The organism is Streptomyces sp. NPDC001933, from assembly GCF_042890955.1.
GTDB lineage: Bacteria > Actinomycetota > Actinomycetes > Streptomycetales > Streptomycetaceae > Streptomyces.
Genome location: NZ_JBIASS010000001.1, coordinates 530,695 through 586,361, shown reverse-complemented (window position 1 = coordinate 586,361; position 55,667 = coordinate 530,695). Strand labels below are relative to the sequence as shown.

51 protein-coding genes, 1 other RNA gene and 1 pseudogene (1 of these 53 running past the window's edge) are annotated in these 55,667 nt (G+C 72.3%); 26 read left to right on the top strand and 27 right to left on the bottom strand.

Features of this window, described 5'->3' with window-relative positions; translation table 11 throughout:
• Together rnpB and ACFYY7_RS02580 are read right to left on the bottom strand one after the other, a co-directional pair.
• Window positions 1–224: RNase P RNA component class A (gene rnpB / locus ACFYY7_RS02585), an RNA gene on the bottom strand; it reaches 178 nt to the left of the window's first position.
• 55 nt (window positions 225–279) lie between these two features.
• Window positions 280–849, bottom strand: coding sequence for a Uma2 family endonuclease (locus tag ACFYY7_RS02580; RefSeq protein WP_388657092.1), 570 nt, complete (start codon window positions 847–849; stop codon window positions 280–282).
• A gap of 181 nt (window positions 850–1,030) precedes the next feature.
• Here ACFYY7_RS02580 and ACFYY7_RS02575 point away from each other — a divergent pair, with 181 nt between their 5' ends.
• On the top strand, window positions 1,031–1,774 hold the full coding sequence (locus ACFYY7_RS02575) for a MerR family transcriptional regulator (protein WP_388656047.1): 744 nt from the start codon (window positions 1,031–1,033) through the stop codon (window positions 1,772–1,774).
• A 148-nt stretch (window positions 1,775–1,922) separates the two neighbouring features.
• Here ACFYY7_RS02575 and ACFYY7_RS02570 read toward each other — a convergent pair whose 3' ends face one another.
• Window positions 1,923–3,365, bottom strand: coding sequence for an RNB domain-containing ribonuclease (locus ACFYY7_RS02570; protein ID WP_388656044.1), 1,443 nt, complete (start codon window positions 3,363–3,365; stop codon window positions 1,923–1,925).
• A 153-nt stretch (window positions 3,366–3,518) separates the two neighbouring features.
• Between ACFYY7_RS02570 and yaaA the strand changes: the two genes are divergently transcribed.
• Window positions 3,519–4,319, top strand: coding sequence for a peroxide stress protein YaaA (gene yaaA / locus ACFYY7_RS02565; protein WP_388656041.1), 801 nt, complete (start codon window positions 3,519–3,521; stop codon window positions 4,317–4,319).
• A gap of 95 nt (window positions 4,320–4,414) precedes the next feature.
• Window positions 4,415–5,035 carry a bifunctional 4-hydroxy-2-oxoglutarate aldolase/2-dehydro-3-deoxy-phosphogluconate aldolase gene (gene eda / locus ACFYY7_RS02560; protein ID WP_388656038.1) on the top strand — a complete coding sequence of 207 codons (621 nt, stop codon included), beginning with the start codon at window positions 4,415–4,417 and terminating at the stop codon, window positions 5,033–5,035.
• A gap of 233 nt (window positions 5,036–5,268) precedes the next feature.
• Here eda and ACFYY7_RS02555 read toward each other — a convergent pair whose 3' ends face one another.
• From ACFYY7_RS02555 to ACFYY7_RS02540, 4 genes are all read right to left on the bottom strand, one after another.
• Window positions 5,269–6,528: a bifunctional RNase H/acid phosphatase gene (locus ACFYY7_RS02555; protein ID WP_388656035.1), complete on the bottom strand. Its 1,260-nt coding sequence runs from the start codon at window positions 6,526–6,528 to the stop codon at window positions 5,269–5,271.
• Window positions 6,528–7,271 (bottom strand): zinc ribbon domain-containing protein, encoded by a 744-nt coding sequence (locus ACFYY7_RS02550; protein ID WP_266737377.1) that lies wholly within the window; start codon window positions 7,269–7,271, stop codon window positions 6,528–6,530. Before ACFYY7_RS02550 ends, ACFYY7_RS02555 begins: the two co-directional genes overlap by 1 nt.
• A complete protein-coding gene (locus ACFYY7_RS02545) occupies window positions 7,268–8,110 on the bottom strand; it encodes a Nif3-like dinuclear metal center hexameric protein (RefSeq protein ID WP_388656032.1) in 843 nt (280 codons plus the stop codon). The genes ACFYY7_RS02550 and ACFYY7_RS02545 overlap by 4 nt, the downstream gene beginning before the upstream one ends.
• Before the next feature lie 83 nt (window positions 8,111–8,193).
• Window positions 8,194–9,234 carry an ABC transporter substrate-binding protein gene (locus tag ACFYY7_RS02540; RefSeq protein WP_388656029.1) on the bottom strand — a complete coding sequence of 347 codons (1,041 nt, stop codon included), beginning with the start codon at window positions 9,232–9,234 and terminating at the stop codon, window positions 8,194–8,196.
• Between the two features lie 199 nt (window positions 9,235–9,433).
• On the opposite strand from ACFYY7_RS02540, the gene ACFYY7_RS02535 reads away from it, so the two are divergent.
• Together ACFYY7_RS02535 and ACFYY7_RS02530 are read left to right on the top strand one after the other, a co-directional pair.
• Window positions 9,434–10,753, top strand: coding sequence for a hypothetical protein (locus ACFYY7_RS02535; protein WP_388656026.1), 1,320 nt, complete (start codon window positions 9,434–9,436; stop codon window positions 10,751–10,753).
• A 125-nt stretch (window positions 10,754–10,878) separates the two neighbouring features.
• Window positions 10,879–11,046 (top strand): hypothetical protein, encoded by a 168-nt coding sequence (locus ACFYY7_RS02530; RefSeq protein WP_388656023.1) that lies wholly within the window; start codon window positions 10,879–10,881, stop codon window positions 11,044–11,046.
• 93 nt (window positions 11,047–11,139) lie between these two features.
• On the opposite strand, the gene ACFYY7_RS02525 is transcribed toward ACFYY7_RS02530, so the two are convergent.
• The 3 genes from ACFYY7_RS02525 to ACFYY7_RS02515 form a co-directional block, all read right to left on the bottom strand.
• Window positions 11,140–12,081 carry a 3-oxoacyl-ACP reductase gene (locus tag ACFYY7_RS02525; RefSeq protein WP_388656020.1) on the bottom strand — a complete coding sequence of 314 codons (942 nt, stop codon included), beginning with the start codon at window positions 12,079–12,081 and terminating at the stop codon, window positions 11,140–11,142.
• 41 nt (window positions 12,082–12,122) lie between these two features.
• Window positions 12,123–13,199, bottom strand: coding sequence for a Zn-dependent alcohol dehydrogenase (locus ACFYY7_RS02520; protein ID WP_388656017.1), 1,077 nt, complete (start codon window positions 13,197–13,199; stop codon window positions 12,123–12,125).
• A gap of 97 nt (window positions 13,200–13,296) precedes the next feature.
• Window positions 13,297–14,169 (bottom strand): MaoC/PaaZ C-terminal domain-containing protein, encoded by an 873-nt coding sequence (locus ACFYY7_RS02515; protein WP_388656014.1) that lies wholly within the window; start codon window positions 14,167–14,169, stop codon window positions 13,297–13,299.
• A gap of 287 nt (window positions 14,170–14,456) precedes the next feature.
• On the opposite strand from ACFYY7_RS02515, the gene ACFYY7_RS02510 reads away from it, so the two are divergent.
• The 4 genes from ACFYY7_RS02510 to ACFYY7_RS02495 are packed head-to-tail and all read left to right on the top strand — an operon-like array spanning window position 14,457 to window position 18,033.
• Window positions 14,457–15,407 carry an ABC transporter ATP-binding protein gene (locus tag ACFYY7_RS02510; protein WP_388656011.1) on the top strand — a complete coding sequence of 317 codons (951 nt, stop codon included), beginning with the start codon at window positions 14,457–14,459 and terminating at the stop codon, window positions 15,405–15,407.
• On the top strand, window positions 15,407–16,129 hold the full coding sequence (locus ACFYY7_RS02505) for an ABC transporter permease (protein WP_388656008.1): 723 nt from the start codon (window positions 15,407–15,409) through the stop codon (window positions 16,127–16,129). The genes ACFYY7_RS02510 and ACFYY7_RS02505 overlap by 1 nt, the downstream gene beginning before the upstream one ends.
• Window positions 16,130–16,153: 24 nt before the next feature.
• Entirely contained in the window at window positions 16,154–17,395 is a 1,242-nt protein-coding gene (locus ACFYY7_RS02500; RefSeq protein WP_388656005.1) for a sensor histidine kinase, read from the top strand.
• A gap of 5 nt (window positions 17,396–17,400) precedes the next feature.
• Entirely contained in the window at window positions 17,401–18,033 is a 633-nt protein-coding gene (locus tag ACFYY7_RS02495) for a response regulator transcription factor (protein ID WP_358943718.1), read from the top strand.
• 225 nt (window positions 18,034–18,258) lie between these two features.
• On the opposite strand, the gene ACFYY7_RS02490 is transcribed toward ACFYY7_RS02495, so the two are convergent.
• From ACFYY7_RS02490 to ACFYY7_RS02480, 3 genes are read right to left on the bottom strand one after another with little or no spacing between them, the layout of a single operon-like run.
• Window positions 18,259–19,680 carry an MFS transporter gene (locus ACFYY7_RS02490; protein ID WP_388656002.1) on the bottom strand — a complete coding sequence of 474 codons (1,422 nt, stop codon included), beginning with the start codon at window positions 19,678–19,680 and terminating at the stop codon, window positions 18,259–18,261.
• Between the two features lie 49 nt (window positions 19,681–19,729).
• Complete coding sequence (locus ACFYY7_RS02485) at window positions 19,730–20,926, bottom strand: lipid-transfer protein (protein ID WP_351251816.1); 1,197 nt, start codon at window positions 20,924–20,926, stop codon at window positions 19,730–19,732.
• A 29-nt stretch (window positions 20,927–20,955) separates the two neighbouring features.
• A complete protein-coding gene (locus ACFYY7_RS02480; protein WP_388656000.1) occupies window positions 20,956–23,136 on the bottom strand; it encodes an acyl-CoA dehydrogenase in 2,181 nt (726 codons plus the stop codon).
• A 260-nt stretch (window positions 23,137–23,396) separates the two neighbouring features.
• Between ACFYY7_RS02480 and ACFYY7_RS02475 the strand changes: the two genes are divergently transcribed.
• Window positions 23,397–25,199, top strand: coding sequence for an MFS transporter (locus ACFYY7_RS02475; RefSeq protein ID WP_388655998.1), 1,803 nt, complete (start codon window positions 23,397–23,399; stop codon window positions 25,197–25,199).
• Here ACFYY7_RS02475 and pepE read toward each other — a convergent pair.
• Both pepE and ACFYY7_RS02465 read right to left on the bottom strand, forming a co-directional pair.
• Window positions 25,162–25,890: a dipeptidase PepE gene (gene pepE, locus ACFYY7_RS02470; RefSeq protein ID WP_388655996.1), complete on the bottom strand. Its 729-nt coding sequence runs from the start codon at window positions 25,888–25,890 to the stop codon at window positions 25,162–25,164. The two genes, ACFYY7_RS02475 and pepE, sit on opposite strands and share 38 nt — an antisense overlap.
• 29 nt (window positions 25,891–25,919) lie before the next feature.
• A complete protein-coding gene (locus tag ACFYY7_RS02465; protein ID WP_266737091.1) occupies window positions 25,920–26,747 on the bottom strand; it encodes an IclR family transcriptional regulator in 828 nt (275 codons plus the stop codon).
• 160 nt (window positions 26,748–26,907) lie between these two features.
• Between ACFYY7_RS02465 and ACFYY7_RS02460 the strand changes: the two genes are divergently transcribed.
• Genes ACFYY7_RS02460 through ACFYY7_RS02450 form a run of 3 tightly spaced genes read left to right on the top strand, consistent with a single transcriptional unit; the run spans window position 26,908 to window position 30,577 of the window.
• Window positions 26,908–27,861, top strand: coding sequence for a DUF1177 domain-containing protein (locus ACFYY7_RS02460; protein WP_388655993.1), 954 nt, complete (start codon window positions 26,908–26,910; stop codon window positions 27,859–27,861).
• Window positions 27,861–29,252 (top strand): cytosine permease, encoded by a 1,392-nt coding sequence (locus ACFYY7_RS02455; protein ID WP_388655990.1) that lies wholly within the window; start codon window positions 27,861–27,863, stop codon window positions 29,250–29,252. Before ACFYY7_RS02460 ends, ACFYY7_RS02455 begins: the two co-directional genes overlap by 1 nt.
• Window positions 29,249–30,577 (top strand): M20/M25/M40 family metallo-hydrolase, encoded by a 1,329-nt coding sequence (locus ACFYY7_RS02450; RefSeq protein ID WP_388655987.1) that lies wholly within the window; start codon window positions 29,249–29,251, stop codon window positions 30,575–30,577. The genes ACFYY7_RS02455 and ACFYY7_RS02450 overlap by 4 nt, the downstream gene beginning before the upstream one ends.
• Window positions 30,578–30,683: 106 nt before the next feature.
• Here the strand turns inward: ACFYY7_RS02450 and ACFYY7_RS02445 are convergent, their stop codons facing one another.
• A complete protein-coding gene (locus tag ACFYY7_RS02445) occupies window positions 30,684–31,121 on the bottom strand; it encodes a VOC family protein (RefSeq protein WP_388655984.1) in 438 nt (145 codons plus the stop codon).
• Window positions 31,122–31,615: 494 nt separating this feature from the next.
• On the opposite strand from ACFYY7_RS02445, the gene ACFYY7_RS02440 reads away from it, so the two are divergent.
• The 4 genes from ACFYY7_RS02440 to ACFYY7_RS02425 all read left to right on the top strand — a co-directional run bounded on the left by ACFYY7_RS02440 (window position 31,616) and on the right by ACFYY7_RS02425 (window position 35,409).
• Window positions 31,616–32,272 (top strand): class I SAM-dependent methyltransferase, encoded by a 657-nt coding sequence (locus ACFYY7_RS02440; protein ID WP_376419247.1) that lies wholly within the window; start codon window positions 31,616–31,618, stop codon window positions 32,270–32,272.
• A 35-nt stretch (window positions 32,273–32,307) separates the two neighbouring features.
• Complete coding sequence (locus tag ACFYY7_RS02435; protein ID WP_388655980.1) at window positions 32,308–33,255, top strand: N-acetylmuramoyl-L-alanine amidase; 948 nt, start codon at window positions 32,308–32,310, stop codon at window positions 33,253–33,255.
• 192 nt (window positions 33,256–33,447) lie between these two features.
• Window positions 33,448–34,281: a hypothetical protein gene (locus tag ACFYY7_RS02430; RefSeq protein ID WP_388655977.1), complete on the top strand. Its 834-nt coding sequence runs from the start codon at window positions 33,448–33,450 to the stop codon at window positions 34,279–34,281.
• A gap of 120 nt (window positions 34,282–34,401) precedes the next feature.
• Complete coding sequence (locus tag ACFYY7_RS02425; RefSeq protein ID WP_388655974.1) at window positions 34,402–35,409, top strand: LLM class F420-dependent oxidoreductase; 1,008 nt, start codon at window positions 34,402–34,404, stop codon at window positions 35,407–35,409.
• Here the strand turns inward: ACFYY7_RS02425 and ACFYY7_RS02420 are convergent.
• From ACFYY7_RS02420 to ACFYY7_RS02390, 7 genes are all read right to left on the bottom strand, one after another.
• Window positions 35,406–35,981, bottom strand: a complete 576-nt coding sequence (locus ACFYY7_RS02420; protein WP_388655971.1) for a VOC family protein — start codon at window positions 35,979–35,981, stop codon at window positions 35,406–35,408. The genes ACFYY7_RS02425 and ACFYY7_RS02420 overlap by 4 nt on opposite strands.
• 4 nt (window positions 35,982–35,985) lie before the next feature.
• On the bottom strand, window positions 35,986–37,068 hold the full coding sequence (locus ACFYY7_RS02415) for a PHP domain-containing protein (protein ID WP_388657089.1): 1,083 nt from the start codon (window positions 37,066–37,068) through the stop codon (window positions 35,986–35,988).
• Window positions 37,069–37,160: 92 nt separating this feature from the next.
• On the bottom strand, window positions 37,161–37,937 hold the full coding sequence (locus tag ACFYY7_RS02410) for a maleylpyruvate isomerase family mycothiol-dependent enzyme (RefSeq protein WP_388655968.1): 777 nt from the start codon (window positions 37,935–37,937) through the stop codon (window positions 37,161–37,163).
• 40 nt (window positions 37,938–37,977) lie between these two features.
• The gene (locus ACFYY7_RS02405; RefSeq protein WP_388657087.1) at window positions 37,978–38,529 is read right to left on the bottom strand and encodes a hypothetical protein; all 552 of its coding nucleotides are present in this window, start codon (window positions 38,527–38,529) and stop codon (window positions 37,978–37,980) included.
• A gap of 197 nt (window positions 38,530–38,726) precedes the next feature.
• On the bottom strand, window positions 38,727–39,800 hold the full coding sequence (locus tag ACFYY7_RS02400) for a prenyltransferase/squalene oxidase repeat-containing protein (protein WP_388655965.1): 1,074 nt from the start codon (window positions 39,798–39,800) through the stop codon (window positions 38,727–38,729).
• On the bottom strand, window positions 39,797–40,555 hold the full coding sequence (locus tag ACFYY7_RS02395; protein WP_266737108.1) for a class I SAM-dependent methyltransferase: 759 nt from the start codon (window positions 40,553–40,555) through the stop codon (window positions 39,797–39,799). The genes ACFYY7_RS02400 and ACFYY7_RS02395 overlap by 4 nt, the downstream gene beginning before the upstream one ends.
• A 63-nt stretch (window positions 40,556–40,618) precedes the next feature.
• Window positions 40,619–41,950: a glycosyltransferase family 4 protein gene (locus tag ACFYY7_RS02390; protein WP_388655961.1), complete on the bottom strand. Its 1,332-nt coding sequence runs from the start codon at window positions 41,948–41,950 to the stop codon at window positions 40,619–40,621.
• 230 nt (window positions 41,951–42,180) lie between these two features.
• On the opposite strand from ACFYY7_RS02390, the gene ACFYY7_RS02385 reads away from it, so the two are divergent.
• The 8 genes from ACFYY7_RS02385 to ACFYY7_RS02350 all read left to right on the top strand — a co-directional run bounded on the left by ACFYY7_RS02385 (window position 42,181) and on the right by ACFYY7_RS02350 (window position 49,169).
• The gene (locus tag ACFYY7_RS02385; protein WP_388655958.1) at window positions 42,181–42,792 is read left to right on the top strand and encodes a TetR family transcriptional regulator; all 612 of its coding nucleotides are present in this window, start codon (window positions 42,181–42,183) and stop codon (window positions 42,790–42,792) included.
• Window positions 42,793–42,907: 115 nt separating this feature from the next.
• The gene (locus ACFYY7_RS02380) at window positions 42,908–43,258 is read left to right on the top strand and encodes a DUF4190 domain-containing protein (RefSeq protein WP_388655955.1); all 351 of its coding nucleotides are present in this window, start codon (window positions 42,908–42,910) and stop codon (window positions 43,256–43,258) included.
• 212 nt (window positions 43,259–43,470) lie between these two features.
• Window positions 43,471–44,712 carry a substrate-binding domain-containing protein gene (locus ACFYY7_RS02375; protein ID WP_388655952.1) on the top strand — a complete coding sequence of 414 codons (1,242 nt, stop codon included), beginning with the start codon at window positions 43,471–43,473 and terminating at the stop codon, window positions 44,710–44,712.
• Between the two features lie 3 nt (window positions 44,713–44,715).
• Window positions 44,716–45,507 carry an ABC transporter ATP-binding protein gene (locus ACFYY7_RS02370; RefSeq protein WP_388655950.1) on the top strand — a complete coding sequence of 264 codons (792 nt, stop codon included), beginning with the start codon at window positions 44,716–44,718 and terminating at the stop codon, window positions 45,505–45,507.
• Window positions 45,504–46,250 carry an ABC transporter ATP-binding protein gene (locus tag ACFYY7_RS02365; RefSeq protein WP_388655947.1) on the top strand — a complete coding sequence of 249 codons (747 nt, stop codon included), beginning with the start codon at window positions 45,504–45,506 and terminating at the stop codon, window positions 46,248–46,250. The genes ACFYY7_RS02370 and ACFYY7_RS02365 overlap by 4 nt, the downstream gene beginning before the upstream one ends.
• Window positions 46,250–47,137, top strand: a complete 888-nt coding sequence (locus tag ACFYY7_RS02360; protein ID WP_072483430.1) for a branched-chain amino acid ABC transporter permease — start codon at window positions 46,250–46,252, stop codon at window positions 47,135–47,137. Before ACFYY7_RS02365 ends, ACFYY7_RS02360 begins: the two co-directional genes overlap by 1 nt.
• Window positions 47,134–48,288 carry a branched-chain amino acid ABC transporter permease gene (locus ACFYY7_RS02355; protein ID WP_388655944.1) on the top strand — a complete coding sequence of 385 codons (1,155 nt, stop codon included), beginning with the start codon at window positions 47,134–47,136 and terminating at the stop codon, window positions 48,286–48,288. Before ACFYY7_RS02360 ends, ACFYY7_RS02355 begins: the two co-directional genes overlap by 4 nt.
• Entirely contained in the window at window positions 48,285–49,169 is an 885-nt protein-coding gene (locus tag ACFYY7_RS02350; protein ID WP_388655941.1) for an alpha/beta hydrolase, read from the top strand. The genes ACFYY7_RS02355 and ACFYY7_RS02350 overlap by 4 nt, the downstream gene beginning before the upstream one ends.
• 60 nt (window positions 49,170–49,229) lie before the next feature.
• Here ACFYY7_RS02350 and ACFYY7_RS02345 read toward each other — a convergent pair whose 3' ends face one another.
• Complete coding sequence (locus tag ACFYY7_RS02345) at window positions 49,230–51,227, bottom strand: helix-turn-helix domain-containing protein (protein WP_388655939.1); 1,998 nt, start codon at window positions 51,225–51,227, stop codon at window positions 49,230–49,232.
• Between the two features lie 93 nt (window positions 51,228–51,320).
• Complete coding sequence (locus tag ACFYY7_RS02340; RefSeq protein ID WP_388655936.1) at window positions 51,321–52,127, bottom strand: 3-hydroxybutyrate dehydrogenase; 807 nt, start codon at window positions 52,125–52,127, stop codon at window positions 51,321–51,323.
• 291 nt (window positions 52,128–52,418) lie between these two features.
• On the opposite strand from ACFYY7_RS02340, the gene ACFYY7_RS02335 reads away from it, so the two are divergent.
• Window positions 52,419–53,888 (top strand): PHB depolymerase family esterase, encoded by a 1,470-nt coding sequence (locus tag ACFYY7_RS02335; protein ID WP_388655933.1) that lies wholly within the window; start codon window positions 52,419–52,421, stop codon window positions 53,886–53,888.
• Window positions 53,889–53,937: 49 nt separating this feature from the next.
• Here the strand turns inward: ACFYY7_RS02335 and ACFYY7_RS02330 are convergent.
• Both ACFYY7_RS02330 and ACFYY7_RS02325 read right to left on the bottom strand, forming a co-directional pair.
• Window positions 53,938–54,117, bottom strand: a pseudogene (locus ACFYY7_RS02330) (urease subunit gamma); the annotation flags it as partial.
• Window positions 54,114–55,142 (bottom strand): urea transporter, encoded by a 1,029-nt coding sequence (locus ACFYY7_RS02325; protein WP_388655930.1) that lies wholly within the window; start codon window positions 55,140–55,142, stop codon window positions 54,114–54,116. The gene ACFYY7_RS02325 and the pseudogene ACFYY7_RS02330, both read right to left, overlap by 4 nt.
• Window positions 55,143–55,667: the final 525 nt, after the last annotated feature.

Here is a 55,667-nt window from a genome sequence, read left to right as displayed (position 1 = left end):
GCTCCGGGTGGGGTTTACCTAGCCGCCTGAGTCACCTCAGGCGCTGGTGGTCTCTTACACCACCGTTTCACCCTTACCGAGGACCGAGGTCCCCGGCGGTCTGTTTTCTGTGGCACTGTCCCGCGGGTCACCCCGGGTGGCCGTTAGCCATCACCCTGCCCTGTGGAGCCCGGACGTTCCTCGGGGAGATCCGAGGATCCCCACGCGGCCGTCCGCCCGGCTCGTCTGCCGTGCCGACCATGCTACCCGTCCGCCGGGGACCGCCGACCGGGCCCGGGTTCAGTTGAGTTCCCCGGTCTCCAGATCGAAGGCGAACGGCGGCGGGAGCGTGAGCCGCTTGCCGAACGGGATCGTGCAGTGCTGACGGTAGTCGTCGCCCTCCGGGTCGCTGAACAGCGTCAGCGAGGACTGCTCACGGTCCACCAGGAGGTAGAGCGGGATGGGTCCGCGGGCGTAGCAGTGACGCCTGTCGGTACGGTCCGCCCGGGGCTTGGTCGAGGTGACCTCTACGACGAGCGCCACCCCCTCGCACGGCATCCAGGGGTCGGCTCCCCGGTACAGACGCAGTTCGGTGGGGGCGAAGGTGCCATCGGGAACGACGTGGTTCTTGGGACTGCGGCCGCCACTCGTCAGCTTCAGCCCTTTGTTCCCGGAAAAGTCCATATCGGTCCGGGCCAGCCTGATCACCTGCTTCATGATCAGGTTGATGGAGTCCTCGTGGTCCCCGTCCGGCGGCGGTATCACGACGATTTCCCCCTCGATCAGCTCGGCCCGGAAGCCCTCCGGCGTATCCAGCGCCAGGAAGCCCTCCAGCAGGACGTCCGCCTGCGTGAGCGGCTCGTGCGGCATGGCAGTCATGTCACGCCGCTTCCTCGGTCGCTCGCCAGATCGGGACATCGATGTACCCGCCGTCCGTGAGATGGGAGTAGGTCTTTCGATCGTGGCACAGGCGGGTCCGGAGTTGTCGGATACGGAGGGGTGCGCGGCGAGCGCTTGACCCTGCCGCAGCGTCAAGGTTTCTACTGGAGCCATGCGCATCGGAGAGATAGCCGCGCTCGTCGGGGTCACCTCGCGGGCGGTCCGGCACTACCACCACATCGGGCTGCTTCCCGAGCCCGTGCGCCGGGCCAACGGCTACCGCGTCTACAGCGTGCGGGACGCCGTGGTGCTGGCCCGGATCCGGCGGCTCACCGAGCTCGGGCTCGGGCTGGACGAGGTGCGGGACGTGCTCGCCGATGCGGAGGGGCACGAGCTCATGGAGGTACTGGCCGGGCTGGACGCGGATCTGGCCCGGCAGGAGGGCGAGATCCGGGAGCGGCGGCGTCGGCTGGCCCGGCTGCTGGACGGGCCGGTCTCCGCCGAGGAGCCCGTGTCGCCGGCCCTCGCCGAGCTGCTGGGTACGGTCCCGACGACCGGCTCCCCCATGGCCGCCAAGGACCGCGAGCATCTCGTGCTGCTGGACACCACGGGCGTCGGCAGCGAGATCTACGCCGCGTTGGCGCCGCTGGCCGAGGAACCGGCCGTGCACGCTCTGTACGAGCGGCTGGACGCGCTGGCCGGGGCGGCCGTGGACGATGCCCGGATTCCCCCGCTCGCCGCCGAACTGGCGGCCGCCGTGCCGGACGGGGTACTGGCGGCGATCCCCTCGGAGGGGCCGGTCATGACGGGGTTCGGCGAGGCGCTGCTCGACGACTTCGCGCCCGCGCAGGCCGAGGTGGTACGCCGGGTGATGGCGGCCCTGGCGGAGCGCGTGGCGAAGAGGGGTGTGGGATGAGGGTGCGTACGCTTGTCGGGCATGGGTCGGACGACGGTGACCGTGGAGCCGGCCGGTCCGGTGGAGTTCGTGCGGCCTGTGGGGTAGCGGGGGCTCGCGCGGGCGGTCCGGTTCCACGCGGATGGTCCGGGGGCCGCCGTGGCCGCGCTCACGCGGGGGCGAAGAGCACCTTCGACGAACCAGGATCCGCCCGGTCCAGCCTGACCCGCAGCCGCTCCCCCAGCGGGAGCTTCGCGTCGCCGCTCTCGATCCGGGCGACGACGGCCGGTTCCTCGATGTGGACGGTGCCGGTGGTTGGTTCCTGTTCCGAGACGTCGACCACGTACGCGTCGAAGACCTCGCCGATCCGGTCCTTGAGCAGCGCGGCCTCGACCAGGTCGACGCACTCGCGCTCGACGGTGTTGGCGCGCCTGGTTCCGTCCGCCATCTCCTTCGGCAGGCCGGGCAGCGCGGCACGGACCCATTCGGGCGGGTCCTGTTCCGCGACGGCGGCGAGGCACAGCTCGGCGGCGTAACGGTCGACGAGGCGGCGCAGCGGGGCGGTGCAGTGCGTGTAGAGGTCGGCGACGGCGGCGTGGACGGCGGGGGTGGGGAGTTCGCCGTGCTCGAAGACGGTGTAGCCGGCGCCGCGCAGGAGGGTGGTGCACTCCTGGAGGAACGCGGCGTGGCCGGCCTTCCTCGGGTCCAGGGAGCGGACGACCTGGGCGTACGGGACGTGGTGCGGCCAGTCGATGTGGAGCGCCTCGGCGGAGCGGCGGAGCCGGGCCACGGCGCCGTCCGGGGCGACCGGGAGGGTGCGCAGGATGCCGGTTCCGGTCTCGGCCATGAGGTGGGCGGCGGCCATGCCGGTCAGCAGGGAGATCTGGGCGTTCCAGCCGTCCGCGGGCAGCGGGGCGCGGTATTCGAGACCGTAGCCGCCGTCGCGCTCGACGATCTCCTGCTCGGGCACGTTGAGGGAGATGCCGCCGCGGGCGACCTCCTGCTCCTCGCGGAGCCGTCCGATGTCGCGGAGCAGGGCCACGGACTCCTCGGCGGTGCCGGTGTCGATCTGCCGCTGAACGCCCGTGTAGTCGAGCTTGGCGCGGCTGCGGACGAGGGCCCGGCGCACCGAGGTGGCGACGACCGCGCCCTCGGTGTCGAGGTCGATCCGCCAGAGCGCGGCGGGGCGGGTCCGTCCCGGCAGAAGGCTGGCGGCGCCCTCGGAGAGCAGTGCGGGGTGGAGCGGCACCTTGCCGTCGGGGAAGTAGAGGGTCGTCACCCGGCGGTGGGCCTCGGTGTCGAGTGCTCCGCCGGGGCGTACGAAGGCCGCGACGTCGGCGATGGCATAGTGCACCCGGTAGCCGTGTCGGCGGCGTTCGAGGTGCATGGCCTGGTCGAGGTCGGTCGAGGTGGTCGGGTCGATGGTGAGGAGCGGCAGGTCCGTCGCGTCCTCGTGGGCCGATACCGCCGGGTCCTTCGCCGCCTGTACCGCTTCGGCGAGGACCTCGGCCGGGAAGTCGTCGGGAAGGCCGAGCTCGGTGCGCAGTTTGCGCAGGGACGCCCCCAGCGGGGTGTCGGCCGGCCCGGTCATACGGAGATGGCGGCGGGGCATGGACCGAGCGTATGGCGGGGCGGGGCGAGCGGCATCCCGGGTGACGGACCGGCCGGTCCCGGGCTGCGGCCGGGGCGGCTCCGCCGTCCCCGTACGCTGGCGCGGGGGGGGCTGGTCCCGTCGCCCCGACCGTGCGTACGAAGGAGAACCGCCGTGCTCGTGCTGTTGCCGCCCTCCGAAGGAAAGGCCGCCTCGGGGCGCGGTGCTCCGCTGAAGCCGGAGTCGCTGTCTCTGCCGGGTCTGGCCCAGGCGCGGGCGGCGGTGCTCGACGAGTTGGTCGAGCTGTGCACGGCGGACGAGGAGAAGGCCCGTGAGGTGCTCGGGCTGAGCGAAGGGCTGCGCGGCGAGATCGCGAAGAACGTGGAGCTCCGGACGGCCGGGACGCGTCCGGCCGGGGAGATCTACACGGGCGTGCTGTACGACGCGCTGGACCTGGCCTCCCTGGACGCGGCGGCCAAGCGGCGGGCCGGGAAGTCGCTGCTGGTCTTCTCCGGGCTGTGGGGCGCCGTGCGGGTGGGCGACCGGATTCCGACGTACCGCTGCTCGATGGGCGTGAAGCTGCCGGGCCTGGGCGCGCTCGGGGCGTACTGGCGCGACCCGATGGCGCGGGTGATGCCGGAGGCCGCCGGGGACGGGCTCGTCCTGGACCTGCGGTCCTCGGCCTACACCGCGGCCTGGAAGCCGAAGGGCGAGGTGGCGGAGCGCACGGCGAGCGTGCGGGTGCTGCACTCCCAGCTGGTGGACGGGGTCGAGAAGCGGTCGGTGGTCAGCCACTTCAACAAGGCGACGAAGGGGCGGATGGTCCGCGATCTGCTGGTCTCCGGTGCGCGGCCGAAGGGGCCCGCGGAGCTGGTGGAGACGTTGCGCGGGCTCGGGTACGTGGTGGAGGCCGAGGCTCCGGCGCGGGCCGGGCGGGCGTGGTCGCTCGATGTCGTGGTGACGGAGATTCACTGAGCCACCGACCGCCTGCGAGTGGGCCACCGATCCCGCGTATTGCATCATGCGCAACGCTCGTTGCGTACGATGCTACTGTCGCGCAAGATGAGCGTATGACCTCCTCTGTGCTGGACCTTGCCCCCGTCGTGCCCGTAGTCGTCCTGGAGGACGCCGCCGACGCGGTGCCGCTCGCACGGGCCCTGGTCGCGGGCGGGCTCCCGGCCATCGAGGTGACCCTGCGCACCGCCGCGGCGCTGGACGCAATCAGGGCGATCGCGGCCGAGGTGCCGGACGCGGTGGTCGGGGCCGGCACGGTGATCTCCGTACGGAATGTCACCGACACCGTCGCCGCGGGGGCCCGGTTCCTGGTCAGCCCCGGCTGGACGGACCGGCTGCTGGACGCGATGAAGGCGTCGGGGGTGCCGTTCCTGCCGGGTGTCTCCACGACGTCCGAGGTGGTCGCACTGCTGGAGCGCGGGGTCACCGAGATGAAGTTCTTCCCGGCCGAGGCCGCCGGCGGCACGGCGTATCTGAAGGCGCTCTCCGCGCCGCTGCCGCAGGCCCGGTTCTGCCCGACCGGCGGCATCTCGCTCGCCTCCGCGCCGTCGTATCTGGCGCTGCCCAATGTCGGCTGTGTGGGCGGCAGTTGGATGGTTCCGGCGGACGCTGTCGCGGCGAAGGACTGGGCGCGGGTGGAGCGGCTGGCGGGCGAGGCAGCGGCGCTGCGCAGCTGATTTCCCCTCCCCGTCCCTTCCCGGAACCGGGGCTCCGCCCCGGACCCCGGTGGGTGTGGGCGAGGATGCGGGGCGACCCTCTGCGGCCCCCGCGCGGGAGCCGCCGCTCACCACCTCACCCCGAATACAACGTGTCGTTCAGCACCCGAACTGTCACGTTCCCATCCACGTACTACCCCACCGCCGAGCCCGGGACCAAGGCCGAGCGACGTTCGCCCGCCCCCGCCCCCGCCTCACCTCAAGTGCGATGTGTCGTTCAGCAGTCGGACCGACGCGTTGCCGTCCGCGTAGTACGCCACCGCCGAGACCGAGGCCGCCGAGAGTTCCATCCGGAACATGGCCTCCGGCGGGGCGCCGAGTGCCAGTCGGATCAGGGTCTTGATCGGGGTCACATGCGTGACCAGGAGGACCGTGCGGCCCGCGTAGCGGGTGGTGAGTCGGTCGCGGGTGGCCGACACTCGGCGGGTGACCTCGGCGAAGCTCTCGCCGCCGCCGGTGGGGGCCGCCTTCGCGGAACCCAGCCAGGCGTCCAGGTCGGGGCCGTAGCGCTCACGTACCTCGGCGAAGGTCAGGCCCTCCCACGCGCCGAAGTCCGTCTCGCGCAGGCCCTCCTCGATCCGGACCTCCAGACCCAGCCGGGCGGCCACCGCGGCCGCCGTTTCGCGGCAGCGGCGCAGCGGGGAGCTGACGATCTCCTCGACCGTGCCGCGGGCGGCCAGGGACCGGGCGATGCACTCGGCCTGGTGACGGCCGGCCGCCGAGAGCTCGGGATCGCTGCCGCCGCTGCCCGAGAACCGCTTCTCGGGGGTGAGGGCGGTCTCGCCGTGCCGGAGCAGTACGAAGGTGGCGGGCGTCCCCAGATCGGGTGCCGCGGCCCAGCCGACCTGAGGTGCCGACGGGGAGGCCGCGGCCGGCCGGGAGGCCAGGGCCGCGCGGGCCTTCGCCGCGCCCGCCGCCGCGTCACCGGGCGGGCCGGAGACCGGCGGCAGCGCGGAGGCCACCGAGGGCCGGGGGGTGTCGAGGGCGGCCGTCGACGCCGACGGCTCCCACTGCTTGCCGCGCTTGCCCGCGTCCATCGCCTCGTTGGCGAGCCGGTCGGCGTGCTTGTTCTTCTCGCGCGGGATCCACTCGTACGTGACGGCGGAGGCCGGCAGGATCCTGGCGGCCTCCGCCGCGAGCGGCTTCATGTCGGGGTGCTTGATCTTCCAGCGGCCCGACATCTGTTCCACGACCAGCTTGGAGTCCATCCGGACCCGCACCTGGACCGCGCCGTCCGCCGAGGCGTCCGGCACCAGCGCCTTCGCCGCCTTCAGGCCCGCGATGAGGCCCTTGTACTCGGCGACGTTGTTCGTCGCGACACCGATGTACTCGGCGGCCTCGGCGAGGGTCTCCCCCGTCACCGGATCGATGACGACCGCTCCGTAACCGGCGGGCCCGGGGTTGCCCCGGGATCCGCCGTCGGCCTCGATGACGAACTGGCGCGGCTGGGTCATTACAGGCCCGACTCCGCCGTACGGACCAGGATGCGGTGGCAGTTCTCGCAGCGCAGGACGGTGTCCGGGGAGGCCGCCTTCACGTCGTTGACCTCGGTGATGTTCAGTTCGAGGCGGCAGCCCTCGCAGCGGCGCTGGTAGAGGCGGGCGGCGCCGACCCCGCCCTGCTGGGCGCGGAGCTTGTCGTACAGCTTCATCAGGTCCGCGGGGACGGAACCGGCGACGACCTCGCGCTCCTTGGTGACCGTCGCGGCCTCCTCGTCGAGCTCCTTGGTCGCGGCGTCGCGGCGGGCGGTCGCGTCGTCGGCCTTGGCCTGGACGGCTGAGACCCGGTCGGACAGCTCGGTGACGCGCTCCTGGGCGGACTCGCGGCGCTCCATCACTTCGAGGACGACATCCTCCAGGTCGCCCTGGCGCTTGGCCAGCGAGGTGATCTCGCGCTGGAGGCTCTCCAGGTCCTTCGGCGAGGTGACCGCGCCGGAGTCGAGACGCTGCTGGTCGCGGGCGGCGCGCTGGCGCACCTGGTCGACGTCCTGCTCGGCCTTGGTCTGCTCGCGGGCGGTGTCGCTCTCCTCGGTCTGCGAGGCGACCAGCAGGTCACGCAGTTGCGCGAGGTCGTTGGTGAGCGAATCGATCTCGGCGTGCTCGGGCAGCGACTTGCGCCGGTGCGCGAGCTGCGACAGGCGTACGTCGAGGGCCTGGACGTCGAGGAGTCGGATCTGGTCGGCGGGCGCGGCGTTCAGTTGGGGGCTCCAGAAGAGTGGTGGGTGGTGGTGGTCCAGGGGTCGGTGACCTGCTTCGAGACGTGGACCCGCAGGTCCCATCCGTGGCGGTCGGAAATCGCGTCGAGCTGTGCCGCGGCCTGTTCGCACCAGGGCCATTCGGTGGCCCAGTGGGCGGCATCGATCAGACCGAGCGGGGAGTGCTGGACGGCTTCGGAGGCCGGGTGGTGGCGCAGGTCGGCGGTGAGGAAGGCGTCGACCCCCGCTGCGCGCACCGCGTCGAAGAGGCCGTCGCCGGATCCGCCGCTCACCGCGACGGTGCGCACCATTGCCGCCGGGTCGCCGGCGAGCCGTATGCCCTGCGCGGTGGCGGGCAGCCGGGCGGCCGCGCGGGCGGAGAAGTCGGCCAGGGTCTCGGGGTGGTCGAGCACGCAGATCCGGCCGAGGCCGCGCCGCCCCTTGGGGTCGGACGGGTCCGGTACGAGGGGGCCTTCGACGCGCAGGTCGAGCGCACCGGCCAGGGCGTCGGAGACGCCCGGGTCGGCGGTGTCGGCGTTGGTGTGGGCGACGTGCAGCGCGATGTCGTGCTTGATGAGGGTGTGCACGACCCGGCCCTTGAAGGTGTCGGCGGCGACCGTCGTCGTACCCCGCAGATAGAGCGGGTGGTGGGTGACGATCAGCTGGGCACCGAGCCGGATCGCCTCGTCGGCGATCGTGTGGACGGGGTCGACGGCGAAGAGCACGCGGTCGACGGGGGTGTCCGGGTCTCCGCAGACGGTGCCGACCGCGTCCCAGCTTTCGGCCCGCTCGGGCGGCCAGAGAGCATCGAGCTCGGCGAGGACATCAGACAGACGGGGCACAAGCAAAGGCTACCTGCCCTCCGTGCCCCGTCGCCCATGGCTGTGGCGGTCCGTGCGGACCGCCACATACTGCTCGGTAACGGTTACTTCACGAGGTCGGCACGGAGGTCGTCGAGGACCAGGTTCGCGGCCGTGACACCGAGGCCGAGGTACCAGGTCTCGTCGGAGACGTTCTTGGCCCGGCCCTCCTTGACGGCCTTGAGGTTCTTCCACAGCGGGTTGGCCTGGGTGGTGTCGCGCTTGGTGGCCTTCACGTCGCCGTAGACACCGGTGAAGATCCAGTCGGCGTCGGCCTCGTCGATCTTCTCCGGGCTGATCTCCGCGGCGAGGTCGTCGATCTGCTGGTTCTTGGGCCGCGGCAGACCGACGTCCTCGAGGATGGTGCCGATGAAGGACGCCTTGGCGTAGAGGCGGATGCGGTCCGGCAGGTAACGGACCATGGAGATGGTCGGCTTGTCGGGGCCGATGTCCTCGCCGAGCTTCTCGGCCTTCGCCTCGTAGGCGCCGAGCTCGCTCTTCGCCTTGGCCGTCTTGTCCAGCGCGGCGGCGTTGAGGAGGTAGTTCTCCTTCCAGGTGAAGCCCGGACGGATGGAGAACACGGTCGGCGCGATCTTGGAGAGCGCGTCGTACTTGTCGGCGGCGCGCAGCTGGCTGCCGAGGATCAGGTCGGGCTTCAGGCCGGCGATCGCCTCAAGGTTGAGGTTGTTGATCGTGCCGACGTTCTTCGGGTTGCCCGCGTCCTTCTTCAGGTACGAGGGGATGGCCGCGTCGCCCTCGGAGGGGGCGTAGCCGACCGGCTTCACACCCAGCGAGACGACGTTGTCGAACTCGCCGACGTCCAGCACGACGACGCGCTTGGGGGCGGACTTGATCTCCGTCTTGCCCATGGCGTGCGTGAGGGTCCGGGGGAACTCGCCGGCCTTGGCGTCCGTCCCGTACTCCGCCGTCTTCTTCGCGGCGTCACCGAAGTCCTTGCCGCCCGTGGCGACGGCCGCCTTCTTGTCGCCGCCGTCCGACTTGGCCGAGCCGCCCGACTCTCCGTCGTCGCTCCCGCAGGCCGAGAGGGAAAGGGCGGCGGCCACCACCAGGCCAACTGCGGCGGTGCCGCGGCGACGAAGGGACATCACTTGCTCCAGTTGTAAGGGACAAACGGGTATTTCTTAGGGCTGCCTTACCTTACCCATCTGCCTCAGGCGCAGCACAGCCACCCCCTCCCCTTCAGGCGAATCCGGGCATCACCACCCTTATGTGTGAAGAGACGGGTCTCGTGTTGTTCGGCAGGAAGTGCGAAAACTAGCTTCGGTTGCCGGAGGTGACCAGCCCATGACTGTCTGTGCAATCGAGAACGGGACCGCGGAGGCGACCGGGGCCACCGGAGACGCCGAGGTCCCCGGGGAAACGGTCCTGGAGGACAGCGCGCCGGACTGCCCGCCGGACGGGGCCGGCGGGCCCGGCGGCGCGCCCCTCGAAGCGGCCCCCGACGCGCTGCCCGCCGCGCCGGCGTTCACGATCTCCGCGGACGGTTCGTACGCGGCCCGGCTCGCGCTCGCGAAAGTGGCGGCGGATCCGCCCGGCGGGGCCGGTGGCGCCGACGGGGCGGGCGAGGCGTGGTTCGTGGAGCGCTGGACGCTCGACGGGCCCGAGCCGTACGCCGTGCCGCTCCCCCTCGACCAGCCGGAGGAGCCGGACTCCGAGGTGCTGCCACTGGCCGACGGGCGGGTGCTGATCCGGCGCCGGGTCGCGGACCGGCACACGGTGTCGCTGCTCTATCCCACCGGCCCCGGGACCGGTGAACTCCCGCTCGGCACCGTCGAATCCGCGGAGCTGACCCTGCTGCCGCCCTCGCCGGACGGCGTGAGCGCGTACGCGCTGTCGGCCGGTGCGCGCGCCACCTCCGTCTGGCTGGTGGCGGGCGGCGCGTTCGGCCCCGAGCTGGTCGCGGAGGTTCCGGGGCGCTGCTCCGGCGGCGTCTGGCTGGACCGGGCGGGCCGGATGCTGGCCCTGGACCGGGAGATGCCGGGCGGCGGCCCGGTCAAGGCGGTCGCCGTGGACCTGGAGCGGGGCGGCGAGGTAACGCCTCTGCTGCAGATCGCACCGGAAAGCAATGACCGGCTGCTGCTCGCCGACCCGGACAGCGGGCTGCTGCTGATCCGCTCGGACGCGCCGGGGCACGAACGGCTGGGGTGGGGGGTGCTCGGCAGCTGCCTGCCGGTGCGCTTCCCGGAGTGTCTGCGCCCGGCCGATGTGGCGATTACACCGTTCGCCGTGCAGCCGGGCCAGATGCTGATGCCGGAGAGCTGCGCGGTGGCGCTGCGGATCGACGGTGCGGCGGGCAGCTGGGTCGGGGTGTGGCGCCCGGCCGGGCGCCGGCTGCACCAACTCGTCGCCCCCGGGGGATGGCAGGCCGGCCACGGGGTGTGGTCCCGGGACGGTGTGCTCGGACTTCCGTACGCCGACGGGGACGTGGCGTGCGGGGTGGCCCTGCTGGAGGCTCCGGCGGACGACGGACGCGGGGTGTGGCCGTCGTCGGCGACCGGCGCGGGAAGCGGTATGCAACCGTCCGCCGGCGTCGCGCCTCTACCCGTGTGCAAGCCGGTTCCACTGGGGCAGGCGGCTCTCACGGGGCGCCTGGTGCCTGGTTAAGATCTGGGGCCCGGGCTACGCAGCCGTGCCCGACGGTCGCCGACGGTGACCGTGCCGGGTGCGGCCGGCGTGATCGGCCCTGGTGACACACATATCTGAGCGATCGCAACGGGGTGACTTCCCACATGTCTGAAGCCCGAACCGACCCGACCCAGACGCGTCCGGCCGACGCCGACCGGGCCGAAGCCGGCGGCTCCGGAAAACACCGAGGGGGTGAGTCGATGGACGACGCGTCCGCACAGCCGCACGGTCGCCATCGCCGCCCCGCCGAGGGGGACAGCCGGGCGGCCTGACCGCGCGGAACATCGACGAGGAGGACGAGGGACGGGTGGGCCCCGGCAGCCGCTTGGCTGCCGGGGCCCACCCGTCCCCCCGTTTCGCGGTCGTCAGCCCCGCTTCAGGCCGAGCACCTCCGCCGCGGCGAAGGTCTCGTTCGGCGGGCGGTCCTCGTAGTACGGCGAGATCAGCTCGTCCAGTTCGTCGAAGGAGAACGTCTCCTTCGAGGAGTCGAACTTCGCCGCCACCCTGGGGCGTTCGACGATCGCGACCATCCCGCCGTGCACCACGAGCAGCTGCCCGTTGACCTTGGCGGCGGCCGGGGAGGCCAGATAGCCGACCAGCGGCGCGACATGCTCTGGGGCGAGCGCGTCGAGCCGGCCGTCCGTCGGTTCCTGGAAGCCCGCGAAGACGTCCTCGGTCATCCGGGTGCGGGCCCGCGGGCAGATGGCGTTGGCGGTGACGCCGTACCTGGCCAGGGCCAGGGCCGTGGAGGTGGTGAGGCCGACGATGCCGCCCTTGGCCGCGGCGTAGTTCGGCTGGCCCGCCGAACCGGCCAGGAACGCCTCGGACGAGGTGTTGATGATCCGTCCGTGGACCGGGCCGCCGGACTCCTTGGAGCGGGTGCGCCAGTGCGCGGCGGCGAAGTGCATGGTGTTGAAGTGGCCCTTGAGGTGGACCCTGATGACCGAGTCCCACTCGTCCTCGGTCATCGAGAAGATCATCCGGTCGCGCAGGATGCCCGCGTTGTTGACCAGGATGTCGAGCTTTCCGTAGGTGTCGACGGCCAGCTCCACCAGGGCACGGGCCTGTTCGTGGTCGGAGACGTCGCCGAGGTGCGCGACGGCCCGGCCGCCCGCGGCCCGGATCTCCTCGGCGACCTCCTCGGCGGGCGTCGCGGACGCCTCGCCGGAGCCGTCGCGGCCCGGCTGCCCGTAGTCGTTGACGACCACGGACGCGCCCAGCCCCGCCAGTTCCAGCGCTTCGGCGCGTCCGAGGCCGCGGCCCGCGCCGGTGACGATCGCGGACATGCCGTCCAGGGGAAGTGACATCGGAATCTCTCCAGTCCTCTCGGGAGGGGGCGGGGCGGTGGTCAGAGCTCGACGCAGGTACGCAGCGACTCGCCGGTCCGCATCTGGTCGAGTGCGTCGTTGATCCCGTCGAGCCGCACCCGGTGGGTGATCATCGATTCGAGGTCGATCCGGCCGGCCCGCCAGAGCGCGATGGCCCGTTCGTACGAGCGGAGCACGTCGCCGCCCCCGTACATGGAGGGCAGGATCCGCTTCTCGTCGAAGAACAGCTCGAACATGTTGACCTGGAAGTTGTCGTCCATCGCGCCCGCGCCGACGACGCACAGGGTGCCGCCGCGCCGGGTGTTCTCGTACGCCGTGCGTGCGGTGGCCGACTTGCCGACGACCTCGAAGACGTAGTCGAAGCCCTCGCCCGCGGTGATCCGCTGCTTGGCGTCGACGAACTCGTCGGGCGACACCGCCTCGGTCGCGCCGAACCGCAGCGCCGCCTCGCGCCGCGAGGCGACCGGGTCCACGGCCACGATCTGGGCGGCGCCCTGCACCCTGGCACCCTGGATGGTGGAGATCCCGACGCCGCCGCAGCCGATCACGGCGACCGACGAACCGGCCTCCACCTTCGCGGTGTTGATGGCGGCGCCGAGCCCGGTGGTCACCCCGCAGCCGATCAGCGCGGCGATCTCGAACGGCACGTCGTCCGGGATCGGCACCGCGCAGCCCGCGCCGACGACGACCTCCTCGGTGAAGGTGCCGGTGCCCGCGAAGCCGAACACGTCGCCGCCCGGGCGCTTGAAGTTGGGGGTGCCCGCGTTCATGAAGCCGGCCAGGCAGAGCTGGGTCTGGCCGCGCTTGCAGGACGGACACGCCCCGCAGGCGGGCAGCCAGCAGACCAGTACCCGGTCCCCGGCGCTCAGCCCGGTGACGCCGTCGCCGACGTCCATGACCTCGCCGGCGCCCTCGTGGCCCGGGATGAACGGGGCGGGCTGCGGCAGCACGCCGCTCATCGCGGAGACGTCGGAGTGGCACAGCCCGGTGGCCCGGATGCGGAGCCTGACCTTGCCGGGGCCGAAGCCCACCGCCTCGACGTCGTCGAGTACTTCGAGTTTCTCCTGGCCTATCTCGTGCAGTACGGCTGCGCGCATTGGTGCGGCTCCCCTCATGGGCGTGTGGAACTGGGCCTGCGGAACCGGGCCTGTGGAACGTGGGCCTGCGGTCCTCGTGGAGTCGGTCCGGAACGGGTCAGGAGTGTTCGACGAAGGTGTCGCCGAGAACCATGGCGTCGTCCCGCTCCACGGCCCTCACCTCGACCCGCACCTGGTTCTCGGACGTCCACATCTCGATGCGGAGGGTCTCGCCGGGGAAGACGATCCCGGTGAAACGGGTGCGGTAGGAGCGGATACGGGTCACATCGCCGCCGAGGACCGTGTCGGTGACGGCCTTGAGCGTGATGCCGTAGGTGCACAGTCCGTGCAGGATCGGCCGGTCGAAGCCGGCGAGCGCGGCGAATTCGGGGTCGGCGTGCAGCGGGTTCCAGTCCCCGGAGAGGCGGTACAGCAGCGCCTGGTCCGGCCTGATGGGGCGCTGCACGATGTGGTTCGGGGCGATCGCGGGGTAGGCGGCCCGTTCGGACGGGCCGCGTTCACCGCCGAAGCCGCCCTCGCCCCGTACGTAGATCTGGGCGTCGTTGGTCCACAGCGGGCCCTCCTCGTCGGCGGCCTCGGTGCGCAGCACCAGCACGGCCGCCTTGCCCTTGTCGTACACCGCGGCGACCTTCGAGGTCACTTCGGCGCTGCCCTTCACCGGGATCGGCCGGTGCACCCGCACGCTCTGCCCGCCGTGCAGGACGGCGGCGAGGTCGATGTCGATGCCGGGCGAGGAGAGTCCGCCGACGACGCCCATGCCGGCGCCCGCGACGGTGGCGAAGGAGGGCAGCACCTGGAGCCGGGACTCCAGTGTGTAGCGCAGCTCGGCGGGGTCGGTCGCGGCATCGGGGCGGTCGGGGCCGAAGCCCGCGCCGATCCCGAGATGGTAGAGCTGGACGTCCTTGTGGCCCCAGCTGATCCGGGTGGAGCGGGGTTCGGCGGCGAGAGCCTTTTCGGCATCAATGGGCATGGGAGAGCTGCTCCTTGATGGTGGGAAGACCTCGGCGCGGCCGTCCGCACCGTCGGCCGCACCGAGGTCGCGCGGGACCGGCCGCCACGCCCGTTCTAGAACGCGTTCTAGCCGATGAACCCATGTATAACGCAGTGCCCAGCGGTTGGGAAGACCACTGCTGACGTAGCGTCAGATTCCTTGGCGGGCCTGCCCCCAGCCCACTCCCCGGCCATGACATATGTCATGGCGAAGTCCGTACGGACACATCTGCCGGGGTCCGTGGCGGTCTCCGTAGCGTCGTGGCCATGACGCAGACAACGGGGAACGGAACCGCGGTGGACCTCACCGGGGTGGTCAAGACCTTCGGCCGGGCGGAGCGCAGCGTACGGGCCGTGGACGGGGTCGATCTGTCCATCGGCCGCGGCGAGACCGTCGCCCTGCTCGGCCGCAACGGCGCGGGCAAGTCCAGTACCATCCGGCTGCTGCTCGGCCTCGACCAGCCGGACTCCGGCACGGTGCGGGTGCTGGGCCGGAGTGCCGAACACGCGGTGCGGGACGGTCTGGTCGGCGCCATGCTCCAGGACGGGCGGCCCATCCAGCGGGTCACCGTCCGCGAGCTGGTCGACTTCGTCGCCTCGACCTACCCGGAGCCGATGCCGGTCTCCGAGGCGCTCGCACTGGCGGGGCTGGGCGACTACGCGAACCGGCGCATCGACAAGCTCTCCGGCGGCCAGACCCAGCGCGTCCGCTTCGCCGTCGCGCTGGCCGGCAATCCGGAACTGATCGTCCTGGACGAGCCGACCGCCGCCCTGGACGTGGAGGCGCGCCGCACGTTCTGGGACTCGATGCGGGCGTACGCCCGGCGCGGCAACACCGTCCTGTTCTCCACCCACTACCTGGAGGAGGCCGACGAGAACGCCGACCGGATCGTCGTGATCGACCGGGGCCGGATCGTCGCGGACGGCACCGGCGACACGCTCCGGGGCTCGGCCGGCCGCGGCCTCGTCTCCTTCGACCTGGCGGGCCGGCCGACCGCGGGCCTGGAGCTGCTGCCCGGCGTGGTCACCGTCGAGGTCTCCGGGGACCGGGCGCTGCTGCACACCGACGACTCGGACGCCACCGTCCGGGAGCTGGCCCGCCTGGACGCGATCCGCGACCTCCGGGTCTCCAGGGCCACGCTGGAGGACGCGTTCCTCTCCCTCACCGCACCGGCCGCCACGACCGCCACGACCGCTTCCGAGAGGGAGAACGTCTGATGTACCGCTACATCGTGCTCGAAATCCGCCGGACCCTGCGTGACAGCTCCTTCCTGATCTTCGGGACCGGGATGCCGGTGATGATGTACCTGCTCTTCACCAACATCGGCGGCGGCACCGACGTCGACGGCTGGAAGACCGCCTCGATGGTCGGCATGGCCGCGTACGGGGCGCTGGGCTCCGCCATGTCGATCGGTACGGGGGTCGCCTCCGACAAGACCCTGGGCTGGCTGGAGCAGTTGCGGGTCACTCCGCTCTCGCCCTCGCAGGCGGTCGTGGGCCGCGCGATCAGCGGTTCGGTGACGGTCCTGCCGACGATCTTCGCGGTGCTGCTGGCCGGCGGGCTGGTCAACGGGGTGCGGCTGGACGCCTGGCAGTGGATCGCGCTGGCGGTGGTGCTGTGGATCGGCGCGCTGCCGTTCACCATGCTCGGCCTCGGCAACGGCTACCGGCTCACCCCGCAGGGCACCGGGGTGGTCAACGTGGCCTGTCTGATGGGCTTCGGGATCGTCGGCGGGCTGTGGTTCCCGCTGGAGCTGCTGCCCGGTTGGCTGCGCTCCATCGGCAGGTTCACCCCGGCCAACCGCTTCGCCGACCTGGGCTGGGCGACCACCGAGGGCCACGCGCCCGGCGTCGGCACGGTCGCGGTGCTCGGCGCCTGGCTCCTGCTGTTCGGCACGTACGCCGTGATCTCGTACCGTCGGTCCGCAAGGACCGTGTGAGTGGACCATGTGACAGGAGGGGACATGGCCAGGAACCGGGCGGATGCGTGTGCGCAGGGGCGGCCGAGCCCGTGGTGGCGCCGGCGCGGGAAGGGTGCGGAGCGGCGCCCCGGCCCACCCGGCCCGTACGCCCTGCTGCCCTGGCTGCTGATGGGGATGGGCTCCTTCTCCAATCTCTTCCAGGGTGAGGCGGCCAACCCCTGGCTCGGCGGTCTCGGGCTGCTCGCCTTCAACTCCCTCTACGTCTCGGTGGTGTTCCGCGCCTTCGACCGGAGGAAGCGCGAGAGCCCGGTGTCGTACTGGCTGCTCGCCGCGATGGCCGCCATCACCCTCGCGCTGGCGATCGGCTACGGCGGGAGCTGGCTGCTGTTCTTCCCGCTGCTCTCGCTGGCCTGCGGCTCCGTCCTGCGCAAGCGGCAGCTGGCGGTCTGCATGCTCACGCTCGCCGCGGTCGCCACCTTCGTGGCGGCGTGGCGCGGCCACGGCGGCTCGGACCCGTGGACGGTCGGTTACGGCACCTTCATCTCGGGTGCGGTGACGGCCGCGCTCCTCACCCTCGCGGAGACGGTGATGGAACTGCGCGCCACCCGGCAGGAACTGGCCCGTACCGCCGTCGAGAAGGAGCGGCTGCGCTTCTCCCGCGATCTGCACGATCTGCTGGGCCACACGCTCTCCGTGATCGTGGTCAAGTCGGAGGCGGCCCGCCGGCTCGCGCCGCGCGACATGGACGCGGCGCTCGCCCAGGTCGCCGACATCGAGTCCGTCGGCCGGCAGGCCCTCACCGAGATCCGGGAGGCCGTCACCGGCTACCGGGAGGGCAGCCTGGCCACCGAACTGGACCGGGCCCGCTCCGCGCTGACCGCCGCCGGGATCGAACCGGTGCTCCGCCGCTCGGGACCGCCGCTCGCCCCGCAGACGGAGGCGCTGCTGGGGTGGGTGGTGCGGGAGGCCGTCACCAACGTCGTACGCCACTCCCACGCGACCACCTGCTCGTTCGTGGTCGAGGGCACGGCCGAACGGGTCCGACTGACGGTCACCGACGACGGCCGCGGCCCCGACCCGGACGCCCCGGCCGCGCCCGGCATCGGCGGCACCGGACTGACCGGGCTCACCGAACGCCTCGCCGCGGCGGGCGGCAGCCTCCGCGCGGGCCCGGGGACGGAGCGCGGCTTCGTGGTCACGGCACAGCTCCCGGTGGACGAGGCGGGCCCGGCGGACGCGGCCGGCACTCCCGGCGCCGCCACGAGCCATACGCTGGGACGGTGAACGAGATGCCGCAGGACCACCGTCCGGCCAAGTCCGTACGTGTGCTGCTCGCCGAGGACCAGGGGATGATGCGGGGCGCGCTCGCGCTGCTGCTCGGTCTGGAGCCCGACATCGAGGTCGTGGCGCAGGTGGCCGCCGGGGACGAGATCGTGGACGCCGCGCTGCTGTCCCGCCCCGATGTGGCGCTCCTCGACATCGAGCTGCCGGGCCGCAGCGGGCTGGACGCCGCCGCCGATCTGCGCGAGGAGGTACCGGACTGCCGGGTGCTGATCCTCACCACGTTCGGCCGCCCCGGTTATCTGCGCCGGGCCATGGAGGCCGGGGCGGCGGGGTTCCTGGTCAAGGACGGTCCGGTCGAGGAGCTCGCCGCCGCGATCCGCCGGGTGCTGGGCGGGGAGACGGTGATCGACCCGGCGCTGGCCGCCGCCGCGCTCAGTGCCGGCCCGAGCCCGCTGACCGCGCGGGAACGGGACGCGCTGAACGCCTCGGTGGACGGGGCGACGGTCGCCGACATCGCGGCGAAGCTGCATCTGTCCGAGTCGACGGTGCGGAACTACCTGTCCGCGGCGATCGGCAAGACGGGGACCCGCAACCGGATGGAGGCGGTACGGGCGGCGCGGCAGCAGGGGTGGCTGTAGGCGTGGCCGCAGCGCCTGCGGCCCCTCGTCTCAGCGCCGGGCCGACCGGGCGCGGGCGGGCCTCTCGCCTCAGCGCCGGACCGACCGGGCGCGGGCGGGCCTCTCGCCTCAGCGCCGGACCGACCGGGCGCGGGCGGGCCTCTTGCCTCAGCGCCGGGCCGACCGGGCGCGGGCGGGCCTCTTGCCTCAGCGCCGGGCCGACCGGGCGCGGGCGGGCCTCTCGCCTCAGCGCCGGGCCGACCGGGCGCGCGGCAGCCAGAGCACCATCAGCAGCAGCCCGCCCAGCAGCACCGTGCCGGCCGTCCGGAAGGCGAGCGCGTACCCGGCCGTGAGCTCCTCCGGTCCGGTGCCGCCCGCGGTGCGGGCCGCCGCGACGGTGGAGAGCGCGGCGAGACCGAGCGCACCGCCCATCGTGCGGGAGGTGTTGACGAGCCCGGAGACCAGACCGGCTTCGCCGGGGGCCGCTCCGGTGATGGCCAGCGAGGCGAGCGGAGTGGACGCCAGGCCCGCACCGGCCATCATCAGGATCCCGGGCAGGCAGACCGAGGTGAGGTACGAACCGTCGGCGCCCATCGTGGACTGCCAGCCGAAACCGGCCGCGGCGACCGCCGTACCGATCAGCGCCAGGTTCTTCGTGCCGGTCACGGCCATCACCCGGGGCGCGCACTTCGAGCCGAGGACGACCGCCAACGACGTGGGCATCAGGGCGAGTCCGGCCTCCAGCGGGCTGTAGCCCAGCACGGCCTGGGCGTACACGGTCATGAAGTACCACATGGAGAACGTCGCCGAACCGATCACGAACATCGCCGCGTTGGCCGATGTCACCGCCCGCGCCCCGAGCACCCGCAGCGGCATCAGCGGCTCCGCCGTCCGGGCCTCCACCGCCACGAAGACGCCCAGCAGGGCCACCCCGCCGAGCAGCGGTGCCAGGGTCGCCGTCGCGGCCCACCCCGACTCCTCGGTCTGCACGATGCCGTACGCGACGCAGGCGAGGCCCACCGTGACCAGTACCGCGCCCAGGAGGTCGATCCGCCGCCGGTCCCCGGCCCGGCCCTCCACGAGCCGGACGGCGGCGCCGGCCAGGACGAGCACCCCGATGGGCACGTTGACCAGCAGCACCCAGCGCCAGGAGAGCAGATCGGTGAGCACCCCGCCGATCAGCCCGCCGGCCGCGCCCCCGCCCGCGCCGACGGCCATCCAGGTGCCGATCGCCTTCGTCCTGGCCGGGCCCTCGGGGACTGCGGTGGTGAGCAGGGTCAGGGTGGCGGGGGCGAGCACCGCGGCGCCGAGCCCCTGCGCGGCGCGGGCGGCGAGCAGCTGCCAGCCCTCCTGGGCGAGCCCGCCGGCCAGGGAGGCGGCGGTGAACAGGCCGAGGCCTATGAGGAACATCCGCTTGCGTCCGTATATGTCCGCGGCGCGTCCGCCGAGGAGCATGAATCCGGCGAACGCGATCGAGTAGGCGTTGAGCACCCACTGGAGTCCGGCGGAGCTCATCCGGAGGTCGGAACGCATCGACGGCAGGGCGACGTTGACGACGGACACGTCGAGCACGACGAGGAACTGGCCGATGCAGGCGGCGAGCACCGCCGCCCAGGTGCGGGTGCTGGTCCGCTCTCGCGGCGGCGCGGGCGTGGTGACGTCAACCATGTCCGTCATAGTCGCACCCGCGCATCGCCCCGTACATCGGTATTCGGGCCTACCGCCGCAGCAGCGTCACCACCGCCGCTCCGCCGAGCCCGATGTTGTGGGCGAGGCCGACCCGGGCGTCCTTCACCTGCCTGTTTCCCGCCTCGCCCCTGAGCTGCCAGGTCAGTTCGGCGGTCTGGGCGATGCCGGTGGCGCCGAGCGGGTGTCCCTTGGAGATCAGCCCGCCGGACGGGTTGACCACCCAGCGGCCGCCGTACGTGGTGGCGCCCGACTCGACGAGCTTCCCGGACTCGCCCTCGCCGCACAGCCCGAGGGCCTCGTAGGTGAGGAGTTCGTTGATGGAGAAGCAGTCGTGCAGTTCGATGACGTCCAGGTCGGCGGCCGAGAGCCCGGACGCCTCGTAGACCTGCCGGGCGGCGGCCTGCGACATCGGCCGGCCCACGGCGTCGATGCAGGTCCCCGAGGCGAAGGAGTCGGTGGTGTCGGTGGTCATGGCCTGGGCGACGATCTCGACCGCCCTGTCGCCCAGTCCGTGGGTCTCGACGAAGCGTTCCGACACGACCACGGCGGCCGCCGCACCGTCCGAGGTGGGTGAGCACTGGAGCTTGGTCAGCGGGCGGTGGATGGTCTTCGCGGCGAGTATCTCCTCGACCGTGTACGGGTCCTGGAACTGGGCGTACGGGTTGTTCACCGAGTGCCGGTGGTTCTTGGCGCCCACCGCGGCGAGCTGCGCCTCGGTCGTCCCGTACCGCTCCATGTGCTCGCGGGCCGCGTTGCCGAATATCTGGGCGGTGGGCGGGCTCATCTCGAAGCCGTGGGCGGCGGCCATGATCCCGTAGTGCCGGGCGACGGGTGACGTCTTGAAGTCGGCGGCACCGCCGTCCGCGCCACCGCCGCCGAGCGCGCCGCGCGTCATCTTCTCGAAGCCGAGCGCGAGGACGCAGTCGCTGCCGCCGCCCTCGACGAACTGCCGGGCCATCATCAGGGCGGTGGAGCCGGTGGCGCAGTTGTTGTTGACGTTGTAGACGGGGATCCCGGTCAGGCCGAGTCCGTACACCGCGCGCTGACCGGCGGTGGAGGGCTGGAAGCAGTAGCCGACGACGGCCTGCTGGATCTGCTCGTACGTGACCCCGGCGTCGTCGAGCGCCGCCGTACCTGCCTCCTTCGCCATGTCCCAGTACTGCCAGTCGCGGGTCTCGGGCTTCTCGAACTTCGTCATTCCGACGCCGATGACGTACGCCTTCATGAGCTTCATGGGCTTCATGGAAAGTCCCTTCAATCGCGCGGGAGGCCGAGGATGCGCTCGGCGACGACATTGAGCTGAACCTGGGTGGTGCCGCCCGCGATGGTCAGGCAGCGGGACATCAGGAAGCCGTGCAGGGCCCGCTCCCCCGGCCCCTCACCGGCCGCGCCCGCCGGGCCGAGCAGTTCGAGGGCGAGTTCGGCGACCTTCTGCTGGTGGGTGGTCTGGACGAGCTTGCGGACGGAGGCACCCGCGCCGGGTTCGAGCCCGGAGACCTGCTGCATCGTGGTGCGCAGCCCGATGCAGCCCAGTGCGTGGGCCTCGGCGGCGAGTGCTCCGATGCGGGCCCGGCAGGCGCCGTCGAGTTCGCCGGAGCGGGCGATCAGCGCCTCCAGGCCGGTGTCGAAGGTCATCTGGTCGGCCATGTGGACGCGTTCGTTGCCCAGGGTGTTGCGGGCGACCTTCCAGCCGCCGGCGGGCTCGCCGACGACGGCGTCGGCGGGCAGCAGGACGTCGTCGAAGTACACCTCGTTGAAGAGGGCGTCGCCGGTGATCTCCTTCAGCGGCCGGATCTCGATGCCCGGGGTGTTCTTCATGTCGACGAGGAAGTAGCCGATCCCCTGGTGCTTGGGGGCGTCCGGGTCGGTCCTGGCGAGCAGGATCCCGTGGTCGGCCCACTGGGCGGCGCTCGTCCACACCTTCTGGCCGTTGATCCGCCAGCCCTCGTCGGTCCGTTCCGCCTTCGTGCGCAGCGAGGCGAGGTCGGATCCCGCGTCGGGCTCCGAGAACAGCTGGCACCACAGGAGTTCGCCGCGCAGGGTGGGCAGCAGATAGCGCTCCTGCTGCTCGGCCGTCCCGTGGGCGATGAGCGAGGGCACCACCCAGGTGGCGATCCCGAGGTCGCTCAGCTTCACCCCCTGTTCCTTCAACTCCTGCTGGATGGCGAGTTGTTGTACGGGGCCGGCGCCCAGGCCGTAGGGGGCGGGGAGGTACGGGGCGGCGTAGCCGGTCGGTGCGAGGGCGCGGCGGGCGGCCTTGGGGTCGAGGCCGCGGGCGGCGGCGACGGCCTCGCGTGCGGCGGCCCGGTGGGCGGCGGCGCCGTCGGGGAGTTCGAGGGCGAGCGAGCGGCGCGCCCCGCCCTCGGCCAGCCGGACGGCCCGCAGCCGGTGGCTGTCGCCGGTCCCCAGCAACTGGCGGGCCACCAGGGCCCGGCGCAGATACAGATGGGCGTCGTGCTCCCAGGTGAAGCCGATGCCGCCGAGGATCTGGACGCAATCCTTGGCGCAGCCGTACGCGGCGTCGAGGGCGTCCGAGGCGGCGAGGGCGGCGACCATGGACCGTACGTCCGGGTCCGCCTCCTCGTCGGCGGCGCGGGCCGCTTCCCATGCCAGCGCACGGGCCCGCTCGACGCGTACGAGCATGTCGGCGCAGAGGTGCTTGACGCCCTGGAACTGTCCGATGGGGCGGCCGAACTGTTCGCGGACCTTGGCGTGTTCGGCGGCGGTGTGCAGTGCCCTGGCCGCGGTTCCGCAGGCTTCGGCGGCGAGGAGGACGGCGGCCAGGTCGCGGACGCGGGTGGTGTCGGTCCGTACGAGGCGGCCGGCCGGGACGAGTACGCCTTCGGCGTGGACCTCGGCGGTGGGCCGGGTCGGGTCGGCGCCCCGGTGCGGGCGCGCGGTCAGCCCGGCGGTGGCGGAGTCGACGGCGAACCAGAGGGTGCCGGTGGCCGATTCGGCGGGCAGGAGCAGCAGGTCGGCCTCGGCGCCGGAGAGGATGGGCGGCGCCGTGCCGTCGAGCAGATGGCCGTCCTCGTGCTCGACGGCGGTGAGGGTGCCGGGGCCCAGCGCGACGGCGCCGATGCGCGCACCGGACGCGAGGTCGCGCACGAGGCCGGGCGGGCCCGCCGTGTGCAGTACGGCGGAGGCCAGGGCGCTCGACAGGTACGGGCCGGGGAGCGCGGCCCGGCCGGCCTCTTCGAGGACCACGGCCAGATCGAGGAGCCGGCCGCCCCCGCCCCCGTGCTCCTCGGGCAGATGGATGGCGAGCAGACCCTGTCCGGCGAGCCCGTCCCAGTACCCGGGGCGCACGCCGTTGGTACCGGGCGGGTCCGCGTCGAGGAGTGCGCGGATCTCCTTCGGCGGTACGGCGCGCGCCAGCCAGCCCCGTACGGACTGCGCCAACTCCCTGTGTTCTTCGGTGATTCCGATGCCCATGCGGATCCTCGCCGGTCGCAGCCACTGGAACGGCGCAAGAGTAGAACACGTTCCATTCTGACGGAAGGTCAGATGACGGAAGGATCTCCCCGCGCTCCGGCCGAGTGCGCCGTAGTGCCCCCGTTCGCACCGCGTTCACCGGAATACCGCGCGCACCGGGAAGGTTTCACGCTGCACACACTTGGCGGTCGGGCGCTGCCCGCCCGTGCCGCCCGCATGCCTGCCCAGAACCTCGATCACGCCGCCCGGAGGCCGCACGTATGCCACAGACGACGAACGGACAGCACACCGGGGAACTCCCCGATCCGAGGCCGCGCAGGGCGGGCGGCGGAGTCGTCCCCGTGCTCGCCTTCGCGGGCATCACCGTCGCGGTGATGCAGACCCTGCTCGTCCCCGTCATCAAGGACCTGCCCGCCCTTCTCCACACCGACCCGTCGAACGCCACCTGGGTGATGACCGCGACGCTGCTCGCGGGGGCCGTCTCCACCCCGATCATGGGGCGGCTCGGTGACCTCTACGGCAAGCGGAAGATGCTGCTCGCCAGCCTCGCCGTGATGGTGGCCGGCTCATTGATATGCGCCTCCACCGACGACCTCGTGATCATGATCGTGGGACGCGCGCTCCAGGGCTTCGCCATGGGCGCCATCCCGCTGGGCATCGGCATCATGCGCGACGAGCTGCCGCCCGAGCGGCTCGGCTCGGCGATGGCGCTGATGAGTTCCTCGATCGGGGTCGGCGGCGGCCTGGCGCTGCCCGCCGCCGCGCTGGTCGCCCAGCACTCCGACTGGCACACCCTGTTCCTCGGCGCGGCCGGTCTCGGTGTGCTGTCGATGGCGCTCACCGTCCTGGTCGTGCCGGAGCCCACGCTGCGCGCCCCCGGCCGCTTCGACCTCGTCGGCGCGCTGGGGCTCTCGCTCGGCCTGGTCTGCCTGCTGCTGCCCATCACCAAGGGCAGCGACTGGGGCTGGACCTCGGGAAGCACCCTCGGCCTGATCGGCGCCTCGCTGGTGATCCTGGTCCTGTGGGGCCTGTTCGAGCTGCGCAGCCCGGCCCCGCTGGTCGATCTGCGGACCACGGCCCGGCGCGAGGTGCTGCTCACCAACCTCGCCTCGATCATGGTCGGGGTCGCCTTCTACGCCGTCTCGCTGGTCCTGCCGCAGCTGCTCCAGCTGCCGGCGTCGACGGGGTACGGCCTCGGGCAGTCGATGGTGGTCGCGGGGCTGTGCGTGGCGCCGCTCGGCCTGACGATGATGTTCGTCGCCCCGCTGTACGCCCGGCTGTCCGCCCGCCGGGGCCCCAAGGTCTCGCTGATGCTCGGCATGCTGGTCATCGCGATCGGTTACGGGGCCGGGCTCGGGCTGATGAGCGCCGCCTGGCAGACCGTGGTGATCGCGGTGATGCTCGGCGCCGGCATCGGGCTCGCCTACTCCTCGCTGCCCGCGCTGATCATCGGGGCCGTCGACCCGTCGGAGACGGGCGCGGCCAACGGCCTGAACACCCTGATGCGGTCGATCGGTACGTCGGTGTCGAGCGCCGTGATCGGCATGGTGCTGGCCAACACCTCGGTGCGCACCGGCGGGGCGGTGCTGCCCTCGATGGAGGGGTTCCGCATCTCGTTCCTGATCGCGACGGGCGCGGTGGTGATCGGGCTGGTGCTGGCCTCGTTCCTGCCGTCGCGGCGCGAGGCGATGCGCCCGGCGCTGCTGGCGAGCAGCGCCGGGGACGCCCAGGACCCGGCCCCGGTACCGGGCGCCTCCCGCCCCGTCGCCGGTTCGGGCGGCTTCCGCGGCCGGGTGCTGGACGGGGACGGCGCCCCGGTGGCCCGCGCCAACGTCACGCTGATCGACCACCGGGGCCGGCAGGCCGGTCTCACCGTGACGGACGAGGACGGCCACTACGCGCTGGCCGCCCCGCACGGCGGGGACTTCGTGCTGGCCGGGTCCGCCACCGGGTACGCGCCGAGCGCCCGCCCGGCCGCGTACCCGGGCGACGGCCTGCCCGTCGACGCCGATCTGGTGCTGGGTGTCAGCGCACCGGAGCGTCGAACCGCGGTGTCGTCGTGAGCAGATGAGAGACGTCCGACCCCGCCGGGAGCTCCTGCGGCTGTGCGCCGCGGGTGAACAGCCGGGCGGGGCGGGCGCCCTGCACCCGGGCCTGGCGCCCGTCGACCCGCAGCCACGATCCCTCGCGCAGGCCGAGCACCGGTACGTCGTTCTCCTCCAGGAATTCGGTGAGCCGCTCCTCGCGGGTCTCGCCCTTGTGGGTGCTGGCCGGGTCCGGGTCCAGATAGTGCGGGTTGATCTGGAACGGGACGAGGCCGAGCGTCTCGAAGGACGGCGGCTGCACGATGGGCATGTCGTTGGTGGTGCGCAGGGTGGGCGCCGCCATGTTCGTCCCGGCGCTGGCCCCCATGTACGGCAGCCCGTTCCGTACCGCCTCGGTGACCGCGTCGCGCAGACCGGTCCGGTACAGGGCGCTCAGCAGGCGGAAGGAGTTGCCGCCGCCGATGAACACGGCGTCGGACGCGCCGAGTTCGGCGACCGGGTCGGCGTTCTCGTGGACCCCGCGGACGGTGATGCCGTGGGGTTCGAGGGCCTCGCGGACGCGTGCGGTGTAGGCGGTGTAGTCGGCGAGCGCGTAGGGGACGAAGGCCAGCCGGGCACCGGCGGGCAGGAAGCCGGTGACGGTGTCGATGGCGTGTTCCAGATAACCGCGGCCGTGCTGGGTGGAGTTGGAGAGCAGCAGCAGATTCATGGGGTTCCTCTTGGTTCTCTTCCGGATCATCAGGCGGTACGGGGGCGACGGGTGCGGGGCTTCGGGCGCTGCGGAGGGTGGGTGAGCCGCCGCTCCAGCAGCTGGGCCGCGTGGCGCAGTGCGTCGAGCCGGTCGTCCGGCGCGTCCCGGAAGAGCTCCGAGGCGCCACCGAGGCTGAGGCTGCCGTACGGTTCGCGGCCCAGGAAGACCGGTACGGCGACGGTCGCGATCCCGGTGTCGTACTCGCCGACCGTCCAGGCGTAACCCTGGGCGCGGATCTTGAGGAACTCCTCCTCCAGCCGGTCCGGGTCGGTGACCGTCCGGTCGGTGAAGCGGGCCATCGGGCGTCCCCGGAAGAGCCGGTGGCGCTGCTCGTCGGGGAGGTACGCGTAGTACGACTTGCTGGTCGCCCCGGCGTGCGCCGGATAGAGCTCGCCGACCAGCGGGTAGTACCGCAGCGGCCCGGCCTCCCCCTCCTCGGCGGCGACGCACCGCATGTGGAAGCTGTCCGGCAGGCAGAAGAGCACGGTGTCGCCGGTGACCCTGCGCAGCTCCTCCAGGACCGGCCCGGCCAGCAGCTCCAGCGATCCGGAGCGCTCCCAGAGCCTGCCCAGGCGCAGCACGGCGGGGCCGATGCGGTAGCGGCGGGTGACCGGGTCGGAGACCAGGAAGCCGCGCCCGGCGAGGGTGGCGAGCAGCCGCTGGGCCACCGAGGTGTCCCAGCCGAACTCCTCGGCGACCTCGGTGACGCCCCAGTCGGGCCGGGTCCGCTCGAAGGCGAGCAGCACCAGGAGCGCCCGGTCGACGGTTTGCAGGGCTCCGGCGGGGGTGCGCCGGTCCAGATCGAAGTCCGCCATCGTCATCTCACCATTCAGACCTGAATTGCAAATAACGGGAAACAGTTGCGTTCAACGCTATCCGATCCCGAATGTGGCCTCAGCACCCCGCCCCGCGCTTCCCCCGCCGGACAGGCCCCAGCGCCGGCCCGGGTGCCCGGATGAGCGAGAAAGGCCCCCCATGTTGAAGTACGTACTGGACATCGTCGATCTTCTGGACGATCCCCAGGTCAATGGCAAGACGGTCGTCGAGTACCTCGACTCCGTGAGCGGGACCGAGGGCTCGTCCGCACAGGTCACCACGGTCGCCGGCGAGCAGGGCTCGACGGACTTCGTGATGGTCCGCATCCCGGGCTCCCACGGACGTACGTCCGGTGGCAGCGCCCGCACGCTGGGCGTGGTGGGCCGGCTCGGAGGCATCGGCGCCCGGCCCGAGGTGACCGGTCTGGTCTCCGACGCCGACGGCGCCGCCTCGGCGATCGCCACCGCCGCCAAGCTGCTCGACATGCGCCGCCGCGGCGATGTGCTGCCCGGCGACGTGATCGTCGCCACCCACATCTGCCCGAACGCGCCGACCGAGCCGCACGACCCGGTGCCGTTCATGGGCTCGCCCGTGGACATCGCCACCATGAACCGCCACGAGGTGACCGGCGAGATGGAGGCCGTGCTCTCCATCGACACCACCAAGGGCAACCGGATCATCAACCACAAGGGCCTCGCCCTGTCGCCCACCGTCAAGGAGGGCTGGGTGCTCCGGGTCAGCGAGCAGCTCGGCGAGCTGCTGGCCGTGGTGACCGGTGAGCCGTTGGTCACGTACCCCGTGACCACGCAGGACATCACCCCGTACGGTAATGGGGCACACCACATCAATTCGATCCTGCAGCCCTCCACCGCGACGGCCGCCCCGGTCGTCGGCCTGGCCATCACCTCGGCCGCCGCGGTGCCCGGCTGCGGTACGGGCGCGAGCCACGAGACGGACATCGCGTCCGCCGCCCGCTACGCCGTGGAGGTCGCCAAGGCCTTCGGCGGCGGTCAACTGGACTTCCACGACGCGGTGGAGTTCGACAACCTCGTCAGCCGCTACGGGTCACTGACGCACCTGCAGACCTTCGGCCGTACACCCCAGGAGTCCTGATGGCAGCCACCCCGCAGGCCGAGGCCGTGGCCCCCGAGGCCAAGAACATCGGCAGCGACGACTACGCGCTCTCCCGTGTGCCGCGCGACAAGCGGTTCGGCTTCTGGTCGATGCTGCTCCAGTGGCTCGCCCAGTCCGGCTCGATCTCGCAGTTCACCCTCGGCGCCACCATCGGTGTCGGCATGACCTTCGGGGACGCCTTCCTCGCCTTCACGCTCGGCGCGGTGATCCTGGAGGTCGTGATCTTCGCGATCGGCCTGGCCGGTATGCGCGAGGGCCTGGCGACCCCGATGCTGACCCGCTGGGTCGGCTTCGGCCGCAACGGCTCGGCGCTGGTCAGCTTCGTCATCGCGGTCAGCCTGGTCGGCTGGTTCGGCGTCCAGAACACGATCTTCGGCAACAGCGTCTCGGCGCTGGTCGGCGGTCCGTCCTGGATGTGGTGCGTGCTGGCGGGCATCGCCATCACCGCGCTGGTGATCTTCGGCTTCAAGTACATGGCCGTCTTCGCCAAGATCGTGACGCCGCTGTTCTTCGCGATGGTCGCCTGGTCGATCGTCTCGACGCTGAAGGACCACTCGCTCAGCGACCTGGTCCACTCGCCGCCGCCCGGCCAGACGATCCCGCTCGCCGTCGCCGCCACCGCCATCGCGGGCGGCTACATGACCGGCGCGATCGTGTCCCCGGAGATGACCCGGTACAACCGCAAGGGCTCGCACGTCTTCCTGCAGAGCGCCTCGTCGATGATCCTCTCCGAGTACATCGTCGGCCTGACCGGCGTGCTCCTGGGCCACCTGGTCAAGAGCAACGAGGTCTCGCACATCGTGCTCTCCACCTCCGGCGCCTTCGGCGTCATCGTGGTCCTGATGTCCACCGCCAAGATCAACGACTGGAACCTGTACGGCTCCTCGCTCGGCGTCGTCAACTTCTTCCAGGTCGTCTTCGGCAAGCGGCTGCACCGCGGCGCGGTCACGATCGTCCTCGGCATCGCGGGCACGGCGCTGTCCGCGGTCGGGATCATGACCCACTTCACCGAGTTCCTCTCGGTCCTCGGCGTCGCCATCCCGCCGATCGGCGGCATCATCGTGGCCGAGTACTGGGTCGTGAAGCGGATGCGCAAGCCGCTGGACGAGACCCGCGAGTCCGAGACCCTGCCGAAGACCTCGCCGACCTGGGTCCCGATGTCCATCGCCATCTGGATCGCGGCGTTCTGCGTCGGCAAGTTCTACGACGGCGGCATCCCGGCCCTGAACTCCCTGGCCACCGCCTTCATCCTGTACAGCGCCCTCGGCCTGCTGGGCTGGGTGAAGCCGTACGGCACCTCCACCCTGGACGACGAGGACGACACCGCCGCCCCCGCCGCCCGCGCGACAACCCCCGTGGGAGCAGCATGACCACCGCCGGTTCCTCCGTCCCCTTCGTCCCGGCCTCCGACCAGGCCCAGGACGAGGTCGTCGAACTCTGCGCCGAACTGATCAGGTTCGACACCTCCAACCCCACCAGCAACGAGCGCGCGAGCGCCGACTGGGTGGTGGGCCGCCTCGCCGAGGTGGGCATCGAGTCCGAGCTGGTCGAGTCCGCCCCGGGCCGCGCCAGCGTCATCGCCCGGATCGCGGGCGCCGACCCCGAGCGCGGCGCCCTGCTGGTCCACGGCCACCTGGACGTCGTCCCGGCCGACGCCTCCGAGTGGCAGGTCCCGCCGTTCTCCGGCGAGATCCGCGACGGCTACCTCTGGGGTCGCGGCGCGATCGACATGAAGGACACGGTGGCCGTCATGCTGGCCACCGCCCGCCACTTCGCCCGCACCGGCACCAGGCCGTCGCGCGATCTGGTCCTCGCCTTCCTCGCCGACGAGGAGGCGGGCGGCAAGTTCGGCGCCCACTGGCTGGTCGAGCACCGCCCGGAGCTGTTCGCCGGGGTCACCGAGGCGATCGGCGAGGGCGGCGGCTTCTCCTTCGCCATCGACGACACCCGCCGCCTCTACCCGATCGAGAACGCCCAGCGCGGCATGGCCTGGATGGAGCTCACCGCCACCGGCCGGGCCGGCCACGGCTCCTCCCCCAACGACGAGAACGCGGTCACCGACCTCGCCGAGTCGCTCACCCGGATCGGCCGCGAAACCTTCCCGATCCGGCTGATCGAGCCGGTCCGCGCCCTGCTGGAGGAGGCGGCCCGCCTCTACGGCGTCGAGTTCGACGAGGACGACATCGAGGGCAGCCTCGCGAAGCTGGGCCCGGTCTCCGATTTCATGCAGGTGGTGCTCCGCAACTCCGCGAACCCCACCATGTTCGAGGCCGGCTACCAGACCAACGTCATCCCCGGAAAGGCGACCGCCCGGGTGGACGGCCGCTTCCTCCCCGGCCACGAGCAGGAGCTGATCGACACCATCGACAAGCTGCTGCTCCCCTCGGTCACCCGGGAGTGGGTCAACCACGACATCGCGCTGGAGACGACGTTCGACGGCCCGCTGGTCGACGCCATGTGCGAGGCCGTGCGCGCCGAGGACCCGGACGGCCACCCCGTCCCGTACTGCAACCCGGGCGGCACCGACGCCAAGGCCTTCACCCACCTCGGCATCCGCTGCTTCGGCTTCAAGGGCCTCAAGCTCCCGCACGACCTGGACTACGGCCGCCTCTTCCACGGCGTGGACGAGCGCGTCCCGCTGGAGGGCCTGCGCTTCGGCGTCCGCGTCATGACCCGCCTCTGGCAGAGCTGCTGACCTCACCGTCACGACCCGGGCTCACCCCTCGTACGCCCCCGCCGAGCACACACTGTGCCCGGCGGGGGCGTACGGCCTTGCGGCCGAGCCCGACGCCACCGACCCGTCACACAGCGGCGGCGGCAGCGACGCAGAACTCGTTGCCCTCCGGGTCCGCCATCATCACGTGGTGCCCGTCGAACTTCTCCAGGACGGTTCCGCCCGCCCGCACCAGGCGTTCGGACTCCGCCTCGATCCGTGCCCATCGCTCGTCGGAACTGCCGTGCCCCGGCACTCGGACGTCGATGTGGAGCCGGTTCTTCGCCGTCTTGGGCTCGAGGACCTTGAGGATGCACAAGCGGGGGCCGACGCCGTCGGGATCGCAGAGCCACGCTCCGTCGTCCACGGAGTCATCCTCCGGCAGGTCGAAGGACGCGAACCACTCCGCGCGTGTTCTGAAGGGGGCCGGCGGTGGCTCGTCGACATAGCCGAGGGCCGTCTTCCAGAAGACGGCGAGGAGTTGTGCGTCCGTGCAATCAAGCGTCAGGTCGATTCCGGCTGCCATGGGGCGACCGTACTGCGCACCTCTGACAGTCGGGTCATGGCCGTACGAAGAGACCTGAAGCCGGTGCCTCAGTCGTCGAGCAGGTCGCCGACCCGCTTCCTGCGGGCACCCTGATCGATCGCGAAGGCCCCTGCCGCGCCCGGCAGGGGCCTCCGTTCAGGAAACATCAGGCAACGGTGTCGCCGGACTTGACCTCATCGACGAACGCCGACCAGGCAACAGCAGGAAAGACACAAGCGCCCTGCCCCGGGTGCCTGAAGCCGATCGGGCCCCTTGAGCGCTGCCGGCGCGGTGAGATCGAGCGAACGCCCGGAAGCCCGGTCACGTTCTGCCGGCACGTCGACTGCGAGAACCCGCAGGGGCTCAGAAGACGGCCCCGCCGATGACAGGCTGACCCGCCGCGCCCCCGCCGACACCTTCGGCGGGGGCGTACGGCACGATGGGGCGCCGCCGAAACGCGCACCCCTCACCACCGTCCCCACCAGGAGGAACCCGTGCCCGCCGAGTCCGCTGTCGAGCCGTCGCCCGAGATTCTCGCCGCCTTCCAGGCCGCCAAGGGCTTCATGCCGGTGGGCGAGGGGCTCGCGCTGTACGCGGCCGCCACCGAGGCCGCCGCGCTGGGGCTGCCCGTCCTGGAGGTCGGTACGTACTGCGGGCGCTCCACGATCCTGCTCGCCGACGTGGCGCGGGCGGCCGGTGTGACGGCCCTCACCGTCGACCACCACCGGGGCAGCGAGGAGCAGCAGCCGGGCTGGGAGTACCACGACCCGACCGTGGTGGACCCGGAGGTCGGGCGGATGGACACGCTGCCGACCTTCCGCCGGACCCTGCACGCTGCGGGTCTGGAGGACCACGTCGTGGCGCTGGTCGGGCGGTCCCCGCAGGTCGCGGCGGTCTGGGGCGGGAAGCTCGGGTTCGTCTTCATCGACGGCGGCCACACCGACGAGCACGCCAACGGTGACTACGAGGGCTGGGCGCCGCATGTCGCCGAGGGCGGGCTGCTGGTGATCCACGACGTGTTCCCGGATCCCGCGCACGGCGGCCAGGCCCCGTACCGCGTCTATCTGCGGGCGCTGGAGTCCGGCGCGTTCACCGAGGTGTCCGTGACGGATTCGCTGCGGGTGCTGCGGCGTACCGGAACCGGCATCTGAGAGCAGCCGTCCGGGTGCCCGGATAGCATCGCGTGGTGCCGTACGACGAGAGTGTTCCCCCCACCCGGCGCCGCCGGTCCCTGCTCGCCGCCACCGCGCTCGTCGCCGTGTGCCTGACCGCCGCGGGCTGCGGCGCGGGCGACGTCGGCGGCGGGACACGGGCCGAGCCCCGGCAGGGCGGTGGCGGTACCTCGGCCCCGCCGCCGTCGAAGAGCGCTCCGGCGCCGCAGAAGGAGAAGACGTCCGCGTCCCCCACACCCTCCGCGAAGACAACGGAGCCGTCGAAGCCCACGGGCGGCGGGGCCACCGGGCCGCTGTCCGGGAAGACCGTCGTCATCGACCCCGGGCACAACCCCAACAACCATCTGCACACCACTGAGATCAACCGCCAGGTGGACATCGGCACCACGCACAAGGAGTGCGACACCACCGGCACGTCCACCAACTCCGGTTACGCGGAGGCCCGGTTCACCCTCGACGTGTCCCACCGGCTGCGCACCCTCCTCCAGGAACAGGGCGCGAAGGTCGTGCTGACGTACGACAACGACCGCGCGTACGGGCCGTGTGTCGACGAGCGGGCCCGGATCGGCAACGAGGCGCGGGCCGATGCCGTGGTCTCGGTGCACGCGGACGGTTCCGCGGTCGGCAACCGCGGCTTCCATGTGATCCTTCCCGCGTCGGTGCGGGGCGGGAAGGCCGACACCTCGAAGATCGTCGAGCCCTCGCGCGATCTCGGAACCAGGATCGCCGGTTTCTTCGTCCGTGATACCGGAAGTGCACCTTCCAATTACGTCGGTGGCAATAGCGGGTTGGACACCCGAAAGGATCTGGGCGGACTTAATTTGTCGACCGTGCCCAAAGTGTTCATCGAATGCGGCAATATGCGTGATCCGAAGGACGCCGCACTGCTGACCAGTTCAGGCTGGCGCCAGAAGGCGGCGCAGGGCATCGCCGATGGCATCAGCAGCTACCTCAACGGGTAGCAAGAGGTAGTTCTGAGGCGATATTGGGGGGAAGTGCGTCCGAGGGCCGGGCATGGGCACAACCCGGCCAGGCAGACGATAGATTCATCCGTACGATGGGGAGCCACCCCCGAGCTTCACGTTGTGCCCGCCGTACCCGTACAGGCGGCAGCGACGACCGCCCCGACGAGACGACCGACTAAGGACCTTCACGTGAATATCCGCTCCCTCACTCGAGGCGACGGCGTGGTGATCGGAGCAGCGGTGGTGCTGTTCATCGCCTCTTTCCTCGACCTCTCCGGCTTCGACTGCCCCGAGGGCATCAACTGCTCCAACTTCAACTCCCCGAACGCCTGGGACTCGCTCGGTGTTCTGATGAGCATCTTCCTGGCCGGGATCATCGGTGCGGCACTGGTCGTTGTCGGCCGTTCCATGCCGGCCCGGAAGGTCGTCGGTCTCGACCTCGGTCAATTCGGTGCCGCCTTCTGTGTCTTCGCGCTGTGGGCGGGCTTCTGGACGACCATCGACGCCCCCGACGCGGGCGCCGGAATGATCCTCGGCCTGCTGGCCACGATCGCGCTCGCGGGCGGCGCGATCGCCACCCCGCTGGTCCCCGCGCTCAAGGCCCCGCTGGTGAGCGCCCCGCGCCCGCAGGCAGTGCAGCCGCCGTACGGCGGCCAGCCGCAGCCCGGCCAGGGATACGGCTACCCGGGCGCCCAGCAGCCCTCGTACGGCGGCCAGCCGGGTCAGCAGCAGCCCTACGGTGCGCAGCCGCAGCCCGGCCAGCCGGAGCCGCAGCCCCAGGGGAACGCCCAGCAGGCTCCCGCCGCGGGTGGTGCGCCGGCCGGTGACTTCACCCCGTTCTGGTTCGCGGTGCCGGTGGCCCGCCCGCTGTACGGGGAGGACGGTTCGCCGTCGCCGATCGCCGAACTGGCGCCCGGCACCTGGTACCTCGCGGTGGAGCAGCGCGGTCCGGGCCTGATCGCCCAGACCCAGGACGGCCGTCGCGGCGTGCTCCAGGACACCACGAACATCCAGCGCGGCTGAGCCCGCCACAGGCAGTACGACAGCGGCCCTCCGCCCCTTCCGGGCGGGGGGCCGCTGTCGTACCCTCCGTCCGTACCTCATTTCCTGACGCAGCGTCAAAACTACTGGGAGGCGGCGGACATGCGGCTCGGACTCGCGCTCGGATACTGGGGCCGCGGCCCGAACCCCGCCCATCTGGAGCTGGCCAGGGAGGCCGAGGCGCTGGGGTACGCGTCGGTGTGGACGGCGGAGGCCTGGGGGTCGGACGCGTTCACCCCGCTGACCTGGATCGCCGCGCACACCTCACGTATCCGGCTGGGCACCGGTATCGCGCAGATGGCGGCGCGCACCCCGACCGCGACCGCCATGCACGCCCTCACCCTCGACCACCTCTCCGGTGGCCGGATGATGCTGGGCCTCGGGCTGTCCGGGCCGCAGGTGGTGGAGGGCTGGTACGGGCGGCCGTTCCCGAAGAGCCCGCTGACCGCGACCCGGGAGTACGTCGACGTCATCCGCCAGGTCCTGGCCCGCGAGGCCCCCGTCGAGCTGGACGGCCGGTTCCACTCCCACCCGTACAACGGTCCGGACGCCACCGGTCTGGGCAAGCCGCTGAAGCCGATCACCCATCCGCTGCGGCCGGGGCTGCCCGTGCTGCTCGGGGCGGAGGGCCCGAGGAACATCGCGCAGACGACAAGGATCGCGGACGGCTGGCTGCCGCTGTACTGGTCGCCGATGCGCACCGATGTGTACGAGGCCTCGCTCACGGACCTGCCCGAGGGATTCATGATCGCGCCGATGGCGCGGGCCCTGGTCTGCGACGACGTCGCCGAGGGGCTGCTGCCGGTGAAGGCGATGCTCGGCTTCTACATCGGGGGGATGGGCCACGCGGCCCGTAACTTCCACGCCGATCTGATGGCGCGGATGGGGTTCGAGGAGGAGGCGCGGCGGATCCAGCAGCTGTTCCTCGAAGGGCGCAAGCAGGAGGCGGTACTGGCGGTGCCCGACGCCTTCGCGGACGAGATCTCGCTCGTCGGCCCGCGTGCACGGATCGCGGAGCGGCTGGAGTTGTGGCGCAAGGGACCGGTCACCGATCTCCTGGTGACGGCACCGGACCCGCACACCCTGCGGGTGCTCGCGGAGCTCAACTAAGCCCCGGGGCCTGGGCGGGCCGGGTCGGTCGGCCAGGTGCCGGTGCCGGCCGGGCGTCCGCTCCGTCGTGTCGCGGTGCGCTCCCAGGGCTGGGGGTCGGGGTAGGTCAGGAGTTGCAGGGTGCTGCCCCACGGGGTGCGCAGATACGCGAACCGGTTGTGCTCCCCCGCCTCGGGGCCCGGCAGCGGCTGCGGTCCGGCGAGCAGCGAGGCACCCGCGGCCACGCAGTCCCGGACCGCCGCGTCCAGGTCGTCGGCGTACAGCGCCACGTGCTGCCAGCCGAAGTCGCTGGGCCGCGCAGGGGGTTCGCGACGGGGGCCCTCGAACTCGCAGAGCTCGATGCCCGGACCGCCGCCGGGGAAGGCCAGCATCCTGATCGCCAGCTGCTGGGTGCCCGCCGGGACGCCGAGCCGGCGCTCGACGTCCGGGCCGCCGTTCGGGCCGTCCTGGCGGCGCAGGGTGTCGTAGAGCACCTCGGCGCCGAAGGCCCTCGCGAGGAAGAGGGTGGCGGTCTCCAGGTCGGGGACCGTGACCCCGATGTGGTCGATGCCTCGCACGCTTGTGGCCGTCATGGCTTCACCGCTCCTGTCCCGGGGCTGCGCCGATGGCCCCGTCCGCCCCGGAGCGGGCCCGCTCCGGGATCGTGCCCCCGCGTGACCAGGCCAGGAGTTCACCGGCCGGCCAGGTGGTGACGACGCGTTCCGCCGGGACCAGGCACTCCTCGGCCCGGGCGCAGCCGTGGATCTGCCAGTCCAGCTGTCCGGGCGCGTGGGCGTCGGTGTCGATGGCGAAGAGGGTGCCCGCCGCGACGGCGCGGCTCAGCAGCCTGCGGGGCGGGTCGAGCCGTTCCGGCCGGCTGTTGATCTCCACCGCGGTGCCGGCCTCGGCGCATGCGGCGAAGACCGCGTCCGCGTCGAACCGGGACTCCGGGCGTTTCCGGTCCGCGACCAGCCGCCCCGTGCAGTGCCCGAGGATGTCCGCCCGCGGGTGGCGGACGGCCGCGATCAGGCGCCTGGTCATCGCGGCCGGGTCCATCCGCAGCTTGGAGTGGGCGGAGACGACCACGACGTCCAGCCGCTCCAGCAGCTCGTCGTCCTGGTCGAGGGAGCCGTCGGGGAGGATGTCGCACTCGATGCCGGTGAGCAGCCGGAACGGCGCCCACCGCGCGTTGAGCTCGGCGACCGCGTCCAGCTGGCGGCGCAGCCGGTCCGGGGAGAGGCCGTTCGCCACGGTCAGCCGGGGCGAGTGGTCGGTGAGGGCCGCCCACTCGTGGCCCAGTTCCGCCGCGGTGCGGCCCATCTCCTCGATCGGGCTGCCGCCGTCCGACCAGTCGGAGTGCAGATGGCAGTCGCCGCGCTGGAGGGCGAGGAGCTCCGCGCCGCCCTCGGCGGGCCGGGCCGTGGCCTCCTCCTCCGCCTCCAGCCGTTCCAGATAGCCGGGCACGTCCCCGGCCACCGCCTCCCGGATCACCTGCGCGGTCTTCGGGCCGATGCCCTTGACCGCCTCCAGCGAACCGGCCGCCGCACGCCGGACCGCCTCGCCGTCCGGCATCGCGGCCACCGCGTCGGCGGCCGCGCGGAACGCCCGCACACGGTAGGTGTCGGCCCTGCCGCGTTCGAGCAGGAAGGCGATCCGTTTCAGGGCGCGGACGGGCTCCATCGGCACCTCCACGGGGCCGCCGGACACTATGGGCTCTCCCATCCAGCTTCGCTCAGCCCGGCCCGGCCCGCACAGCGGCACCGGGTGACGGCTCAGCCGAACGCGGCGCGCTCCAGCCAGAAGTCCAGCAGCTCCGCGTCACCGAGCACCTCGACCCGGTCGCTGTCCGGCGCCAGGCGCCGGTTGAAGACCAGCATGACGTCGGTGAGCGGGCCGCGCAGCGCGACGGTGGCCTTCTCGTGGGCGCTCCGCCAGGCGAAGCCGTCCTCGCCGAACTCGATCAGCCATTCGGCGCCGGGCACGTCCGTGGCGTGCAGATGGATGGAGCGTCCGGCCCCGGTCAGCTCGGCGGCCTCCCTGTCGCCCGCGGCCCGCGCGAAGGCGACGATCTCCAGCCACTCCTCGATCGTGTCGGCGGCCAGCTCCGGCGCCACCTCGTACCCGGTCCGCGCGGTGAGTGCCGCGTCGGCGTGGTGGACGATCGTCTCGTGCGCCATACGGCGTGCCCAGAAGCCGGTGCTCCCCTCCCAGCCCCAGGACCACACCTTCTGTTCCGGGCCCGCGGCCCGCAGCGCCTCGACGGTCCGGGCCGCGCCCTCGGCCAGCCAGGCGTCGAGCGCGGCGGGGTCGTCGCTCCCGGGGGCGGAGTCCGGTACCTGCTCCGGTGGGACCACCTCGGTGGCCCGGGTGCGTACGATCTCGCCGACCCAGCGATGGGCCCGGCCGACGTGGAGAACGAGCTCGCGCAGGGTCCAGTCGGGGCAGGTCGGGACGGTGGCGCCGAGGTCCGCGCCACGGATCGTGGCTCTCAACGCGTCGGTACGGGCGATGACTTCGTCACAGTAGCGGTCGTGCGTGAGTCGGCTCATGCCACGCACCCTAGTTCGATCACGGGCCGAACCCCACCGATTACCCGCCGAGCTGCGAGGAGCTGGGCACCTTGTCCTTCACCTCGGCGCCCGCGCTGCTGCCGGCCGACTTGATGCTGTTGATCACGCCCTCGAAGGCGCCGATGTCACCCGCGCCCGCCTCGCCCTTGCGGAGCTTCTCGCCGAGCCCCTTGAGCGCTTCGATGCCCGCCGTCAGCGGTGCGACCGCCTTGGACAGCAGCGGATCGCCCTTGGCGTTGGCCACCGCCGCCTTCAGCCGGTTGTAGGTGAAGCTGCCCGCGAGTCCGGCCTTGACCAGGGCGAGCGTCCGCCCGTCCGCGCCCTTCTTGAACTTGCCCGCCCGGTACGGCTTCACGATCCACTGGTACGTCGCCCCGGCCGCGAGCCCGGCGTTGGCGACGAACCGCGCCTTGGCGAACTTCTGCGCCTGGGCCGACGACGTGCCGCTCGGGGACGCGGAACTGCTCGCGCTGTTGCCGTCGCCGCCACCGCACCCGGTGGCGCCCACGACCAGGGCGCAGCACAGCAGCAGCGGGACGACGAAACGGCGCAACGGTACGGAACCGGTCACGGCGGAACTGGGCACAGCGGGCCTCCCTGGCCGGGCGCATCAGGGCGATCTCAACGGTGAGTGACGAAGTCGGCCACTCTCGGTAAGGTTCGCCCGGCCCTGGACGGCGTGCCACTCGGGAAACGCCGTCCGGGTCCCGCTCCGCCTCCGCTCGGCCCCCAGGGCCTCTCGTTTGGATCATGCCGGGCTCGCGTGCCCTAACGGCAGCAGTCCGGCTCCAGTCCGCGCGGCAGGTGTGCGCCGCCGAAGACCTCCGCGGTCGCCTCGTCGCCGCCGAGCGCGGCCACGGCGAGCAGCAGCGATCCGGCCGTCCAGGTGGTGAGCTCCTGGGGCCAGAAGTCCCGGTCGCCCTCGAAGACGTAACCGGTCCAGTACATGCCGCCCTCGGCGCGCAGGTGCTGGATGGACTGGAGGATCTCCAGCGCCCGGTCGGACTCGCCCATCATCCAGAGCGCCAGGGCGAGTTCGCAGCTCTCGCCGCCGGTCACCCAGGGGTTGGGCAGCACGCAGCGCACCCCGAGGCCGGGGACGACGAAGCGGTCCCAGCTCTCCTCGATGCGCTCCTTGGCGGCCGCCCCGGTAAGCGCGCCGCCGAGGACCGGGTAGTACCAGTCCATCGAGTAGTGGCTCTTGTCCAGGAAGCGTTCCGGGTGGTTGCGGATCGCATGGCTCAGCGCGCCGGTCGCCAACTCCCAGTCGGGCTGCGGCTCCTCGCGCCGTTCGGCGATGGCGAGCGCGCAGCGCAGGGCCTGGTGGATGGAGGAGCAGCCGGTCAGCAGCGCGTCGTCGACGGGGGTTCCGTCGGCCTCGCGCTTCCAGCCGATCTGGCCGCCGGGCTGCTGGAGCCGCAGGACGAACTCGACGGCGGCGTAGACGGTCGGCCACATCCGGTCGACGAACGCGTCGTCACCGGTGGCGAGATAGTGGTGCCAGACGCCGACGGCCACGTACGCGCAGAAGTTGGTCTCCAGCGAGCGGTCGGTCGGCCGGTCCGGGTCGCCGTCGTGGTACGCGGCGTACCAGGAGCCGTCCTCGTTCTGGTGCCGGGCCAGCCAGTCGTACGCGCGCTCCGCGGCGGCGTGTTCGCCGGCCACGTCGAGGGCCATGGCGGCCTCGGTGTGGTCCCACGGGTCGAGGTGGTGGCCGCGGAACCAGGGCAGGGCGCCGTCCTCGCGCTGGACGGCGAGGAGGGCTGCGACGGTCTCGGCGGCCTGCTCGGCGGTGAGGACCCCGGGCAGTACGAGGTGCTCGGTCTGCTCGGGAACGGTCACGCCTCGGCCTTGGTGAGGTCCTCGGCTGCGGCGGCCACGGGCAGGTGCGGCTTGGTCGCGTACGCCACGAAGCTCTTGCCGACGACCGGGTTGAGCAGCTGCTCGGCGACCCGGGTGGCCATGGGCTTCTTCATGATGTCCCAGACCAGCAGCTTGTGGTACGCGCGGACCGGCAGCGCTTTGTCGTTGTCGACACCGAAGGCGCACTTGAGCCACCAGTACGGCGAGTGCAGGGCGTGGGCGTGGTGGGTGCCGTACGGCTTGAGGCCGGCGCCGCGGATCTTGCCGAGCAGTTCGTCGGCCTTGTAGATGCGGATGTGGCCGCCCTCGACCTCGTGGTAGGCGTCGGAGAGCGTCCAGCAGACCTTCTCGGGGCCGTAGCGCGGCACGGTGATCGCGATCCGGCCGCCGGGCCTGAGGACCCGGACCATCTCGGCGAGTACGCCCTTGTCGTCGGGGATGTGCTCCATGACCTCGGAGATGATCACGACGTCGAAGGACTCGTCGGGGAACGGCAGGTTGAGCGCGTCGCCCTCCATCGCGGTGGCGGTGGCGCCCTCGGGGGCCTCGCCGGCCTCCTTCATCGCGGCGAACCACTTCGCGACCTCGCGGATCTCCTCGCCGTTCTGGTCGAGGGCCACGACCTGGGCGCCGCGCCGGTAGCACTCGAAGGCGTGGCGTCCGGCGCCGCAGCCCAGGTCGAGCACTCGGTCACCTGCGGCGAGCGGGAAGCGGGTGAAGTCCACGGTCAGCACGAATGCCTGCTTTCGCGGTCGGGGGGAGGGCGGGGGCGGGTACGACGGGAACGGTCGGTGGTGTCAACGACGGCGGCCGGGGCGCATGGCTCCGGACCGGGCGGCGATCGCCTCGCGGTAGAGGGCGGCGGTTCCGATGGCGGCCTGCTTCCAGGTGAAGCGGGCGAGCACCCGCTCGCGGCCCGCGGCGCCGAGCCGGGCGCGCAGCTCCGGGTCGCCGAGCAGCCGAGCGAGCGCGTCGGCCAGCGCCCCGGCGTCGGCGGGCGGGACGGCCAGGCAGGTCTCGCCGTCCGGGCCCGCGACCTCGGGGATCGCGCCGCCGGTGGTGGCGACGAGCGGGGTACCGGTCGCCATGGCCTCGGCGGCGGGCAGCGAGAAGCCTTCGTACAGCGAGGGGACGCAGGCGATCTGGGCGCCGCGCACCAGGTCGACGAGCTCGGCGTCGCTGATGCCCTTGACGAACTCGACGGCGTCCTGGAGTCCGTGCCGCTCGATGGCCTGGGCGACCGGACCGTCCTCGGCCCGCTTGCCGACGACCACGAGGTGCGCCTTCGGGTTCCCGGTACGGAGCTTGGCGAGCGCCTCGACGAGGTGGACGAGGCCCTTGAGCGGGACATCGGCGCTGGAGGTGGTGACGATCCGGCCGGGCACCTCGGCGACCGAGGGGTCCGGGGACCAGAGATCGGTGTCGGCGCCGATGTGCACGACGTGGATGCGGTCCCGGCGCACCCCGAGGTGGTCGACGATCTCCTGCTGGGAGGAGCCGGAGACGGTGAGCACCGAGGGCAGCCGTCGGGCGACCCGCTTCTGCATGCGGGTGAAGCCGTACCAGCGGCGTACGGAGGCGCGTCGGCGGCGGGTGTCGGCGGCGTCCAGATCGAGCTGCCGGTCGACGGTGATGGGGTGGTGGATCGTGGTGACGAGCGGGGCGCCGAGGTCCGCGAGCAGTCCGTAGCCGAGCGTCTGGTTGTCGTGGATGACGTCGAACTCGCCGCGGCGGGCGGCGAGATGGCGCCGGGCTCGCAGGCTGAAGGTGAGCGGTTCCGGGAAGCCGCCGGTCCACATGGTGGCGACCTCGGCGGCGTCGATCCAGTCGCGGTACTCGCCGCGCTTCGGGGTGCGGAACGGGTCGGGCTGGCGGTAGAGGTCCAGGCTCGGCAGCTCGGTGAGCGGGACGCCCTCGTCGAGCACCGGGTAGGGCTGGGCGCCTATCACCTCGACGCTGTGGCCGAGGCGGGCGAGCTCGCGGGAGAGGTGGCGTACGTAGACGCCCTGGCCGCCGCAGAAGGGGTTGCCCTTGTAGGTGAGGAGTGCGATGCGCAACGGGCGGTCGTCGGCGGTGCCGGACGTGTCGCTGCCCGTGCGGGGGCCCGACTCTATGGCCTCAGCGGTCACACTCGGCCCCCTTCTCCCTGCGTGTTCGCCGGAGCGTAACCGCTCACGCTAATCTAGAACAAGTTTCAGACTGGAAAGTTCAATGAGCTACGAATCTACCGGCAGGTAGCGTCGGTGCAACGGCCGGATCAGGTGATTCGCGCCACCACCGGGCACGCTGGCATGCTGTGCGCCCCCGGGAGACCGAGCGCCTCCCTCCGGTCGCGGACAGAAGCCATGGATGGGGACACATGACAGCTGAGGCCAAGTCGGCATCGCCGCCCCTGACCGAACGCCAGGAGGCCCGCCGCCGCCGCATCCTGCACGCCAGCGCCCAGCTCGCCGGCCGGGGCGGTTTCGAGGCGGTGCAGATGCGCGAGGTCGCGGAGGAGGCCGGGGTCGCCCTGGGCACGCTGTACCGCTACTTCCCGTCCAAGATCCATCTGCTGGTCGCCACCATGCAGGACCAGCTCCAGCACATGCACACGACGCTGCACAAACGCCCCCCGGCCGGCACGGACCCGGCGCAGCGGGTCGCCGACACCCTGATGCGGGCCTTCCGCGCGCTCCAGCGCGAGCCGCATCTGGCGGACGCGATGGTGCGGGCGCTGACCTTCGCGGACCGCAGCGTCAGCCCGGAGGTGGACACCGTCTCGCGGATCACCACGGCGATCATCCTGGACGCGATGGGCCTGGAGCATCCGACGTCGGAGCAGCTGTCCGCGGTCCGCGTCATCGAGCACACCTGGCACTCGGCGCTGATCACCTGGCTCTCGGGGCGGGCGTCGATCGCCCAGGTGAAGATCGACATCGAGATGGTCTGCCGACTGATCGACGTGACGAAGCCCACGGAAGCCCACTAGCACATACGGACCCCGTTTCGCGGCGTTTTCATCACACTCCTCTCACTGTTCTGACCGAAAGGGCCACAAGCGGCTACTTACCATGGTCATGACCAGTACCGATGGAGAGGAAGACATGGCTGACCAGTCAGTAACCGCAGGTGGCGCAGCGGGCACGCAGGCCCCGGGCGGACCGGGATTCGGCGCCCAGCCGCCGGCCGGTTACGGAACCCCCGGTGGTGCCGTGCTGCCCAGCGGCAAGGCGACCGCCTCGATGGTTCTCGGCATTCTCGGCCTGGTGCTCATCCCGATCATTCCGCCGATCATCGCGCTGTGCCTCGGCATCTCGGCCAAGCGGATGGCCGACCGGGGCGAGGGCAGCGGCCGCGGCCAAGCGGTCGCCGGCATCGTGATGGGCTCCATCGGCATCGCGTTCGCCGTGCTCGGCATCATCGTGGCCACGGTCCAGGGCATCGGCGCGATGTAACGGGCCACCGCCCGGAAATCGCGCACCACGTACCGGCCGCGCCGGGGAACCGTACGATCCGGTTCCCCGGCGCGGCTTCGGCCTTTCCGGGCCCCATGTGCGGCCCCCACATGCGCATCGCGTCAGGTGGGGCGGTCTGCACCATGTCGACGGCTCCACGGTGTTCATACGGTTCGGCGACATCACATGAACACGCCGAGGAGCCGGTCACCATGCGTCGCAGAGCCACAGGCACCGTCCGTCACCGCAGATCCCTCCACGCCGCCGTCGCGCTGGCCTCCGCCGGTCTCGTGCTCGCCGGGTGCACCGCCGCCGGGAAGGCCGGCGAGAACGACTCCGGCGGGGGCTCGAAGGACGGCACCGTAAAGGTGGGTCTGGTGTACTCCCGGACCGGGCTCCTCGCGGACTACGGGAAGCAGTACCGCGACGGGTTCATGGCGGGCCTGGACCACGCCACGAAGGGCACCGGCAAGGTGGCCGGGCACCGGATCGAGGTCACCGAACAGGACGACGCGGGCGACCCCGGCAAGGCGGTCTCCGCCGCCAAGAACCTGATCGGCAAGGGCTACAAGGTGCTGGCCGGCACCACCGATTCCGGCGTGGCGCTCCAGATGGCGCCGCTCGCCGCCCAGAACAAGGTGCTGTACATCAGCGGCCCGGCCGCCACCGACGCCGTGACCGGCATCAACGAGTACACCTTCCGCTCGGGCCGGCAGTCCTACCAGGACATCCTCACCGCCGGGACGATGCTCGGCGAGGCCAAGGGCAAGAAGGTCACGGTGCTGGCCCAGGACTCCACGTTCGGCCAGGCCAATGTCGCCGCCGTGAAGGCAGTCCTCGGCGCCAGGGGCGCGAAGGTCGGCTCCGTACTGGCTCCGCCCAGCGCCACCGACCTGACCCCGTTCGCCCGGCAGGTCAAGGCGGGCGGGCCCGATCTGGTCTTCGTCGCCTGGGCCGGTTCGACCGCGCCCGCGCTGTGGACCGCGCTGGACCAGCAGGGCGTGCTGGAGGCGGGCAAGGTCGTCACGGGCCTGGCCGGAACGGCCTCGTACCCGGTCTTCGGCGACGCCGGTTCCAAGGTGTCGTTCCTGGCGCACTACTTCCCCGGCGCGGGCGGCGGCAACGCCGTGGAGAAGTCCATGATCGACTCGGTCGGGAAGGCCGGCGGCACCCCGGACCTCTTCACCCCCGACGGCTTCACCGCCGCGCAGATGGTGGTGCGCGCGATCGAGGAGGGCGGCGCCACCGACACCGCCGCCATGGTGAAGGCCCTGGAGGGCTGGAGCTTCGACGGGGTGAAGGGCAAGGAGCAGGTCCGGGCCGAGGACCACGCCCTGGTGCAGCCGATGTTCGTCGCGAAGCTCAAGGGGAAGGGCGCCGCTGCCCGGCCGGAGCTGGTGAGCACCGCGCCGATGGACGAGGTGGCGCCGCCCGCCAAGCCCTCGGCGGGCTGACCGGTGGCCGTACCGGACACCACCGCACGGCGCACGGCCGGGGCGCGGAACACCGCCCCGGTGCTCCAGCTGACCGGGCTCGGCTGGGGCGTCGGCGGGGCGACGATCGTCGAGGACGTCACACTCGGCGTCCACGAGGGCGAGTTCCTCGCCTTCATCGGCCCCAACGGGGCGGGCAAGACCTCCCTGTTCAACCTGATCAGCGGGCTGACCACGGCCACCTCCGGCACCATCGCGCTGGACGGCACCGACATGACGGCCGACCCCGCGCACGCACGGGCGCGGCGCGGCATCGGCCGCACCTTCCAGACGTCCAGCCTCTGGCCGGCGATGAGCGTCGCCGACCACGTCCGGCTGGCCGCCCAGGCGGCCCGGGGCGGCTCGTACCGGCTGTGGCGGCGGGCCTCCCGGTACGCCGCCGAGGTGGACGGCGTACTGGAACGCACCGGCCTGGGCCACCGGGCACGGGCGACGGCGGCCGAGCTGTCGCACGGCGAGAAGCGGAAACTGGAGCTCGCGGTGCTGCTGGTGGGCGAGCCGCGCCTCATGCTGCTCGACGAGCCGATGGCCGGGGTCAGCGCGGAGGAGGTCCCCGCGCTCACCGAACTCATCCGCACCCTGCACCGCGACGAGGGCCGCACCGTCCTGATGGTCGAGCACCACATGGACGTACTGCTGGGGCTGGCCGACCGGCTCGCCGTGATGCACCACGGAAAGCTGCTGGCGCTGGACACCCCCGAGGCAGTGACCGCCGACCCGACCGTCCAGCAGGCCTATCTCGGGGAGGGGCTGTGACCACCGGACCCCTGCTCGCCGTACGGGACCTGCGGGTCCTGATCGGCGGCCGGCACATCCTGCACGGCGTCGACCTGGACGTGGCCCGGCACGGCGTGACCGCGCTGCTCGGCCGCAACGGCGCCGGGAAGACCACGACCGTGCGCGGCGTCCTCGGTCTCGTCCCGCGCACCGGCAGCGTACGGCTGGACGGCGAGGAGACCGTGGCGATGCCCACCCACACCGTGGTGCGCCTCGGCATCGGATACGCCCCCGAGGACCGGGGCGTCTTCGCCGGGCTGACCGTCGCGGAGAACCTGCGGCTGGCCGAGCGGCACGGCGCGGACGGGCCCGCGTACGGACTCGTCCATGAGCTGTTCCCCGAACTGAAGCGACGGGAGCGGCAGTTGGCGGGAACGCTGTCCGGCGGACAGCAGCAGATGGTGGCGATCGGCCGCACCCTCCTCAACGGCAACCGGCTGATCATCGCCGACGAACCCACCAAGGGCCTGGCGCCCAAGGTGGTCACCGAGGTCGCCCAGGTGCTGGAGCGGGCGGCCGAGGCGGTGCCGGTGCTGCTCGTGGAGCAGAACCTCGCCGTCGTGCGGCGCCTGGCCGAGCACTGCGCGGTGCTCGCCGACGGCCGGACGGCCCACCAGGGACCGGCCGCCGAGCTGCTGGGCGACGCGGAGACGGCACGGCGGCTGCTGGGTGTCGGACACGGCCCGGCCACCAAAGCACCTTCCGTGGAGGCGGATTCCTGATGTCCACCGTCGTTCTGCTCACCATGACCGGACTCGGTCTGGGAGCCCTCTACTTCCTGATCGCGTCGGGACTCTCGCTGATCTTCGGCCTGATGGACGTGCTCAACTTCGCGCACGGGGCGCTGCTGTCCATCGGCGCGTACGGCACCTGGTGGGCGGCCTCCGGCCATCTGCCCGGCGCCGGTCCCGGCGGGGCGGGCTTCGTCCTCGCGGTCCTGTTCGGTACGGCGGTGGGCACCGCGGCCGCCGTGCTGCTGGAACTCGCCGTCGTCCGCCCGCTCTACACCCGGCCGCGCGAGCAGGTGCTCGCCACCGTCGGGGTGGGGCTCGCCGTCCCGGCCCTGCTGTCGGGCATCTGGGGTTCGGACGCCCGTACCTTCCCGGGCCCGAAGGCGCTGTCCGGCACCTTCGGACTGTTCGGCGCCCAGGTGCCGGTCAACCGGCTGGTCCTGGTCGCGGCGGCCCTCGTCGTGCTCGTGGCGCTGCGGCTCTTCCTGGGCCGCACCCGGCACGGACTGGTCGTACGGGCCGGGGTCGAGGACCGGGCGATGGTCACCGCGCTCGGCATCGACGTACGGAAGGCGTTCACGCTCGTCTTCGCGATCGGCGGCTGCGTGGCCGCGCTCGGCGGGGCGCTCGGCGGCCTGTACTTCGGCTCGGTCGACCCGCGCCAGGGCACCTCGCTGCTGATCTTCGCGTTCGTCGTGGTGGTCACCGGGGGCATGGGGTCGGTGAGCGGCGCCGCCGTGGCGTCCGTCGTCATCGGCCTGGTCCAGCAGTTCGCCAACTACTACACCGCAGCGGGCCTCGGCGACCTGGCCGTCGTCGTCCTGCTCGCCGCGCTGCTGCTCGTACGGCCGCGCGGACTGACCGGGAGGCTCGCGTGAGCACCGCCACCGAGACACAACACCGCACCGGCGAGGAACACCCGGCCGCGCGGGCCCCGGCGAACACCGCCCGGCTGCTGCGCCGCTGGTGGCCCGCCGCCGCACTGCTGGTCCTTGCCCTCGCCCCGTTCAGCGCACTGCCGCTGCCGGGACTCCTGGACGGGCCGCTGGGCAGCCCGGGAAGTCTCCAACTCATAGCCACCTGCCTGCTGTTCGGCGCGCTGGCGACCGGATACGACCTGCTGCTCGGCCGCACCGGGCTGCTCTCCTTCGGGCACGCCCTGTACTTCGCGGCGGGCAGCTACGCCACGAACACGTTCCTGCTGGAGGCGGGCCTCCCGTTCGCCGTGTCCGCACTGCTCGGCGTCTGCTGCGGGATCGCGCTCGCGCTGGTCCTGGGGTCGGTGAGCCTGCGGGTCACCGGCATCGGCTTCTCCATGGTGACGCTGGCGTTCGCCCAGGCCGGGTCGATCCTGGTCTCCCGCAACCCGGGCGGTCTGACCGGCGGCGAGGAGGGCCGGGCCGCCCCCGCCGAGCTGCTGCCGTCCGGGCTGGTGGGCATCGAAAACACCGCGAACCTCTACTGGCTGGCCCTCGCCTACCTCGTCCTGACGCTCGCCGTCGTCCACCGGGCGGTCAACTCCCCCACCGGGCGCGTCTGGGAGGGCATCAAGGAGAACGAGCGCCGGGTGGAGGTGCTGGGGCTGAAGCCGTACGGGTTCAAGCTCACCGCCTTCGTCCTGGCGGGCGCGCTGGCCGCGCTCGGCGGTCTGGTGCACCTGCTGCTCACCGGCGGCTCGACCCCGCAGACCACCACCTCCGACTTCACCCTGTCGCTGCTGGTGATGGTGGTGCTGGGCGGGTCCGGCACCCGGTGGGGGCCGATGGCCGGCGGCATCCTCTACACCTGGGCCGATCACCGGCTCGGCGATCTGGCCGGCTCGGGCGTGGTCGCCGAACTGCCCGCGGTGCTGCGGGTGCCGCTCTCCCAGCCGCTGTTCCTGCTCGGTGTGCTGTTCGTGGCCGTGGTACACCTGCTGCCCGGCGGACTGGCCAGGCTGCCGTCCCGGCTGCGCGCGGCACGCCGTACGCCCGCCGGCGCCGAAACGTCCATGGACAGGAAGTCCCGGAAGGAGAACGGACGCCCGTGATCGCATACGAAGAGGTACGAGTCCCCGTGACCGGGGGCGAGTTGGCGGTGCTGCGGTGGCCGGCCCGGGAACCCGGCGCCCCGGTCGTCGTCGCCCTGCACGGCATCACGGCCAACGCGCTGTCCTGGGGGCCGGTGGCGAGACTGCTGGACGGCCGGGTCACGCTGGTCGCGCCGGACCTGCGCGGCCGGGCCGGGAGTTCGGCGCTGCCCGGTCCGTACGGGATCGCCGCGCACGCCGACGACGCGGCCGCCGTGGCCGCGGCGCTGGGCATGGGCCGGGTGGTGCTGGCGGGCCATTCGATGGGCGCGTTCGTGGCGGCGCTGGCCGCCGTACGGCACCCGGAGCGGTTCGGGCCGCTGCTGCTGGTCGACGGCGGCATCGGCTTCCCCGCCCCCACCCACCTGTCCCCGGACGAGCTGATGACCGCCGTGATCGGCCCGGCGATGGACCGGCTGTCGATGACCTTTCCGGACCGGGCCGCGTACCGCTCGTTCTGGCAGGCGCACCCCGCGTTCGCGGATGCCTGGTCGGACGAGGTGGACGCGTACATCCAGCGCGATCTGACCGGGGACGAGCCCGCCCTGCGCTCCACCTGCCGGATCGAGGCGGTGCGCACCGACGGCATCAACCTCTTCGACGAGGAGGTGCTGTCGGCGGTGCGGAAGCTGCCCGTCCCGGCGACGCTGCTGTGGGCGCAGCGCGGGCTGATGGACGAGGAGCAGGGGCTGTACGACGAGAACCGGCTGGCGGCGGCGGAGCTCGGGGGTACGCGGGTGACCCCGGTGGCGGTCCCGGACGTCAACCACTACACGGTGCTGACCGGGGACGCGGGCGGCAAGGAGATCGCACGCCGGCTCCTGGACCTGTCGGGGGCCTGAGGGGCCGGGGGCCGGGGCGCCACCGGTCGCGGCCGGACTCCGAGGGAGCGAGCCGGGGCGCTACCGGTCCCGGCCGCCGCCCGCCAGCAGGTGTAGCCGCAGGGCGAGTTGCAGTTCCAGGGCGCGCCCCGGCTCGTTCCAGTCGCGCCCCAGCAGCACCTGCACCCGGTCCAGCCGCTGCACCACCGTGTTGACGTGCACGTGGAGTTCGTCCTTGGCGCGGACGAGGCTGCCCCCGGAGCCGAAGTAGGCGCCGAGGGTGCGCACCAGGTGGGTGCCGCGCTGCGCGTCGTACTCCAGCAGCGGACCGAGCGTCGCGGAGACGAAGCCGTCGACGTCCTGCGCGTTGCCCAGCACCACGCCCAGGAAGCCGAGTTCCCCGACGCAGGCCCCTTCGCCCGTGCGCCCGAGGACCCGCATCGCGCGCAGACAGCGGGCGGCCTCCCCGTACGCGGCGGCCAGTTCCCGGGCTCCGCGTGCCGGGCCGGCGGCGGCGACGGTGACGGGGGTCTGGGCGAGCCGGCCGAGCTGGGCCGCCGCCGCGCGCGCCACGTCGCCCGCGGCCGGTCCGGGGTCACCGGCCGCCACCAGCAGCACCACGGCCCCGGCGTGTTCCGCGCTCACCCCGTGGATGCCCCCGCCGAACAGATAGCGCATCGCGGCGGGGGCCAGCCGCTCCCGGGCCCCGCCCTCGGCCACCAGCAGCAGATGCGGGCGGTCGAGGTCGATGCCCAGGCGCCGGCCGCGTTCGGTGAGTCCGGCCGGGTCGCGGTCCGCGTCGGTCAGCAGGTCGGAGACCAGCTCGCCGCGTATCCGGTTCTCGGTCTCGGCGACGGTGCGCCGCAGCAGCAGGAGCAGTCCGGTGACCACCGAGGCCCGCTCGAACAGCCGCCGGTCGGAGTCGTCGAGCTGTCCGCGCCGGTGCAGGACCAGTCCGGCCAGGAGTTCCTGCCCGGCGAGGACGGCGCAGATCCACCGGCCGTCGCGGTGCACGGCGCGGGCGCCGGTACGGGACTCCTCGGCGGTCTCGGCCAGCCATCCGGCGTCCATGCCGTCGGCGGCGAAGTCCGCGCCGTCGGGCCGGACGGCCGCCAGGGGCCGCCCGCCGGGGTCGTGGATGGTCAGCGGGGAGTCCAGCAGCCCCGCGACCGCCGTCGCGACGTCCTTGACGTCCCGGCCGCGCAGCACCAGGTCGGTCAGCCGGTCGTGGGACTCCTCGGCCCGTCGCATGGCCGCCGAGTGCGCCCGTACCGCCGCGTTGGCCTCGGCCAGCTCGGCGTTCGCGCCCGCCAGTTCGTCCAGCGCGGACCGGGTGTCGGCGAGCGCGCGGGCGGTGTCGATGGCGATCGCGGCATGGGCGGCGAGCGAGCAGAGCAGGGCGACCTCGTCGGGGCTGAACACGCGGGGCGACCGGTCGGCGGCGAAGAGGACGCCGATGACCTTTCCGGCCCCGCCGCGGCTGGAGCCGAGGAGGAGCGGCACGCCCAGGATGGCGACGAGCCCCTCGTCCAGTACCCCGGCGTTGATGTTGCGGGTGTGGTGGAAGCGGTCGTCGGTGCGGTAGTCGGGGGTCGCGTACGGTCGCGCGGTCTGCGCCACCAGGCCGCCCAGCCCGTGGCCGAGCTCCAGCCGCAACCGCTGGAAGACCACCGACACCGATCCGTCGGTGACCCGCATGTAGGTGTCGCCCGCCTCCTCGTCGGGGAGGGTGAGGTAGGCGGTGTCGGTGCCGAGCAGCATCCTGGCCCGGCGGACGATCGCCTTGAGCACGTCGTCGAGGTCGCGGGAGGCGGCCAGGTCGCCCGCCGTGTCGAAGAGCGCGGTGAGCTGGAGCTCGCGGCGGCGGTGCTGGCGCAGGGCGCCCCTGATCCGCAGGGCGGTGGCGGTGGCCCGCTCCACCTCCGCCAGGTCGCCGGCGGGCACCCCGGCGGCCCGCGCCTGCGAGGAGACGGCGCCCAGCGCCTCGGCGGGGGCGTCGTCGGCCAGCAGGTCGAGCAGGCGTCGCAGATGGGGCGCGGCGGAAGCGGAGGTGGAGGCGGAGGTGGACGGTTCAGACATGGGCGGCCGGGATTCGTAGGGGGCGGGGGGCGGTCGGCGCTCCGGGCGCCGACCCGGGGGTTCGGTCGGCGGTCCGGCCTCCGCCCCGGGAGGTCAGTTGGCGGTCCAGCCGCCGTCCATGGAGAGCGAGGTTCCGGTGATGTGCCCGGTGCGCGGCCCGCAGAGCCACAGCACGGCCTCGGCGACGTCGGCGGGCTCGATCAGCCGCTTGATGGCGCTGCGTTCCAGCATGACCCGGCCCACCACCTCCTCCTCGGAGATGCCGTGCGTACGGGCCTGGTCGGCGATCTGGTTCTCGACCAGCGGGGTGCGTACGTACCCGGGGCAGACGCAGTTGCTCGTCACCCCGTGCTCCGCCGCTTCGAGCGCGACCACCTTGCTGAGTCCCTCCAGTGCGTGTTTGGCCGTCACATAGGCCGACTTGTAGGGGCTGGCCCGCAGTCCGTGCACAGACGAGATGTTGACCACGCGCCCCCAGCCGCGTTCGTACATGCCCGGCAGGGTCCGGCGCAAGATGCGGAACGGGGTCTCCACCATGACGCGCTGGATCAGTGCGAAGCGGTCCGGCGGGAATTCGTGCACGGGCGCGACGTGCTGAAGCCCGGCGTTGTTGACCACGATGTCCGCGTCGGCGGGCAGGGTGTCCACCACGTCGGGGACGGCGAGGTCGACCACCCACGCCGTCCCGCCGATCGCCGCCGCCAGGCTCTTCGCCGCCTCGGCGGCCTTGTCCACCACGTGCACATGGGCGCCGGACGCCGCCAGGGCCTGTGCGCAGGCCCGCCCGATACCGCTCGCGGCGCCGGTCACCAGCGCGGTGCGCCCGGCGAGCGGCGGGTTCGCGGAGGGCGGGGCGGTGAGCGGGGCGGGCCCGGGGGCCGGGCGCTGAGGAGTCTCCATGGCCGTCACCGTAAGGAGGCCGGGGCCCACGTCACACGGGGTCGGTGCACACACCGCCGTACAGCGGCATGGTGGCGGCACACATGGGGCGGGTCCGGCGGCGGGCCGTCGGGTGCGCCGGACCGGCCCCGGGCGCCGCGCGGTGGCACGAGGGACGCAACGGCGGCGCCGCACACAGCCGGGAGCGGGGAGTTGTCCGCCGGGCCCATGGGCGCGGACTCCCCCGCCCCCTAGCGTCCGCACCGCGGTTCCCCACCCAGGAGCCGGACCACCCCCCACAGGGAGGCACCCGTGCGCCCATCGATCCTGCGACGCCTGCTCCGGCGCGTCGCCTCCACCGCCGCTCTCGCCCTCGTCGCGGCGACGCCGAGCACGGCCGCGGCCGTGCAGCCGGCCGCGGCCGCCGGCGGTCTGCAACAGGTCACCGGCTTCGGTTCGAATCCCGGGAACCTCCAGATGTACGAGTACGCCCCGGCCGGACTGCCCGCGAACGCGCCGCTGGTCGTCGCGCTGCACGGCTGCACGCAGACCGCGAACGACTACTACACCTCCTCGGGCTGGCCGAAGTACGCCGACCTGTGGGGCTTCGCCGTGGTCTTCCCGCAGACCTCGGCCGCCAACAACGCGCTGTCCTGCTTCGGCTGGTTCGATCCGGCCGAGGACAGCAGGGGCCGGGGCGAGGCCGCCTCGATCGTGCAGATGGTGCAGTACGCCGAGCAGCAGTACGGCTCGGACGGCCGCCGGGTGTACGTCACCGGCCTCTCGGCGGGCGGCGGCATGACGGCCGATCTGCTGGCCGCGTACCCGGACGTGTTCGCGGGCGGCTCCGTGGCCTCGGGTCTGCCCGCCCAGTGCGCGACGAGCCAGGCGGGCGCGTCCGGCTGCCAGACCGGGCCGCAGAAGCTGACGCCCGCGCAGTGGGGCGACAAGGTGCGCGGCGCCCACCCCGGGTACGCGGGGCCCTGGCCCCGGGTGGCGATCTGGCAGGGCACCGCCGACCACACCGTGTATCCCGCCAATGCCACGGCCCTGCGCGACCAGTGGACGGACGTCTGGGGCATCGGCCAGACCCCGTCGGCCACCGACACCCTCCCCGGCAGCACCACGCGCAGCGTGTACGAGGACGCCTCGGGCAATCCCGCGGTGGTGACGTACTCCGTCTCCGGCATGGGCCACGGTCTGGCCGTGAGTCCCGGCTCGGGCACCGAGCAGTGCGGGGCGACGGCCGCGTACTTCCTGAACGCCATCTGCTCGACGTACCACACCGGCGTCTTCTGGGGCCTGGACCAGGACGTCCCCGGCGGCGGTGAGCAGCTGCCCGCCCCGTCCGGCCTGCGGGTCACCGGCGTCACGGCGGACAGCGTCTCGCTGGCCTGGGACACGGTGGCGGGCGCGGACTCGTACGCGGTGCACCGTGACGGCGCGAAGGTCGCCACCACCGCCTCCGCCTCGTACACGGACCCGGGTCTCACCGCCGGCACGGCGTACCGCTACACGGTGGCGGCGGTCGACGGATCGGGCACCCCCGGCACCGCCTCGCCCCAGGTGACGGCGACCACGACCGGCGCCGCCCCGGCGCGGTGCTTCACGGCGACCAACTACGCGCAGGTGGCGGCGGGCCGGGCACACACCACCGGCGGTCTCGTGTACGCCAACGGCTCGGACCAGAACATGGGCCTGTACAACGTCTTCGTCACCCATACCCTGCGGGAGTCGCCGCCCGGACACTTCGTGATCGCCGACACGGGGTGCACCGCCTGAGAGGCGCCCGGTCCCGGACCGGCGCGGTCAGGTCCTGCGCAGGTCCGGGGCCCGGCTCCATGTATTCGGCGACGGTGTGGCCGTCGCGCGCGGCCTCCAGGACGGACTCGGTGATCAGGGCTGCGGCTTCGCTGTGGTTGAGCTTGGTCCCCCGGTCCCTGCGGCGGCGGGCCAGGTCCGCGACCACGTAGACGTGAAGTTTGTCGATTTCCCGCGGTGCGAGGTTCATGGCGTCACGTCAGCTTTCTCGAAGGCGTTCATCGAAGGCGTTTTCTCGTAGTTGTTTTCTTGAGTTGTTTCTCGAAGTTGTTTCCCGAAGGAGAACCCGGGCCGGTCCAGAGCCGGAGCGGCTGCCAGGAAGAGCCAGGTCGTCACGGTGAACGGCCAGGTGAAGGGGGTTGTGCCGGACGTCCGGGCGAAGGCTTCCCAGGCGGCGCTGAAGGGGACCGAGGCCACGGCGGCGAGCGCGGCGTACCCGCCGGTCCACGGGGTGGGGGTCAGGAAGGTGGCGGCCAGCGCGATGGCGCAGAGCACCGCGTTGTAGCCGTACAGCCCCTCGGTGATCCTGTCCGCGGGCAGCCCCGCCGCACAGGCGGTGAGCAGCGCGAGAACGCTGCCGCAGACCGCCGCGAGGGCCGCGGTCCGGGAGGCGACGAGGAGCCCGGCGAGCAGGATCAGGCCCGCGTGCCAGTTGTCCAGGAAGAAGATCTGGCCGATGTTGTTGCAGAACGCGTGCCAGGCCTCGGCGGCCGTCAGCTCGGTGAACCCCGGAACCCGGGTGGCCACGCCCGCGGTGACCGGGGCGCCGGGCAGTGCGATCGTCAGCGCCCCGGCGACCAGACAGTAAGGGGCTGTCAGGACCGGCAGCCCGAGCGGAGCGAGGAGCCGCCCCGCGGCAGCGCTCAGCACCGAGCAGACGGCCGCGCCGAGCACGGCCAGCACGGCGGTCTGCCACGAGGCGCCGAGCCGTACGACGAGGGCGATGCCGGTCAGGCAACCGCAGTAGCCCTGAAGCCCTTTGCCCACTCCCTGCCGGTCGGCACCCAGCAGGACCGCAGCCCCGGCGGACGAGGCGGCACCGAGCAGGCCGTACACCCCGATACGCCAGCCGCCGGTGAACAGCGCGAGGGTGAACAGCAGCCCGGACCAGGGACTGGGGACGAGTGCCACCTGGGCGACGCCGCGCAGTTGCACCAGTCCGGCGCGGAGAGAAGGCCGGTCCGGTGCCGGCGCCGCCTGTTCCGCTGCGGGCATGTCATCTCCTTTGAGGACATGGCAAATTGGCTCATATCCCTCCGGCACTCCGGGGGATCGGGATCTTGATCAACAATCTGTTGAGACAGTACGCCCGGTAACAACCCGACAATGGCGCCGGGTTGGCGCATCCCAACGTGACGACACGAACATGTTCAGACATGTCCGCAGATGAGGGGCGCACCTGCGGGGCACCTGGCGGAGTGTTTCGGCCCCGCGTCCGAGGGAACCTTGGTCAGAGGTTGAACGTTTCGCACCCGTTGCTTGACTGATCGTTTGACCGAACCGGGAAGTCGCAGCCACACGCCTTCCGGTACCGCGCACTCAGGCATTTCGACCGGGAACACGCACGCATTGCCGGCACCGGTAAATACCGGGGTCGCCCGGACTGCGGTCTCGCGCTACTTCAACGATAAAGTCATCTCGGCAACATGACACGACCCCGTCGTCGGTGTGCGCGCACTGCACCGCCCACACACCGACGACAGGGTCGGACCGCGGCCACCGAAGCGGGACCGCAGAAAT

Bases quoted from the DNA above. Each gene is read 5' to 3' on its own strand.
- ACFYY7_RS02455 (WP_388655990.1), top strand. From the start codon at position 27,861: ATGGCAGCCACCCCGCAGGCCGAGGCCGTGGCCCCCGAGGCCAAGAAC.
- ACFYY7_RS02580 (WP_388657092.1), bottom strand. From the start codon at position 849: ATGCCGCACGAGCCGCTCACGCAGGCGGACGTCCTGCTGGAGGGCTTC.
- ACFYY7_RS02465 (WP_266737091.1), bottom strand. From the start codon at position 26,747: ATGGCGGACTTCGATCTGGACCGGCGCACCCCCGCCGGAGCCCTGCAA.
- ACFYY7_RS02450 (WP_388655987.1), top strand. From the start codon at position 29,249: ATGACCACCGCCGGTTCCTCCGTCCCCTTCGTCCCGGCCTCCGACCAG.
- ACFYY7_RS02510 (WP_388656011.1), top strand. From the start codon at position 14,457: ATGACGCAGACAACGGGGAACGGAACCGCGGTGGACCTCACCGGGGTG.
- ACFYY7_RS02495 (WP_358943718.1), top strand. From the start codon at position 17,401: ATGCCGCAGGACCACCGTCCGGCCAAGTCCGTACGTGTGCTGCTCGCC.
- ACFYY7_RS02515 (WP_388656014.1), bottom strand. From the start codon at position 14,169: ATGCCCATTGATGCCGAAAAGGCTCTCGCCGCCGAACCCCGCTCCACC.
- ACFYY7_RS02415 (WP_388657089.1), bottom strand. From the start codon at position 37,068: ATGGAGCCCGTCCGCGCCCTGAAACGGATCGCCTTCCTGCTCGAACGC.
- ACFYY7_RS02555 (WP_388656035.1), bottom strand. From the start codon at position 6,528: ATGACCCAGCCGCGCCAGTTCGTCATCGAGGCCGACGGCGGATCCCGG.
- ACFYY7_RS02505 (WP_388656008.1), top strand. From the start codon at position 15,407: ATGTACCGCTACATCGTGCTCGAAATCCGCCGGACCCTGCGTGACAGC.
- ACFYY7_RS02570 (WP_388656044.1), bottom strand. From the start codon at position 3,365: ATGCCCCGCCGCCATCTCCGTATGACCGGGCCGGCCGACACCCCGCTG.
- ACFYY7_RS02380 (WP_388655955.1), top strand. From the start codon at position 42,908: ATGGCTGACCAGTCAGTAACCGCAGGTGGCGCAGCGGGCACGCAGGCC.
- ACFYY7_RS02500 (WP_388656005.1), top strand. From the start codon at position 16,154: ATGGCCAGGAACCGGGCGGATGCGTGTGCGCAGGGGCGGCCGAGCCCG.
- ACFYY7_RS02420 (WP_388655971.1), bottom strand. From the start codon at position 35,981: ATGACGGCCACAAGCGTGCGAGGCATCGACCACATCGGGGTCACGGTC.
- pepE (WP_388655996.1), bottom strand. From the start codon at position 25,890: ATGAATCTGCTGCTGCTCTCCAACTCCACCCAGCACGGCCGCGGTTAT.
- ACFYY7_RS02485 (WP_351251816.1), bottom strand. From the start codon at position 20,926: ATGAAGGCGTACGTCATCGGCGTCGGAATGACGAAGTTCGAGAAGCCC.
- ACFYY7_RS02325 (WP_388655930.1), bottom strand. From the start codon at position 55,142: ATGCCCGCAGCGGAACAGGCGGCGCCGGCACCGGACCGGCCTTCTCTC.
- ACFYY7_RS02445 (WP_388655984.1), bottom strand. From the start codon at position 31,121: ATGGCAGCCGGAATCGACCTGACGCTTGATTGCACGGACGCACAACTC.
- ACFYY7_RS02345 (WP_388655939.1), bottom strand. From the start codon at position 51,227: ATGTCTGAACCGTCCACCTCCGCCTCCACCTCCGCTTCCGCCGCGCCC.
- ACFYY7_RS02375 (WP_388655952.1), top strand. From the start codon at position 43,471: ATGCGTCGCAGAGCCACAGGCACCGTCCGTCACCGCAGATCCCTCCAC.
- ACFYY7_RS02540 (WP_388656029.1), bottom strand. From the start codon at position 9,234: ATGTCCCTTCGTCGCCGCGGCACCGCCGCAGTTGGCCTGGTGGTGGCC.
- ACFYY7_RS02535 (WP_388656026.1), top strand. From the start codon at position 9,434: ATGACTGTCTGTGCAATCGAGAACGGGACCGCGGAGGCGACCGGGGCC.
- ACFYY7_RS02490 (WP_388656002.1), bottom strand. From the start codon at position 19,680: ATGGTTGACGTCACCACGCCCGCGCCGCCGCGAGAGCGGACCAGCACC.
- ACFYY7_RS02575 (WP_388656047.1), top strand. From the start codon at position 1,031: ATGCGCATCGGAGAGATAGCCGCGCTCGTCGGGGTCACCTCGCGGGCG.
- ACFYY7_RS02520 (WP_388656017.1), bottom strand. From the start codon at position 13,199: ATGCGCGCAGCCGTACTGCACGAGATAGGCCAGGAGAAACTCGAAGTA.
- ACFYY7_RS02480 (WP_388656000.1), bottom strand. From the start codon at position 23,136: ATGGGCATCGGAATCACCGAAGAACACAGGGAGTTGGCGCAGTCCGTA.
- ACFYY7_RS02425 (WP_388655974.1), top strand. From the start codon at position 34,402: ATGCGGCTCGGACTCGCGCTCGGATACTGGGGCCGCGGCCCGAACCCC.
- ACFYY7_RS02475 (WP_388655998.1), top strand. From the start codon at position 23,397: ATGCCACAGACGACGAACGGACAGCACACCGGGGAACTCCCCGATCCG.
- eda (WP_388656038.1), top strand. From the start codon at position 4,415: ATGACCTCCTCTGTGCTGGACCTTGCCCCCGTCGTGCCCGTAGTCGTC.
- ACFYY7_RS02460 (WP_388655993.1), top strand. From the start codon at position 26,908: ATGTTGAAGTACGTACTGGACATCGTCGATCTTCTGGACGATCCCCAG.
- ACFYY7_RS02385 (WP_388655958.1), top strand. From the start codon at position 42,181: ATGACAGCTGAGGCCAAGTCGGCATCGCCGCCCCTGACCGAACGCCAG.
- ACFYY7_RS02525 (WP_388656020.1), bottom strand. From the start codon at position 12,081: ATGTCACTTCCCCTGGACGGCATGTCCGCGATCGTCACCGGCGCGGGC.
- ACFYY7_RS02530 (WP_388656023.1), top strand. From the start codon at position 10,879: ATGTCTGAAGCCCGAACCGACCCGACCCAGACGCGTCCGGCCGACGCC.
- ACFYY7_RS02340 (WP_388655936.1), bottom strand. From the start codon at position 52,127: ATGGAGACTCCTCAGCGCCCGGCCCCCGGGCCCGCCCCGCTCACCGCC.
- ACFYY7_RS02360 (WP_072483430.1), top strand. From the start codon at position 46,250: ATGTCCACCGTCGTTCTGCTCACCATGACCGGACTCGGTCTGGGAGCC.
- ACFYY7_RS02410 (WP_388655968.1), bottom strand. From the start codon at position 37,937: ATGAGCCGACTCACGCACGACCGCTACTGTGACGAAGTCATCGCCCGT.